Below are 56,380 nucleotides of genomic sequence, written 5' to 3' on the forward strand. Positions count from 1 at the left end.
GCGCGACACTGCGCACGGGCCGCCGTTGTCGTGGGCACTCAGGCGCCGATGCCGAGCTTTCCGGCGAGCCGGCCGAGGTAGGCGCGCACTTCGTCGGTGGTGCGATCGGGCATCCCGAAAACGGCCTCGGTGACGCCGGCCTCGGCCCACTGCGCCAACTGTTCCGGATTCGGTTTACCGGCGAGCACCACGACCTCGGGGAGACCTTCGCGGCCGTGTTCGCGCCAGACGCGGTGCAGCAGCGCGATCTTGTCGTCGACCCCGTCCTCGGTGGGGGTGGTGATCCAGCCGTCGGCGTTCTTGGCGAGCCAGGTGAACGACTTCTCCGTACCCGCCGCGCCGAGCAGCACCGGGATCCGCTTCTGGATCGGCTTCGGCCAGGACCAGCTCGCGCCGAAGTTCACGAATTCGCCGGCGAAGCTGGCCTCCTCGTCGGTCCAGAGGGCACGCATGGCGTCCAGGTGCTCCCGCAGGATGGTCCGGCGCTTGGCCGGGTCGACGCCGTGGTGGGCGAGTTCATCGGTGTTCCAGCCGAATCCGACGCCGAGACTGACCCGGCCGCCGGAGAGGTGGTCCAGCGAGGCGATGGTTTTCGCCAGGGTGATCGGGTGGTGCTCGGCCGGCAGCGCCACCGCCGTGGACAGGCCGATCCTGGTCGTGACGGCGGCGATGGTGGCCAGCGCCACCCAGGGATCGAGGGTGCGCAGATACCGGTCGTCCGGCAGGCTCGCATCGCCGGTGCGCGGATGCGCGGCCGCCCGGATCACCGGGATATGCGTGTGCTCCGGCACGTAGAACGTGTCGAAGCCGGCACCCTCCGCGGCCACCGCCGCGTCCGCGGGCGTGATGCCTCGATCGCTGGTGAACAACACAATCCCGTACCGCACCGTACGCGCTCCCATCCAGTAAACTAGAACAAGTTCTACCACCTTTCCCGGTCGGTACCAAGGGTTTGCCGGTCATCGATCCGGCGCGCTGAACTGTTCGGCCGCGGCATTCGTGTCATCACCGTGGGTTCGGCAGTGGCAGGAGAATGCGTGTGAACACCGAGATGGCCCGGTTCGATCCGCTGACCCGGGTGTTGCATTGGCTGATGGCGGTGCTGGTGGTCGCCGCGCTGATCGCGGGGGCGGGGATGGTGCGTTGGTGGGGCGAGAGCGCGGCCGTGCGCACGTGGCACATGACCATCGGCATCGGTGTGCTGGCGTTGGCGGTGGTGCGGGTGGTGAATCGGGTGCTGCGCCGCGGGCCGGGGGCGTTCGCACGGCTCGGACCGATCGAGCGGAGGGTCGCCGCCGGGTCCGAAATCCTCATGTACGCACTGCTTCTCGCGCAGCCGCTGATCGGCTGGGCGATGGTGTCCGCGGCGGAGGGAAGCGTGCGGTTAGCCGGTGGGGTCGAGCTACCCGCACCCGGGTGGGTGGACTGGAACCGGTACGAGCGGCTGCGGTCGCTGCATACCTACTTCGGCTACGCCCTGCTCCTGGTGTTCACCGCGCACATCTGCGCGATCGCGTTCCACGCGCTGGTCCTGCGGGATGGGCTACTGCGGCGCATGCTGTTCGGCGCGCCCCGGCCGGTCGAATAACGCTTGCGCCGCCCAGCAGAGCGCGAGTACCGTCGCGATGGCTATCGCGGCGCCCCCGACGATGTCGGTGGGCAGGTGGTAGTCGAGGCCGATCATGCCGACGGACGCCGCGAGCATCGCCACCAGGGCTACCGCGAACGTGATCAGGCGCGCGCGCACCGAATCGATCAGCACGATGAACGCCGTCGCGATCGCGACCAGATGCACCGTGTGCCCGCTGGGATAGGCGAGATAGTCGTGTAAGTGCCTGTCCCAGAGCGGCTTCCACAGCAACGCATTGAGGCCGAGGGCGAGTTCGGGGACCAGGACCATGATCGCGGCCCGCCGCCGGTGGCCGCGGTAGCCGAACCACGCACCCGCGAGCAGCAGCAGCGGCACCAGGATGTAGCCGTTGCTGGGCACCACCAGCGCCGAGTAGACACCGGGCCGCGCGTCGAATGCCGCGTGGATCGGCGCCGCGACCGCGCGGTCGAACGCGGTCGCGCCGCCGCCGGGCGGGAAGGTCAAGGGCACTAGACCCGCGACGGCGGCGCCCAGCGCGATGCCGGCCGGCCGGAGCGAGCCCCCGAGCCTGGTGTCTTGCGGTAGTCCGAACACCGGTTGACGATAACTACTGACAGGTTCTTGCTAACCGACCGCGGGGCGGCGGAGAAGTCAATGGTCATCCGACCGAAGCTGGTCGTTACCGCGTGACTGACGAAACCCTCGCAGCCCCAGGTCAACTCGGAGTATTGCTGAACGCCTCGCAGTGTCGCGAGGGCTTGGTATGGTCGTATTCGATCGGTGAACATCAAGGTTCGCCGATCGATCTCTCGGCTCGGTCGGCCTGGATGCAATGTGGCTCGGGCGTATTTCGTGCGGTCGTCTTAGCCGTGGCAGTGACTGAGAGGTACCCATGGTGGGCGATGACCTCCGGCCTACGCTGGCCGGAACATATCGGCTCCCGACGATTGTCGGGCGAGCGGCAGAGCTCGCGGAACTCGGTCGACTACTCCTCGATCGCCGGGTCAGGTTGCTCACCCTCACCGGGACCGCCGGGGTGGGCAAGTCCAGGCTAGCTCGAGAGGCATTGCCGGACAGCGGATTCCGGGCAGATCGGGACGCGATGGTGGATCTCGGCGAGTGCGTCGATCGAACCGGTGCGTGGAACGCGGTGCTGGAGAAGGCAAGTCATCGTTCACTCGCCGCCGCACCCCGATACTTCGACCCGGTCGAGGCCTTGGCGGCGCTGGCCGCGATGATCGGCGCCAGTCCGGTAATTCTGTTGCTGGACAACTGCGATCGAGTGGTCGAGCAGATCTCCACCGATGTGGCAAGGCTTTTGGACCACTGCCCGAACCTGACCCTGGTGGCGACCAGCCGGATCCCGTTCAACCTGTACCGCGAGTGTGTGCTGTGCGTGCGCCCGTTGAGCACCGGTTGCGACACCGGCGACTACTACCCGGGTTCCGCACCCGCCGCCCAGCTGTTGCTCGACAGCATCGACAGCCACTACCGGGGAACCGCCGCGGTGGCCGATCGGCTCGTGCTCGACGAGATCGTGCGCGAACTCGACGGCGTGCCGCTGGCCATCGAACTCGCGGCGGGTTCGATCGCCCGGATCGGCCCGGTGCGCACCCTGCACCGGATCGAGGCGGGCGCGGACCTGAAGTCCACGTCCTATGTCGACGTGCCCGCCCGGCATCGGACGCTGCACGGCGCGGTCGAATGGGGTCTGGACGACGTCGCGCCCGAGGTGCTCGAGCTGCTGCTGCGCCTGTCGATGTACGAGTCGGTGATCGACACCGACATGGCCTGCCTCGCGGCCGCGACCACCGACGAAGAGGCGACGACCGCGATGACCGAGCTGGTCAGGCGCAGCCTGCTCGATCACGTCTCCAGCGGGCCGCACGGCAACGGCTACCGGCTCTTCGCCACGGTGCACGCCTACTGCCGGCAGATACTGGCCGCCGACCCGGCGCGTGCCACCGCGATGCGCGACGACCACGTGGACCGGCTCTGCCGGCTCGCCGAGCAGATCGGCCCCCGGTTCGACACCCGCGAGCACCGCACGACCGCGCTCGACGCCGCGGGCAAGCGGATCGTGGACTTCATCGCGGCGGTGCACTATCTGATCGACAGCGGGCGGCCGGAACGCGCCGTTCGCCTGGCCGCCGACCTGGAATCGGCGTGGATCCAGTTCGGCTACCAATCCGAGGTGGAGTCGGTGCTGGCCAAAGCGCTGGAGATGAGCGATCGCAGCACGCTCTCGCCCGGGGTGACCGCGCCGCTGTGTCTCGAGGTGCTCGGCACCTGGGCAGGGCGCTCGGGGCGCTTGCGGCGAGCGGTCGACCTGCTGACCAATTCCATTGCCGCGTACCACCGTTTCGACCGCCAGGTGGACGCGGCCAGGGTCGCGGTGGTGCTGGGCCCGGTGCTGCTCGCGGTCGGCGACCGGGCGGGCGCCAAGGACCGGCTGAGCGTCGCGGCGCGCTACGCCGACGAGCTCACCGGGCCGTGGCCGGGCCGGTTGCAGGGCTCGCTGATGCTGCTGCGCATCCCGGACCCGCCCAACCGGGACACCGAGATCTGGGGCAGGATGCGCGACCGGGCCAGGTGCCTGGACAGCACGGCCCGGCTGATCGGACTGAATACGCTGGCGCGCACGCAGATCGGACCGCGGACCGCGGACCGGGCACAGATGCTCTACCGGGAGAACCTGGCCGAGGACGGCCTGGAAGAGCATGTGCTGCAAGCGATCGTCGCGCTGGAGGGCTGCGCGATGGCCTACGACGCGGCCGGGGTCGAGCATGCCGAGGCGACGATGACGCTGATGTACGCGGCCCGGCAGTTGCGCGCTACGCACGGCATCCCGCAGCTGGGCCCGGCCGATCCGGCGCCGCGTGCGGCCGAGCACCGGAATGCGCTCGGCGAGGCCAGGTTCCGGGAAATCATGCGGACGGCGGGGGAGATGTCGCTGGCCGAGGCGGTGGCCTACGCGTGTGCGAGCCCGACGCTGCCCGATCCGGACGACTCACCGCTGGCGGCGCTGACCAACCGGCAGCGCGAGATCGCCCGGCTGGTCGCCACCGGCATGACCAATCGAATGATCGCCACCCAGTTGGGGATCTCCGAGTGGACCGTGGTCAATCACGTGCGCCAGGTGATGCTCAAGCTCGGCTGTCCGTCCCGGCTGCACGTCGCGTTGCTGGTGGAGCGCGACTCGCAGCCGGTCGCCGACCCGGCCGCCGACGAGCCGACGGCCGAGCTGCCGCGAATCACGGTGGCGCGCAAGGCCTGAGCCGAATCAGGGCCCGTAGGTCAGGACCGCGCTGATGACGAACCACAGCACCCAGGCGAACGCGATCAGCATGCCGACCGCCAGGGTGATCCGCATGAAGGCGCGACCGAAGTCCATGTCCCTGGTCTCCCGCGGATACAGCTTCCACGGGCTGTACCACGGCGCCTCCACCGCGTAGACCGGCCGGTGCGCCTCGCGCTCGGCCTGCGCCAGCTCCTCGGCATACGCCTCGGCCTGGGCCTGGTTCGGCCCGCCGTGCCACAGCGTGATGTCGATCGGGCCGAGGAAGCCCTCGTTCAGCAGCTCCTGCGGCGCGGGCAGGTAGGGCAGGATGCCGAGGCCGCGGAAGGCGATGGCGACGTCGTTGGCCGTCCAGAGGTGCTTCTCCTCCTCGGCCAGCGCGTCGAAGTAGTGCCGCAACCGGCCCGGGTCGTCGCCGAGGATGACGTCGAAGCTGGGGTCGCTCCACGCCTGCTGGATCTTCAGCTCGGCCCCGCGCAGCGGGACGACCAGCGCGAGCCCGTGCACCGCGCGCTGGCCGAGGCCGCGGGCGGCCAGCCAGTTCTGCAACGCGAAGGTGTGCTCGCGGGACTTCTCCAGCGGCGTGCGCCGGTCCCGGCCCTCCATGGCGGCCGGGTCGCCGTTGATCGTCCACTGGCCGTTGAGCGGGATCTCCAGCACGCCGTCCTGGCGGGCCACCAGCGCCTCGGCCTCGATCACCACGCAGCTGGTCGGCGTCCACACCACCGCGTCGAACTGGTGCAGCCGATCCTTGTGGAACAGACTGCAGTTGATCGTGGCGACGCCCTTGGGGCTGTCCGCGTCCTTCCAGGTGCGTAGCCAATCGATCAGTGCCCGCTCGGCATTGGTGCCTGCGGCGTTCTGCACTCGCACGAGCATTAACGACCGCCCTTCACGTCGACACTCGACAGTGCACAGGATACGAGGTGCGCGGCCGAATTCGCCGCGCCGGTGGTAACAGTCGGCGTGTTGGTGTCGCGTTCACTCCGGCTCTTCGGCGGCGATCTTGCCCGCCGTTACCGCCTCGACCAGTGTGGCATGGTCGGCCTCGGTGCGGTCGGCATAGCGCACGGCGAAATCGGCGACCGCGTCGTCGAACCGCTCGTCCTCGCCGAGGTAGCCCGCGAGCAGGCGCGGATCGAGCGAGCGCGCGTGCGCTCTGGCCAGCAGCGCGCCGGCCAGCCTGCCGTAGTCGTCGAGGTCGGCGGCGGACAGGCCGGCCGGGTCGATGCTGCCCTTCAGATTGCGGAATTGCCGCACGATGAACGGCAATTCGACGCCGTCGCCGGTCGGGTCGACACTGGTCCAGCCGAGCAGGATGTCGCTCTCGGACTGAACCAGCCTGGCGCCCCGCACGATTCGCTTGCCCTCGTGCTTGGGCGGCGGCGCGGGCAGATACGGCGCGAGCGCGGACGGGTTGGCCTGCTTGATCTGCAGCACCAGATCCTCACCCTCGTTGCCGTGCAGCAGCGCGACGTAGGTGTGCAGGCCGACGCTGCCGGTGCCGACGATGCGGAAGGCGATGTCGGACACCGCGAATCGGGCCAGCAGGTGGCGCCGCGACCGGCGCAGCGTGTCGGCGTAGCGCTCCAGGCCGTCGGTGATCGCCGCGGCGACCCGGTCCTCGACCGGGGTGAGAATCGGTGGGTCGCTGATGAATCGGTGCTTCTTGATGCCGGTCTGGTGGTCCTCGAGGTGCTCGGTCCACTTGGCCACCACCTTCGCGCTGGTGTTCTTGCGCGCCTTCTTCGCGGCCTTCTTGAAGTCGTCGATGAGGTCGTGCGCCGCGGCGTCGTCGAGCACCGACTCGTCGGGCAGCGCGCTCCACGATGCCAGGAACGGCTGCTCGGCCAGCCGCGCGACGGCCAGGCGGTAGGCGCGGGCGGCGTCGTGCGCGGCGGCGCGGCAGTCGTCCTCGCCCGCACCGCTTTCCCGCCCCGCGAGCACCAGGCTGGCCGCGAGGCGGTCCAGATCCCACTCCCACGGCCCGGCGATGGTCTCGTCGAAATCGTTGATGTCCATGATGATTTCGCCGCGTGGCGTGCCGTACAGGCCGAAATTCGCGGCATGCGCGTCGCCGCAGAGCTGCGCGGTGAGCCCGGTGTCCGGTCCGCCGGCCAGATCGGCGGCCATCAGCCCCGCCGCGCCGCGGTAGAACGTGAACGGGGAGGCGATCATCCGGCCGATTCGCAGCGGCACCAGGTGCGCCAGCCTGCCCGCGTTGCTCGCCTCGATGAAGTCGAGCACCTCGGGCCGGTGCGCTCCCTCGGCCGCGCGATCGCGCATGGTGACCGGCACCCGGTCGCGCAGGGCGGCGCCGCGGGCGCGCACCTCGGCCGCGGGCAGGTAGGAACGTAGATCGATACCACTGTCTGACACGACGCCGACGCTAGCGGGTATCGGCCCCGCCGATGGTGTCGGTTTCGCCACGTTCGGGGCCGGTCGGGTATGCCGCCCGGTGGGCTCAGGTGGCGGGCACCGGGGGATCGACCGGGGTGATCGGCAGCCGCAACGCGCCCGGCGCGGCGGCGGGCACCGTCGGCCGGTTCGGCGCCACGGGCGCGATGCGCCGGTACGCGGTCCCGAGTTCGGGCCGCGGATCGGCCTCGTTCTTGTTGGGCCAGAACGCCATTGCCCGCTCCGCCTGCGCGGTGATGGTGAGCGACGGGTTGACGCCCAGGTTCGCGGTCACCGCCGAGCCGTCGGCCACATGCAGGCCGGGATGGCCGAACACCCGCTGATACGGGTCGACCACACCGGTCTCCGGGCTGTCCCCGATGACGCACCCGCCGATGTAGTGCGCGGTCGCCGGAATGTTGAACACGTCCATCACCAGCCCGTGCGTATCGCCCTGCACCTTCTCGCCGAAGCGGCGCCCGATGTCGTGCGCCATCGGGATCCAGGTCGGATTCGGTTCGCCGGTGCCCTGTTTCGTCTTGAGCAGCCCGCGCCGGCGGAACGAGGTCAGCGAGTTGTCCAGCGACTGCATGACCAGCAGGATCACCGACTTCTCCGACGCGTGCCTGGCATTGAGGCTGCGCAGGAAGACCAGCGGGTGCAGCACCATCGCCAGCAGGAAGCGCAGGAACCGGAACGCGCCGCCGTCCACGATCGGCACCGACATCGGGAACAGCGCGTTCTGCCCCTTGCCGTAGTGGCAGACCTCGATGTGGGTGTCCGCGGCCGGGTGGATCGAGGAGGTGATCGCGATGCCCTCGGCGAAATCGCGGCGGGAGCGGCTCACCACGTTCAGGATCGCCTCGGAGTTGCTGCGGGTCAGCTCGCCGAGCCGCGGCGACAGATTCGGCAGCACCGCGTCGTCGCGCATCTTGTGCAGCAGCTTCTGGGTGCCGAGCGCGGCGCCGGCGAACACCACCTGCTCGGCGGTGAAGGTCCGGCGCTGCTTGCGGATCCACCAGTCCGAGCGCTCGGTCTCGACGGCGTAGCCGCCGTCCGGCCGGGGCCGCACCGACGTGGCCGTGGTCAGTGGATGCACCTCGGCGCCGGCCTGTTCGGCCAGGTAGAGGTAGTTCGTGGTGGTCGTGTTCTTGGCATTGTTCGGGCAGCCGGTGAAACATTGCGCGCAGTGCACACATCCGCGTCTGCGCGGGCCGACGCCGCCGAAATAGGGGTCGTCGACCTCGGTGCCCGGATCGCTCTCGTTGAAGAACACCCCGACGTTGGTCGGGTGGAAGGTGTCGGCCACGCCGAGGTCGTCGGCGATCTCGCGGATCACCTCGTCGGCCGGGGTCATCCGCGGGTTCGGCGCCACGCCGAGCATCCGTTGCGCCTGGTCGTAATACGGCGCCAGCTCGGCCCGCCAGTCGGTGATGTGCGCCCACTGCCTATCGGTGTAGAAGTTCGGCAGGGGCTCGTAGAGAGTGTTGCCGTAGATGAGCGAGCCGCCGCCGACGCCCGCGCCGGAGAACACCGCGCACTTGCCGAGCACGCTGATCCGCTGCGGCCCGGTCAGCCCCAGTCGCGGCGCCCAGATCGACTTGCGCACATTCCAATTCGTGCGCGGGATGTCCTCGGCCTGCCAGCGCCTGCCCGCCTCGAGCACGCCGACCCGATACCCCTTCTCGGTCAACCGGAGGGCGCTCACGCTGCCCCCGAAGCCGGAACCGATCACCACCACGTCGTAGTCGAATGCGGGCATGACTTCCTCTCGCTCACCGGACGTTCACCGTACCGACAGATGAGATGATTTCATACTCATTCTGTCACCGCCGGTCTGTGGCGGAAACCATCCTTGCCCGCCGATATCGAGAAAACCGGCGTGCCCGGATGGCGTCGACCGGGGTCGATGCGGTAAGCACTGGGCGTGACAACCGAATCGGGCACCACGGAGCCGGAGGAGCGCGCCGGCGCCGGCGGCGTCTTCGACGACCGCATCCTCACCGTCCCGAATGTCCTGAGTGTCGTGCGCCTGCTGGGTGTTCCGGTGTTCCTCTGGCTGCTGCTGGTCGAGCACGCCGACGGCTGGGCGTTCGTGCTGGCCTTCGCCAGCGGCCTGACCGACTTCCTGGACGGCAAGCTGGCCCGCCTGCTCGATCAGTCCTCCCGCCTCGGCGCCCTGCTCGACCCGTTCGTGGACCGGTTGTACCTGGTGACGACGCTGGTGGCGTTCGTGATCCGCGGCCTCATCCCGTGGTGGGTCGCGGTGCTCCTCGTCGGCCGCGATCTGGTCCTCACCGGCACGCTCTCGGTCTACAAACGCCGCGACCTACCCCCGCCCGACGTCATCTATCTGGGCAAGGCGGCCACCTTCGCGTTGATGTCGGCGTTCGTCTGGCTGCTGGCCGGGGAGATGGATTGGGCGCTCGACGGTTTCGGGCGTGCCTTCGGCGGGGCATTACTGGTCTGGGGCACGGCGGTGTATGTATGGACCGGCTTGCTCTACACCGGTAAGGCGATCGCCGTCGCTCGCTCGATACCGGCTGTGGCACACCGGACGACCTGACCGAGACGTCGAGTCGAAGATCGGCTCGAGCCTCGCATAGAGTTGCGCCCACACGATCACAATGGAAAGGACGGACGGCCTGTGACCCAGACCCCCGAAGATCTGCGCTACACCGAGGAGCACGAGTGGGTGCAGCGGATCGGCCCGACCCGGGTTCGGGTGGGCATCACCGATTATGCCCAGTCCCAACTCGGTGACGTTGTGTTCGTGCAGCTGCCCGAAACGGATAAGGACGTCGCCGTGGGGGACAGCATCGCGGAGGTCGAGTCGACCAAGAGCGTGTCCGACATCTACGCGCCGATCGCAGCGAAAGTTGTTGCGGTGAACGAGGTTCTGGTGCAGGAGCCGGAGACGCTGAACACCGATCCGTACAGCGACGGATGGCTGTTCGAACTCGAGGTGGCGGACGCCGCCGGCCTCGACAAGACCCTTGATGAACTGTTGGATGCGGCAGGTTATCAAGGAGTTATCGGGGGCTGAATCAGCCTTCCCGGTTCTACCTGCACGGGCACGCCCTGGCAGGGTACGGTCAATGCCAACAGATGCGCCGACAGTCATTGTCGGGAATCTAGGGACTCGACGGCAGGTCGTGGTGCCACAGGTATCACCTGCTTGCATGGATAATCAGGTTCGAGGAGGAGAGAAACGGTGAGCGAGAACAAAGACCCGGGTTACGGGGAGACCGCGGCCGAGACGACGTCGGTCTTCCGCGCGGATTTCCTGAACGAGGTCGACGCGTCGCGCTCCGGAGAGCCGACCGGCGAACAGCCGGTCCAAGGGGTCGAGGGTCTGCCCGTTGGTGCGGCCCTCCTGGTCGTCAAGCGCGGTCCGAACGCGGGCTCGCGGTTCCTGCTGGATCAGCCGACAACGTCGGCGGGCCGCCACCCCGACAGTGACATCTTTCTCGACGACGTCACCGTCAGCCGTCGGCACGCCGAGTTCCGTCAGGACGACGATTCGTTCCAGGTTGTCGATGTCGGCAGCCTGAACGGCACCTATGTGAATCGGGAGCCGGTGGACTCCTCGGAACTCCAGAACGGCGACGAGGTGCAGATCGGCAAGTTCCGCCTGGTGTTCCTCACCGGACCGCGGGCGCAGAACGACTCGGCGGGTGCAGGGAGCCTATGAGCACGCGGCGCTGGGTTCTTTCACCTCATGAAGGGCTCGGGGTCATGAAGGACTCAACGCCGTGACAGGTGCGGCGCAGTGGGCGCGCGGAGGCATGTCGATCGGCTCCGTGCTCGACCTGCTGCGCCCGGACTTTCCGGACGTCACCATCTCGAAAATCCGCTTCCTGGAAGCGGAGGGCCTCATTCGGCCGGAGCGCACGCCCTCGGGTTACCGCAGATTCTCCGTCGCCGACTGTGAACGGCTCCGGTTCGTGCTGACCGCGCAACGCGATCAGTATCTGCCGTTGAAGGTGATCAAGGAACAACTCGAAGCGATCGACAGCGGTGCGGCGACGCTCGGTGTGCGGGAAGCCCGCGCCCGGGCGCATTCGGGCCATACGGGTGCGTCGGAGTCGGCGGCAACGACCGCCGGCTCCGAGCATCCGGTCGCGCCCGGCGGGAACAGAAACGGCGCCACGGCGCCGAGGAGGCTCGGCGTGGTGCCCAGCGAGATTTCCCCCGACGATCTGCGCTTCGATCACGAAATCCGGCTCACCCGCGCGGATCTGCTCGCCAAGGCCGACATCGACGAGACCTTTCTCAACGATCTGATCCGGGCCAACCTGATCACCCCCGGTGCCGCCGGATTCTTCGACGGCGACGCGGTGACGCTGGCCGAGACCGCCAAGGCGATGGCCGAATTCGGTTTGGAGGCACGGCATTTGCGCGCGTTCAAGCTGGCCGCCGATCGCGAGGCCGCACTGGTGGCGCAGATCGCCGCCCCGATCGCGAAGAGCCGCGACGCCGGTGCGCGGGCGCGCGCCGAGGAGACGGTGCGCGAACTCGCGGCGCTGTCGCTGACGTTGCACGCCTGTCTGGTGAAATCGTCGGTGCGGACGTCGCTGGGCGGCTGAGCATCCCGTTGGTGCGCTGACCCGGAATCCGTGTCATGTTTCGGTCATCCAACACGCCGATTTCGGCTTGCACACCGATCGCTGCACCCGCGTGGGTTCGCCTAGACTCGTTGGTACGGCGAGCTGGGCGGTGGTCGTGCCGGGCGGCCGGCGGATTATGGGAGGCAGTGCGGTGAGTGAGCGAAGCGAACGAATCATGTCACAGCGTGCATCGCGCATGCCGGAGCCGAGCGCTAGCGAGGTGGAGGCATGAGTGAAATGCGCGTGATCGGCATTCGTGTCGAGCAGCCACAGAATCAGCCCGTGCTGTTGCTCCGCGAGGTGTCGGGGGACCGGTATCTACCGATTTGGATCGGGCAGGCCGAGGCAACGGCGATCGTGCTGGAGCAGGAGGGGGTGACCCCGATCCGCCCGCTGACCCACGATCTGATCAAGATCCTGATCACCGAGCTCGGGCACACCCTCAAGGAGGTGCGCATCGTGGATCTCCAGGAGGGCACGTTCTACGCGGATCTGGTCTTCGAGAACGACCTGCACATCTCGGCGCGGCCGTCGGACTCGGTAGCGATCGCCTTGCGGGTGGGTTGCCCGATCTACGCCGAGGAGCCGGTGCTCGAGGAGGCCGGGCTGGTGATGCCGGACGAGCGCGAGGACGAGGTGGAGAAGTTCAAGGAGTTCCTCGAGTCGGTCTCGCCCGACGATTTCAAGGCCACGGATAGCTGAACAGGACCTTTCCGGCAATCCGGCGTTTTCGCGGGCTGACCGGGGGATCGTCCCTTAACCAGAGCTTGAGACTTTAACCGCGCGTCGCGTTTGGCCTGACGATGGTGCTCCCTGGACAATCAGGGGAGTAATCTCGATAGTTGGGCCACGTCCGTTTTGGCCAGGTCGTCAGTATGAGTAGTGGTCGAAGCGGAGCCGGGTCATCGATGAGGCCAGCGGTCGGCGGAGCAAGGGAGTGGTCAGTGGCAGAGGAATCGCAAAATGTGGTGCAGCCAGGCCTGTTCCCGGACGACTCGGTTCCCGACGATCTGGTCGGCTACCGGGTTCCCAGTGCATGCCAGGTAGCGGGGATCACCTACCGGCAGCTCGATTACTGGGCGCGGACCGGATTGGTCGTGCCCTCCATTCGCAGCGCCGCCGGCTCGGGCAGCCAGCGCCTGTACTCGTTCAAGGACATCCTGGTCCTGAAGATCGTGAAGCGGCTGCTCGACGCGGGCATCTCGCTACAGAACATCAGGATCGCGGTCGACCATCTACGCAGCAGGGGAGTGCAGGACCTCGCCGGGATCACCCTGTTCTCCGACGGCACGTCGGTGTACGAGTGCACCTCGGCCGAGGAGGTAGTCGATTTACTGCAGGGCGGGCAAGGCGTGTTCGGCATCGCGATCAGCGGTGCCATGCACGAGCTCACCGGCGCGATCGCCAACTTCCCGGCCGAACGCGCGTCCGCGGTGACCGAACGTCCGGAGGACGAGCTGTCCTACCGGCGTAAGGCCCGCATGAGCCGCAAGACCGGTTAAAGAATAGTCAGCTCACAACACCCCGCCTCCCCGGCGAAACCCAGGGTAGCGGGGTGTTGTGCTGTGTGGCATCTGGTTTTCGGCGGCATCGGCGCGATCGAGCTGAAACATGGTGTTAAGTAGATATGCGCATCTATCCATGTAATCGCCTGGAGGCCCGCGCACCGACGTGACCAGCGCGACACCCGCAGGGAAGGGACCAGTGACACGTTCTGGCGTGTCGTCGGCTTAAACTGGTGTCGCGCCAACGCCGTGCGGGAGAGTCCCGGGTTCGACAGAGTCCGGGCGCCGAAGGAGCAGCACCTCCCCGTCAATCTCTCAGGCATCAGGGACCGTGCGGGCTTGGGCGCCTCTGGAAAGCGGTGGCTTCGGGCCGCCCGCCCATGGGGAAAGGGGCTCGACCTTCATTGCGGTCGCGCGTCCGAATCTCTCAGGCAACACGACAGAGGGGGAGGGCTGGTAACCGTCGACAGGTGTCGACCCGCCCGAACCCTATGGGAGCTGCCGTGACTCGCTCATTCGCCGATCGCCACATCGGACCCGACCGGGGCGAAATCGCCCGGATCCTGGACGTCGTCGGCGTCGGCTCGCTCGACGAGCTGGCCACGAAGGCCTTGCCCGCCACCATCCTCGACGGGTCCGGCCTGGCCGGATTGCCGCCTGCCGCAACCGAACACGAGGTGCTGGCCGAACTCGCCGGGCTCGCCCACGCCAACACCGTGGCCACCTCGATGATCGGGCTCGGTTACTACGACACCCTGACCCCGCCGGTGCTGGTACGCAACCTGCTGGAGAACCCGGCCTGGTACACGGCGTACACGCCCTATCAGCCGGAGATCAGTCAGGGCCGGCTCGAGGCGCTGCTCAACTTCCAGACCATGGTGTCCGAACTGACCGGCATGGACGTGGCGAACGCGTCGATGCTGGACGAGGCCACCGCCGCCGCCGAGGCGATGACGCTGCTGCAGCGGGCGAGCCGGTCCAAGTCGGCGCGGCTGGTCATCGACACCGACCTGTTCCCGCAGACCAAGACCGTGCTGACCACCCGCGCGCGGCCGCTCGGCATCGAGCTGGTCCCGGCGGATCTGTGCGCCGGAGAACTGCCCGACGGTGAATTCTTCGGTGTGCTGGTGCAGGCGCCGGGCGCGTCCGGGCGGGTAGTGGACTGGACGTCGCTGATCGGCGCCGCGCACGAACGCGGCGCGCTGGTCGCGGTGGGCGCGGACCTGCTGGCCATGACGTTGATCGCGTCCCCCGGCGACCAGGGCGCGGATGTCTGCTTCGGCACCACCCAGCGGTTCGGTGTGCCGCTCGGCTTCGGCGGCCCGCACGCGGGTTATCTGGCCGTGCGCACCGCGTATGCCAGGCAGCTGCCGGGCCGGTTGGTCGGCGTGTCGGTGGACGCGGACGGCGACGTGGCCTACCGGCTGGCGTTGCAGACGCGCGAGCAGCACATCCGCCGGGAGAAGGCCACCTCCAACATCTGTACTGCGCAGGTGCTGCTGGCCATCGTCGCGGCCATGTACGCGAGCTATCACGGCGCCGACGGCCTGCGCGACATCGCGCGCCGGGTGCATCGGCACGCCGCCACCATCGCCGCGGGGCTGGACGGTGCGGTCGTGCACGACACGTTCTTCGACACCGTGCTGGCGCACGTGCCCGGCGGCGCGGAAGCCGTTGTGGCGAAGGCGAAGTCGCGCGGGATCAACCTGCGCCTGGTGGACGCCGATCACGTCGGCATCGCCTGCGACGAGGCCACCACCGAGGCGCACGTCGCGGCGGTGCTCGAATCCTTCGGCACCGCACTGTCGGCCGAGCGGCGCGACCCGGCGCCGGTCGTCGCGATCGAGAACCGGACCTCCGAGTTCCTCGACCACCCGGCATTCACCAAGTACCACACCGAAACCGCGATGCTGCGCTACCTGCGCTCGCTGTCCGACAAGGACATCGCGTTGGACCGCAGCATGATTCCGCTCGGCTCGTGCACCATGAAGCTGAACGCGACCGCCGAGATGGAGGCCATCACCTGGCCCGGCTTCGCCCGTGTGCACCCGTACGCGCCGGTCGAGGACGCGCCCGGGCTGTTGCAGGTGATCCACGACCTGGAGCAGTGGCTGTCCGACATCACCGGTTACGACTCGGTCAGCCTGCAGCCGAACGCGGGCAGCCAGGGCGAGTACGCCGGCCTGCTGGCGATCCGCCGCTACCACCTGGATCGTGGTGACACGCACCGGGATACCTGCCTGATCCCGTCCAGCGCGCACGGCACCAACGCGGCCTCGGCGGCGATGGCCGGGCTGCGCGTCGAGGTGGTCAAGTGCCGCGACAACGGCGACGTCGACCTGGACGACCTGCGAGCCAAGATCGCCGATCACGCCGACCGGCTGGCCTGCATCATGATCACCTACCCGTCCACGCACGGCGTGTACGAGCACGAGGTCGCCGAGCTGTGCGCGCTGGTGCACGACGCGGGCGGCCAGGTGTACGTCGACGGCGCGAACCTGAACGCGCTTGTCGGACTTGCCCGTCCGGGCCGGTTCGGCGGCGACGTCAGCCACCTGAACCTGCACAAGACGTTCTGCATCCCGCACGGCGGCGGCGGGCCCGGTGTCGGTCCGGTCGCGGTCCGGTCGCACCTCGCCCCTTACCTGCCCGGCGATCCGCTGGTGACCGACTCGCACGCGGTGTCGGCGGCCAACTACGGCTCGGCCTCGATCCTGCCGATCACCTGGGCCTACATCCGGATGATGGGCGCGGACGGCCTGCGCGACGCGACGCTGACGGCGATCGCCTCGGCGAACTACATCGCCCGCCGGCTCGACGAGTACTTCCCGGTGCTCTACACCGGCGAGCACGGGATGGTCGCGCACGAGTGCATCCTGGATCTGCGCGAGATCACCAAGCGAACCGGCGTCACGGTGGACGATGTGGCGAAGCGGCTGGCGGACTACGGATTCCACGCGCCGACGATGAGCTTCCCGGTCGCCGGCACGCTGATGGTCGAGCCGACCGAGAGCGAAAACCTGGACGAGCTGGACGATTTCATCGAGGCGATGATCGCCATCCGCAAGGAGATCGATCAGGTCGCGGCGGGCGTGTGGCCGGTGACCGACAACCCGCTGCGCGGCGCGCCGCACACCGCGGCCAGCCTGGTCGGCGAGTGGGAGCACCCGTACAGCCGCGAAACCGCCGTCTACCCGCGGGGTCTCAACCACCCGCGGCCCAAGGTGTGGCCGCCCGTCCGCCGCATCGACGGCGCCTACGGCGACCGCAACCTGGTCTGCTCCTGCCCCCCGATCGAGGCCTACGCCGACTGACCGTCGGCCCCGAGGGCGCCCTTCGCCGAGTCAGGCGGAGGGCGCCCGTGTCTTCGAGCCCGCCGCACCACTTCTGATTTCCCGCACCGAAAATCGCATGCGAATCTCGGTGCGGGAAATCAGACGTGGTGCGTCTTTACGGGGTGGTCAGCGACTGGACGACCGCGGAGCCGAAGCTGAGGTCGTCGGAGGTAGTGACCTTCGTGTAGGTGCCGCCGGACTGCTCGGCGATGCTCTTCAGCGTCTGTGTGCCCTGGCCGCCGATGACGATGATGTCCACCCGGACCGGGTGCGACTTGTCGATCGCGGCGGCCAGGTCGGCGGCGAGTTTCGCGCCGGTGACCGTCGAGTCGTCCTCCGGGCCGTCGGTGATGAGCAGCACGGAATTCGTTCGGCCGGGGGTGTATCCGTTGACCGCGCTCTTGTACGCGGCGATCAGCGTGGGGTATGCCTGGTCGGCGCGGACGTCGCCGGCCTTGATCGTGCCGAGTGCGTTGCTGATCTTGGTGCGTTGCTCGTCGGTGAGCGGGGCGGTGGCGGCCTGCACCTTGTAAGGCGTTGTGCCGTCCAGGTTCTTGCCGTAGGTCCAGAGGCCGAGGCCGAAGTCCGGCGGCATCACCGTCAGCGTGGAGCTCAGCGCGCCGATGACATTCGCTAGGCGGGTCATCGAACCGTCGGTGGTCGACATGGACGAGGAGACGTCGACCAGCACGGTGGATTGCACGCCGAGCACCGGATTGGCCAGGGTGGCACGGACTTTGTCGAGGGCGGCCCGCGGCGGTGCGGGGGCGGCGGCGGGTGCGGTGGTGAATCCTGCCGCGCTGAACGCCTGCGCCTGTTCCGGTGCGCGCAGGTAGTCCGCGAACAGCCCGCCGACGAGGTTCTGCGTCTTGTCGACCCACGGTCCGGACATCAGTGCCGCCGGGTGATCGGCGACCGGCGCGGCGCCGGACGGCCGGAAGACCGTAAGTCCCGCTTGGTTTTTCACCTGCTGCTCGGTGGCGGCCACCGCGTGCACGGTGGCCGTTTGCGGGGCGCCGGCGATGATGCCGAACGCCGCGGCGGTGTCGGCCGCCTCCGGCGCCTCGGCGGCGAGACCGGAGATCGCCGCGACGGCCTGGCCCGACTGTGCGGCCTGCTCGGTGAGCGGTTCCGCGCCGGACACCGCGGACCCCACCGCCGTGGCGGCGGCGAGCGAGGCGTCCCCGGGCGGCAGCGCCATGCGCAGACCGCCCCAGCCGGACAGCCCGACATCCTTGAGCGAACCTTGTTGCAGCCGTGGCAGATCCGCCCACGTGGTGTTGGCCTGTTCCAGCGCGCCGCGCAATTCGTCCGGCACCGCGAGCACGATCGGGCTCACCGCGATCGGCGCGGGCGTGCCCTCGATCATGCCCGGGACCCGCATGGACTCGATCGAACGGGTGGAATCGGGGATCCACAGCACCGGCTGCGGGCCGAGGTTCTGATCCCACGGCTTGCCGTCGGTGAACGCGGCGACGATCGCGGCGGACGGCTGCGCCGTCACGACCACCTGCGCGCAGTGATCGCGCACCTTCGGCTTGGTCGCGTTGTACCGGTCCGCGGCGGCTCTGACCGGCACGGCGATGTCCGGATCGGCGGTGACGTAGAGCGTCGACGCGCCGGAGACGCACGCCGCGGCCGCGGCGCTGTCCTCGTCGGCCGCCCGGTCCCGTAACTGGAACCAGCCGACGACCCCGGCGACGAGCAGCACGATGGCCACCACTGCGATAACCGGACCTTTGCTGACGCCCCGGGATCTGGTTCCGCTGCGATGAGTGCCCACGCTGCACAGTGTAGGTTCACCTGCGGTTTGCGGCCGCGTCGAGGTTGCCCTCACCGGCGTGCCGTAAGTCGTGTCCGTCGGCCGCCGTGTCCGGGGCGGACACGGCGGCGCGCGTCACGGGCGGATCAGCTGTCCGCGGTCGAACTCGTGACCGCCCCAGACGCCGGACTGGCCGGTGCGGGCGGCGAAGTCACCGCAGGCCGCGCGGATCGGGCAGCCCGCGCAGATGCCGCGCGCGTAGTCGAAGTCCTGCGACGGGTACGGGAACCACGCCTCGTGCTGCGGATCACCCCGGCAGGCGGCCCGATGCCACTCTCGGGAGTCCGAGAGCGGAAGCAGCTCGGCCAGGGTCAGTTCCACGACCGCGCTGGTCTCGGTGCGGATGGTCATCGCGATCCTCTCCTTTCTCGGATGGGTTCAGGTGGCGGCGAGCTGCTTCCAGATCCGCCGCTGTTGCCTGGCCTGGTGGTTGGGCGCCTTGGGTTGCCACAGCAGCCGCATGCCCGCCTCCTCGGGGGTGCGGTCGGCCTTGGTCGTATTGCACGGGCCGCAACAGGCGACGAGGTTGCTCCAGGTGTTCGGGCCGCCCCGGCTGCGCGGCCGGATGTGGTCGACGGTGCGGGCCCAGGCGGCGCAGTAGCCGCACCGGTGGCTGTCCCGGCGCAGCACGCCCGCCAGGGTGGCGCGGCTCTCGTCGTGCACCCTGGTGGCGTGCTCGAGGTAGACGTAGCGGAGCAGCCGGATGGTCTCCGGCAGCACCAGCTCGACGTGCTGGGACCGGATCAGGAAGTGCGGGGCCCGGTCGGCGATCGACTCCGCGGCGCCGGTCATCAGCAGCACGATGGCCCGGTCGGCGCTGATCTCGTCGAGCGCCTCGTAGGAGGCGTTCAGCACCAGCACTCCGGCGTGTATCCAGTTGTCGGCGGTCAGTGTCGCCGGGTTGGCGGCATAGCGGAATGTCATGGGAATCACCATGTTTCGAGAGAGGTCGAGCGGGGCGAAGGGGCGGTCAGTTACCGGCCGGGAGGCGGCCGTCGTCGTTTGCGCTGCGCAGCTGTCGGTCGAATGCTGGTTTCCTGGTCGACAATCGCTGTGCCGCTTCGGCGTTCGCCCGAATCGGGTCGTACTCGTGCATGGCCACCTCCTCCTTCCGCGTGCTCGTGGATCACCGCTACCTGGTGATCATCATCGAATTCCATGGTGACACAGCGGGCCTACCGCTGTCGGGTCATTTATTTCCGGGCGCGGATCAGGCGTTGTGCAGCTGGGCGGCGCCGAAGGAGACATGGAACCGCTGGCACCAGATGGTGACGCTGGTGAACGCGGTCAGATCGATGTCGGCGGGGAGCACGTAGTTCTGGCTGCCCTTGTTGCCCTTGAGACTGCCGAGGTCGGTGTGCCGGCCGTCGTCGAACACGAACCAGCCGGCCTTGCCCTCGACCACCTCGGCGTCGGTGAGCCACACGTGCAGGTCGGGGCCGTCCGAGGTGTCGAGGTCCTCGAGCCGCAGGACCCGGGTGCCGTCGGGCAGTTGGAGGATCCGCACGGTGCCGGAGGTATCGTGCTCGTGTGCGATGAGGGTGCCGCCGGCCAGGGTGCGTGGCTGCGCGGGCGCGCCCGGCGCGGCGGGTGCGGTGGCCGAGGGTGCGGCCTCGTTGACGGTGGTATTGGTGAACAGGCGCCACGGCTGGGCCAACACCATGCCGACGCCGAGCCCGACGATCAGCAGGACGGCCAGGGTCCACGTGATGGGGGATCGGGCGATCTTGCGTGCGGAAACCATGGTTGTCCTCCGGATGACGCGACAGACGTTGTCTCTCATTGAACACGGGCGAGCGGCGATTTCCAGGTGCTCAGTTGTGACCAATTGCTGACGTCAACCGGGTCGTCGGCGTGCGGTCGCGTGCGATTCGGCAGGGCGACAGCTGAATTCGGCCGTATCGATCCGGCGATGCCGGTCGCCGGTGCGACGACTCCGGGCCTCGACGGCATACCGTCGAGGCCCGGTTTTCCGGCGCTTACAGGTTGCCGACGATGTGTTCGAGGCGCTCCGCCACCAGCTCCCGCGCCTTCTCGCGCAGGGCAGGGCGGTAGCCGCTCGGGTACACCGGATCGCCGGGCGCGTAGTCCTTCAGGACCTCCTTGGCCAGGGTGATCTTGTGCACCTCGGTGGGGCCGTCGGCGATCGCCATCACCTCGGCGTAGTTCATCATGTCGACGAACGGGAGGTCGGTGCTCACGCCGATGGCGCCGTGCAGGTGCAGCGCGCGCTGGGCGATGTCGTGCATGACCTTGGGCATGGCGACCTTGATCGCGGCAATGTCCTTGCGCACCTTCAGGTAATTCTGTTCCTTGTCGATGCGCCACGCGGTGCGCAGGACGAGCAGGCGGAACTGCTCCATCTCGATCCAGCTGTCCGCGATGCGTTCCTGCGTCATCTGCAGGCCGGCGAGCGGGCCCTTGCGCATCGGGCGGGAGACGACCCGTTCGGCCATCATGTCGAAGGCCTTGCGCACCAGCGCGACGGTGCGCATCGCATGGTGCACGCGGCCGCCGCCGAGGCGGGTCTGCGCCACGATGAAGCCCTGGCCCTCGGCGCCGAGCAGGTGGTCGGCGGGCACGCGGACGTCGGTGAAGCGCAGGTGTCCCTCGTGCTCGCTGAACCCGTGCACGTGGAAGTTCTTGACGATCTCCAGGCCGGGGGTGTCGGCGGGCACGATGAACATCGACATGCCTTGGTACGCACTGACTTCGGTGTTGGTCACCACCATGACGATGTGGAAGCTGGCGAACTGCGCGTTGGAGTTGAACCACTTCTCGCCGTTGATCACCCAGTGGTCGCCGTCGCGCACCGCGGTGGTCTTGAACGTGGTCGGGTCCGAGCCGCCGGTGGGTTCGGTCATCACGTAACAGGAGCCGATCTCACCGGCCAGCAGCGGCTCCAGGTACTTGGCCTTCTGCTCCGGGGTGCCGTAGTGCGCGAGGATCTCGGCGTTGCCGGAATCCGGTGCCTGGCAACCGAATACCGACGGCGCCCAGAACGACGTGCCGAGCACCTCGTTGAGCAGGGCCAGCTTCATCTGCCCGTAGCCCTGGCCGCCGAGCTCCGGACCGAGGTGGCACGCCCACAGCCCCTGCGCCTTGACCTGCTCCTTGAGCGGGCGCATGAGCGCCATCGCTTCCTTGTCGGTGCGGTCGTACGGGTTCGGGTAGAGCAGATCGAGCGGTTCCACCTCGGTGCGGACGAATTCCGCCGCCCAGTCCAGCTTCTGCTGGAAGTCCGGGTCGGTCTCGAAATCCCAAGCCATGGTCAGCCTTTCGTGTGGTTGTCGGTCGTGGTCACCACGCCGTCGAGGAACGTGGTCGCGAGAATGTCGGCGATCTCGGCGGGGGTGTGCCCGCCGTGTGGTCGATACCAGAAGGTCACCATGTTCAGCATGCCGAGCACGCTGTTGGTCACCACGTGGTCGTCGGTGCGCAGCAGTCCGGCGGCGTGGCCGGCGTCGATCGTCCGCTGCCAGCAGTGTTGCACGCGGTCGCGCAGCGCTTGTAGCTGTGCGCCGCGTTCGCCGCTGAGCGCGGTGACGTCGCGGAGCTGGATCGCGACCTCGCGGCGGTGATCGATGATCAGGCCGACGTGGCTGTGGATCAGCTTGCGCAGCTTGGTGACCGGGTCGTCGGCGGCGGAGGTGATGCGTTCGGCGTCGACCAGCATCAGCTGGATGTAGTCGTGCAGGATCTGCCAGAGCAGTTCCTCTTTGGAGCCGATGTGGTAGTACAGCGCGCCGCGCTGCACGTCGGCGCGGTCGCCGATCTCCGCGACGCCGGTGCCGTGGAATCCCTTCTCCGCGAACAGCTCCACCGCGGCGCGCACGATGCGTTCGCGGGTGTCGCCCGCCGACGATTCGGCCGCGGGCGGGCGGCCGCGCCTGCGGGTGGGGGCGATGTCGGAACCGCTCGTCATGGGCCGGAGCCGCTCTCGCGGTGCGCCGCGGTGCTCATCGCGCCGGGTCCAGGACTACTTTGCTCACGCCGTCGGCGCGTTCGGCGAACAGCTGGTAGGCGTCCGCGCCCTCGGACATCGGCAGCGGATGGGTGACAACGACTTCCGGGCGCAATCGGCCCGCGGCGGTCAGCTTCAGCAGGGTCGGCAGCTCGTACTGGATCGAGCACAGCCCGATGTGGAATTCGAGCTCCTTGACCTGGGCCAGCGGCATGTGGAACGGATAGGCGCGGTTCTGGTTGACGCCGATGACGCTCACCCGCCCGCGGTGCCCGACCGCGCTGATCGCCAGCTTGATGGTGGCATCGGCGCCGACCGCCTCGATCGCGACATCCGCGCCGCCGCCGAGCATTTCGCGGATGGCGAGCTTCGGGTCGTCCGCCTCGACCGGTTCGGCGCCGAGTTCGGCGGCCTGCTTGCGGCGTTCGGCGATCAGGTCGACGCCGAGCACGCGCGCCGCGCCCATCGCGAACGCCGACTGGATCGCCATCAGCCCGACCGGTCCGAGCCCGATCACCACCACGGTGTCGCCGGGCGCGATGCGGGCGCGGCGGGCGCCGTACCAGGCGGTCGGCGCGTTGTCGGTGAGCACGACCGCGGCCGCGTCGCTGACGCCCTCGGGCAGCCGCACCAGGTTTCCCTCGGCGTGCGGGACCGCCAGCAACTGCGCCTGGCCGCCGGGCAGCGCCCCGCCGAGCCCGTAGCAGGCGTCGATCGCCAGGGGAGTGCGCTCGCAGGCCGCGACGATGCCGACCCGGCACTTCGCGCATCGGCTGCACCCGGCCGACGCGGACACCAGCACCCGGTCGCCGATCGACAGGCCGCGCACCTCGGGGCCGAGTTCGACGATCTCGCCGACCGCCTCGTGCCCGACGCTGTAGCCGACCTTGTCGGTGAACCCGTGGCCGCCGTAGATGTGCAGATCGCTGCCGCAGATGCCGCTCGCGGTGACCCGGATGATCGCGCTGTCCGGCGCGGTGAGGATCGGGTCGGGCACGTCGGTGTACGAGATCTGCCGGGGGCCTTGATAAGTCAGTGCCTTCATCGCCAGCCACCGTCCAGCGCCAGGGTGGCGCCCGTGCAGAAGGATGAGGCGTCGGTGGCGAAGAACAGTGCGGCGCCGACGATCTCGCCGGGTTCGCCGACCCGGTGCTGCGCGTTGAGCGAGGTGATCCGGGTGCGGACCTCGTCCGGCCAGGCCTTGGCGATGTCGGTGGCGAAGGCGCCGCACTGAATCGTGTTGACCCGCACCGTCGGTCCGAAACTCTGCGCGAGACCCGCGGTGAGCGTGTTCAATCCGGCCTTGGCCGCGGCGTAGGGCAGCGCGAACGGCGCGGGCCGGGCCGCCTCGATCGAGGAGATGTTGATGATCGAACCGCCGCCCGCGGCCGCCATCCGGGTGCCGATCAGCGACGAAAGCCGGAACGGGCCTTTGAGATTCACGCCGATCACCTTGTCGAACAGGGCCTCCGAGACCTGATCCAGGCTCGGGTAGAGCGGGGAGAGGCCCGCGTTGTTGACCAGCACGTCGACCCGGCCGAATTCGGCGTACACGGTCTCGACCAGCGCGTCGCACTGCGCCCAGTCGCTCACATTGCAGGCCACCGGCAGCGCGCGGCGGCCGTGGGTGTTCTGCACCTCGTCGGCCAGCGCCACGCAATCGTCGAGCTTGCGGCTGGCGATCACCACCTCCGCGCCCGCCGCGGCGAACGCGAGCACCATCTCCTTGCCGAGACCGCGGCTACCCCCGGTGACCACGACGACCTTGTCCGTGAGCGACACGCACACTCCTGCCGATCAGAAAATGTTCCGATCAGTACATTAAATCCCCGCGCGGATAGAATCAAGGAGTTGTCCGGCCGACCGCCGACAAGGCACGACGCGCCGACTGATCGATCCCCTCACGATCGGCGCGCCGGAACATATCGGCGAGACGCCGCGTTCGACCCGCTACAGGGTGGTATCACTACCCACGGGTAACATGTATGCGTCTTTCCCACCCGGCTTTCTCAGAAGTGAGGCAGTAGATGACAGAGCGGATTCAGGTCGGCGGGCTTCAGGTGGCCAGCGTTCTCCACGAGTTCATCGAGAACGAGGCGCTCCCCGGAACCGGCGTAGATTCCGCCGCGTTCTGGGCCGGAGCCGAGCAGGTCATCAACGATCTCGCGCCGCGCAACCGCGCGTTGCTCGCCGAGCGCGACGAGATCCAGGGCAAGGTCGACGCGTGGCACGCCGAACATCCCGGCGCCAACTACGACAAGGCCGCCTACAAGAACTTCCTCGGCGAAATCGGCTACCTCGGTCCGGAACCCGCCGATTTCCAGATCACCACCCAGAACGTGGACACCGAGATCGCCACCACCGCGGGCCCGCAGCTGGTGGTGCCGGTGATGAACGCGCGCTTCGCGATCAACGCCGCCAACGCGCGCTGGGGTTCGCTCTACGACGCGCTGTACGGCACCGATGCCATCTCCGAGGCGAACGGCGCGGAAAAGGGCAAGAGCTACAACAAGGTTCGCGGCGACAAGGTCATCGAGTGGGCGCGCAACTTCCTCGACGACGCCGCGACGCTGATCACCGGCTCGCACATCGGCTCGACCTCGTACAAGATCGTCGACGGTGAGCTCGAGGTCGGCCTGGAGGACGGCACCGAGATCGGCCTGGCCGATCCGTCGCAGCTCGTCGGCTACCTCGGCGATCCGGAATCGCCGACCTCGGTGCTGCTGAAGCACAACGGGCTGCACATCGAGATCCAGATCGACCCGGAATCGCCGGTCGGCAGCACCGACACCGCGGGGGTCAAGGACCTGGTGCTGGAGTCCGCGGTCACCACGATCATGGACTTCGAGGACTCGGTCGCCGCAGTGGACGCCGAGGACAAGGTCCTCTGCTACCACAACTGGCTCGGCCTGATGAAGGGCGATCTCACCGAGAAGGTGAGCAAGGGCGACAAGACCTTCACCCGCACCATGAACCCGGACCGGGTCTACACCGCGCTCGACGGCGGTGAGCTCGTGCTGCACGGTCGTTCGCTGCTGTTCGTGCGCAACGTCGGTCACCTCATGACCAGCGACGCGATCCTCGACAAGGACGGCAACGAGGTCCCGGAGGGCATCCTCGACGGCCTGGTCACCTCGCTCATCGCCACGCACTCGCTGCGCGGCGACACCGAACTCAAGAACAGCCGCACCGGCTCGGTCTACATCGTGAAGCCGAAGATGCACGGCCCGGACGAGGTCGCGTTCACCAGCGAGCTGTTCGGCCGGATCGAGGACGTGCTCGGCGTGCCGCGCAACACCCTCAAGGTCGGCATTATGGACGAGGAGCGCCGCACCACGGTCAACCTCAAGGCCTGCATCCAGGCCGCCGCCGAACGCGTGGTGTTCATCAACACCGGCTTCCTCGACCGCACGGGCGACGAGATCCACACCTCCATGGAGGCCGGGCCGATGGTCCGCAAGGCCGACATGAAGACCCAGCAGTGGATCAAGTCCTACGAGGACTGGAACGTCGACACCGGCCTGGCCGCCGGGCTGCCCGGCAAGGCGCAGATCGGCAAGGGCATGTGGGCCATGCCGGACCTGATGGCCGACATGCTGGTGCAGAAGATCGGGCACCCGAAGGCAGGCGCGAACACCGCGTGGGTGCCCTCGCCGACCGCAGCCACCCTGCACGCGACGCACTACCACCAGGTCAACGTGCTGGAGCGGCAGCAGGAGATCCTCAAGGGCGGCCGGCGCGCCACCGTCGATCAGATCCTGGAGATTCCCCTCGCCGCGGCCCCGAACTGGACCGCCGAGGAGAAGCAGCAGGAGCTCGACAACAGCGCGCAGTCGATCCTCGGCTACGTGGTGCGCTGGATCGACCAGGGCGTCGGCTGCTCCAAGGTGCCCGACATCGAGGACGTCGCGCTCATGGAAGACCGTGCGACCCTGCGTATTTCGAGTCAGCTCGTGGCCAACTGGCTGCGCCACGGCATCGTCTCCGAGGCCGAGGTGGTGGCCAGCCTGGAGCGGATGGCCCCGGTCGTGGACCGGCAGAACGCGGGTGACCCGAACTACCGCCCGCTGGCCCCCGACTTCGCCGGCAGCATCGCCTTCCAGGCGGCCAAGGAGCTGATCCTGGAGGGCACCAAGCAGCCGAACGGTTACACCGAGCCGATCCTGCACCGGCGTCGGCGGGAAGCCAAGGCGGCCTGCAAGTAGCACCGTCGAATCCCTGAAAAGTAGCGCCTAGCAACTCTTTTCAGCTCGAGGCCCCGCACCGGAGTACCCCGGTGCGGGGCCTTTTCGATTATCGGCTCCGGGATCATTCGGGGTGGTCGGCGTGAAATCGCAGCCCACCGAGCCCCTGGGCACAGGGACCCTATGCTTCACCTGCTCGGGGGAGCGCTGTGTTTGGGGACAATCCCATGACCCTCGATCGAGTTGTAGTCGGGTGCCAACCCGGGTGCGGCCGATTGCCAGCACACAGCCGAGATCGCTATCGCAGCGGCTCGGGGCTCAGTTCGGTTGTGGGACAAGTTTTCTATGCGGCCCCGCGGTGGGTCAGTCGGCGCGTGGCTGGTCGACCTGGGGGAGTGGGCGGCGGCAGATCTTGTGGGCCTCTTCGGCGGAGAGGCCGAACATGCGCAGCAGGTCTTCGGCCACTTGGTCGGCGGCCTCGGCGTCGTCGCGTTCGGGGTGATCGTGGAGTAGTCGTCCGAGGCACAGGGCCGCGCCGGCCACGATGGTCATCGACAGTTCTGGGTCATGGATGGTGAAGCGCCCGGCCGCGGCCGCGGCCTCGATGTCGCGGCGTGCGCGGGGTGCGAGTCCGCGGTCCGAGTTCGCCAGGTGCAGGCCGTCGTTCAGCAGGACCTTGCTGAGGGTGGGATGCCTGCGGTGCAGGCGGCCGGTGAGCCGGAAGCTCTGCGCGAAGACCTGAGCGGGGTCCTCGATGTCTTCGCACAGCAGGTCGAGCAAGGCGCCGTGCCGGTCGAGCGCTTCCTCGACGGCGGCCTGGAACAGTTCCTCGCGGCTCTGGAAGTGGTTGTAGAACGAGCCCATTCCGACGTCGGCGGCCTGGGTGATCTCGAGGATCGGCACGTTGATCTTGCCCTCGGCCAGCAGTGATTGCGCCGCGCCGACCAGCGCGGCGCGCGTGCGGGCCTTGCGGCGTTCCAGGCGATTGGGTCCTGACCCGTTGCTCGCGGTCATCGATGCACCTCCTGCTGTCGAGACTGACCATCGTAGCCGTTCGAGTCAATATTGACGGAATCGTCAGATAGTCCTTGACTGACTCCCTGCTCGTAAGTGACGATATCGTCAGTACTTGGAAGGGAGTGGTCGATGAGCGGCCATCACGACGTACACAGCGGTCTGCACAGCGAACATGGAGCCCGCGTGGGGGAGCATCCGGGCCGGGTGCGCAATCCCGTAATCAAGGTGCTGGACCTGGCGTGGCTGGAGTTCGAGAAACCCGACTTGGACCGCGCGGAGACCTTCGCCCACGCCTTCGGCTTCACAACGGCACTGCGCACGCCTGACGAGTTGCAACTGCGCGGGACCGATCCGGGCGCGCCCTGCGTGCTCATCCGGCGTGGCGGCCGCTCGCGCTTCGTCGGTCCGGCCTTTCGTGCCGCCGATTCCGCCGATCTACTGCGCCTGGCCGACGCGGCCGGTGCGCGAGCCATGCCGTTGCCGGAGTCGCTCGGCGGCCTGACCGTCGACCTGGTGGATCCGAGTCGTCTGCGGGTGCGAGTGGTCGCCGAGACCCACGATCTGGAGGCTTTGCCGACGCAGCAGCCTCATATCTTCAACTTCGGGCACGAGGTGGCCCGGGTGAATACCACGCAGCGACCGCTACGCGCACCGGCACGCGTGCGCCGGCTCGGGCACGTAGTGATCCAGTCGACGCGATACCGCGAAACCCTCGACTGGTATCTGCGGAATCTCGGCCTGATCGTCAGCGACTTCCTCTATTACCCGGGTCAGCGGGAGCGTGGTCCGGTCATGAGTTTCGTTCGGTGCGACCGGGGTTCGGTGCCGGCCGACCACCACACGCTCGCGCTGACGCTCGGGCCGTCGAACCGGTACGTGCACTCGGCCTATCAGGTCACCGACCTGGACGCGCTCGCCGCGGGTGGTGAATATCTGCGCGAGCAGGGTTATCGCCGATCGTGGGGGATAGGCCGGCACATCCAGGGCAGCCAGATCTTCGACTACTGGCGCGATCCCGACGGGTTCATGGTCGAACACTTCAGCGACGGCGACATGTTCGATTGCACCCTCGAGCCGGGCTGGGCCCCGATGAGCGCCTCCGGTCTGGCGCAGTGGGGTCCGCCCGTGACCAAGGACTTCCTCGGCATCGAGCCCGGCGCCGAATCGCTGCGCGAGTTGCGCTCGATCCTCGGCGCGCTGCGCGAGGACAACGAATTCGATATCCGCCGCCTGCGCGGCCTGATGAAAGTGGCCAATTCATGAGCACATCCATCCTTCGCACCGCCGACGCCTGGTGGGTGCTGACCCCCGCCGGTGCCGCCCGCATCGATACCACCGCGACCACCACGCGGGAACTGCTCGCCCACCGTGCGGCGATCGCCGCGGCCGCGTCCGGCACGGAGACCGTTGCGGTGGAGAGCCTTTCGCTGATCTCACCGGTGACCGCGCCGTGCCGGATGGTGGCGCAGATGACGAATTTCGCCTCGCACGTGCGGGATTCGGGGATGGATCCGAAGACGGTTCCGCTCACGTTCTTCCGCAAGACGTCCGGATCGATCAGCGGACCCCACGACGACGTCATCCGGCCCGCGCATGTGCGGCTGCTCGACTACGAAGTGGAGATCGGCCTCGTGTTCGGCCGCGACATGCCGGTCGGTTCCGACGTCTCGACCGAGAACCTCGCGGACTACGTCGCCGGACTGGTGGTCACCAACGACATCTCAGCGCGGGACGTGCAGCTGCCGAAAACCCAGTTCTACGAGTCCAAGTCGTATCCGACCTTCACCCCCGTCGGCCCGGCGCTGGTGCTGCTCGACGCCGATGAGCTGAAGCGGTTCGGGGACCTGCGGCTGCGGCTGTGGGTCAATGGTCAACTGCGGCAGGACATGACGGTCGCGGACATGATCTACCGGCCGGTCGAGACGCTGCGCGCGCTGACCCGTTTCCAACGCATGGACGCCGGGGATCTGCTGCTCACCGGCACCCCGATCGGCACCGCACTCAGCGCCCCGCCCAAGCCGGTGGAGATCATCGGCTCGCTGCTGCCGCCGAAGGTCAAGTGGAAGATGTTCTTCCAGGGGCAGGCGAAGAATCCGAAGTATCTGCACGAGGGGGACGTGGTCGAGGCCGCGATCGGCACCGACGACGGCGCCCTGGACCTGGGCCGGCAGCGGACGGTAGTGAGGTATGCCCGATGACCGTCCACTCGACAGTCGAGGCCTCGGCCGCGGACTTGCTCTGGCCCCGGTACACCGCTCCGGAGGACCTGGCCGCTATCGAAGCGGTGCCGCTCGCGGCGCGCGGCCTGCCCGAATCGACCTATGCCCTGCTGGTTCGCGCGGCGACCCGGTGGCCGGAACGCACCGCGATCACCGTACTGCCGGATGCGGCGCGGTGGCGAGAACCAGTGCGGCGCAGCTACTCCGACCTGCTCGCCGACGTGCACAAGTACGCGAACCTGCTGCACGAGTTGGGTGTGCGCCGCACCGATGCGGTCGCGCTGATCGCACCCAACTGCGCCGAGCTGATCCCGGCCGCCCTTGCCGCACAGCTGGCGGGCATCGCGGCGCCGATCAATGGCGGCCTATCGCACGAGCACCTCGCCGACCTGCTGCGCCGCTCGGGCGCTCGGGTCCTGATCGCCGCCGGTCCGGAACTCGCACCCGAGACCTGGACCGCGGCAGTCGAACTCGCGGCGCGCGGCCTCGTGGATGCGCTGCTGGTGTTGCGTCCGACGGCCGCTGTGTCGCCCGCGGTTACGCCGAACGTGACGTCGGGCTCGGCCCCCAACGCCCCGGAGCTACCTGGCATCGTGATCGGTTACCTCGATACCCTTGCGGCCGAAACGGATTCGAGCCATTTCCACGGAGAGCCGCCGACGGCATCGGATCTGGCGGCGCTGTTCCATACCGGCGGTACCACCGGGGTGCCGAAGCTGGCGGCGCACCGTCATTCCGGCGAGGTGTCCAATGCGTGGATGATCGCCGCCAACTCGCTACTCGATGAGGGATCGGTGGTCTTCGCCGCGCTGCCGCTGTTCCACGTCAACGCGCTGGTCGTCACGCTGCTCGCGCCGCTGTTCCGCGGTCAGCCGGTGGTGTGGGCTGGTCCGCTGGGATACCGGGACCTCACGCTCTATGCAGAGTTCTGGAATATCGTGGCGCACTACCGAATTGCCACGATGAGCGCGGTGCCGACGGTGTACGCGGTACTGGCCCGATGCCCGATCGACGCCGACATCACCAGCCTGCGCTACGCGATGGTCGGCGCGTCCCCGCTGCCGCTCGCGGTCCGCGAGAGCTTCCAGCTGCACACCGGGGTCACGCTGGTGGAGGGATACGGCCTCACCGAGGCGACGTGCGCGTCCGCGCGCAGCTTCCCGGATGTTCCGCGGCCCGGCGCGGTGGGGCAGCGCATGCCCTATCAGCAGGTCGCGGTCGTCCGCACAGCCGAAGACGGCGTGTGGGAGACGTTGCCCGCCGGGGAGACCGGTGTCCTGGTCATCAGCGGCCCCACGGTCTTCGCCGGATACGTGACCGGCCACGACGAACACGGTCACCGCCTCGATGGCCTGGGCACGGTGGTCGACGGCCGGCTGAGCACCGGCGACCTGGCCCACATCGACGACGAGGGATTCATCCATCTGCACGGTCGCGCAAAGGATCTCATCATTCGCGGCGGCCACAATATCGATCCCGCGAGCATCGAGGACGCCCTGCTGAGCCACCCGCAGGTGAGCGCGGCCGGCGCGGTCGGGCGACCGGATGCGCACGCCGGCGAGGTCCCGGTCGCCTACGTCGCGCACATCGCGGGCGCCGAGGTCACCGAGGACGAACTGGTGGCGTGGGCCGCCGAGCGGGTACCCGAGCGCGCCGCCGCCCCCAAAACGGTCACCATTCTCGACGCGCTGCCCGTGACCGAGGTCGGAAAACCGTACAAGCTGGGTCTGCGCGCCGATGCCACCCGCCGCGAACTGGTCGATGCGCTGGCCGAGACCGCCGGTGTGGCCGGTATCGCCGCCGCGGTCGAGGACGGCGCGATCGTCGCCACCGTCACGCTGGACCCCGATGCAGACTCGGCCGCGGTCGAGGCCATCCTGGGCCGCTATGCGCTCGACGCGAGAATCGAGGTGCGGCAATGAAAACCGTGCGGACGGTGCTCGGTGGCGTGCCGGCGGCCGAATTCCTGTCCCTCGGGACGGGCGCGGTCCCGCCCACGCACGAGCGTGCGGCGCATCTCGGATACCCCACCGCCGGTTATCGCGGCATCGGCGCAGTCGGGCTCGTCGCGGCAGGTGGGGTGCTGAGGGGACCGGTCCGCCCCGCGATCGGCCGGAGCGGGATGGTGCGGTTGATGATCGGTGCGGTGGCCGGCCCTCGCCGAAACGGCGGCGGCACAACTGAAATCGCGCCCGCGGCCGGCACGACTCTGGATGTCGCGGCCACGGTGACCGGTGGGTCCCGATGACTTCGCCGGCAGTTCCGGTGGTGATCGTCGGCGCGGGCCCCGCCGGGCTCACCGCGGCCACACTGCTGGCCCAGTACGGCATCGAATCGCTGGTCCTCGAGCGGTGGGAGGGCGTCTACCCGCAGCCGCGCGCGGTCCATCTCGACGGTGAGATCCGGCGGATCGTGGAACGTCTCGGCATCGGCGCGGGATTCGACGCGATCGCCCGGCCCGCCCTGGGGTTGCGCCTAGTGGATCCGCGGCATCGCGTGCTTGCGCAATTCGATCGCGATCCGGACGGGGGCCGCAACGGATTCCCCGAAGCGAATCTGTTCGACCAGCCGGAGCTGGAGGCGCTGTTGCGGGCGAATCTGGCGCTGTATCCGGCTGTCTCGCTGCGCGGCGGTGTGGAAGTCACCGGGCTGATGGCTGAGAACGACTGTGTCCGAGTGGATTTCGGAGATCGCGAGACAGGACGGACCGAGTCGGTGCGCGCCCGCTACGTGCTGGGTTGTGACGGCGCGAACAGCCTGGTGCGCACCGCGATCGGCGCACGCATGCGGGACTTGCGATTCGAGCAGCGCTGGCTGGTCGTCGACCTCGTATCCCCGATCGACCCGGGGCATTGGGGCGGCGTGCACCAGGTGTGCGACCCGCGTCGGGCAGCGACCTATATGCGCATCGGAGCGACCCGTCACCGGTGGGAATTCCGTTTGCGGCCAGGCGAATCCGCCGATGTCTACCGTGATCTCGACCGCCTGTGGCCGCTACTGACCCCCTGGCTTTCCGACGCTGAACGCGGGGGCTTGGAACTGGTCAGGGTGGCGGATTACACCTTCCGCGCGCAACTGGCCGATCGGTGGCGGGCCGGGCGGGTGTTCCTGCTCGGGGACGCCGCTCATCTCACCCCGCCGTTCATCGGGCAGGGCATGGGCGCGGGTGTGCGCGATGCCGCCAACCTCACCTGGAAGCTGGCCGGGGTACTGCGCGGTGAGCTGCCGGAATCGGTGCTCGGCAGCTACGAAACAGAGCGGAAACCACACGCGCACATGATGATCCGTCTGGCCAAGCTAACCGGCTCGACGATGGCCGAGGGCGGCGAACTGGGCAATCGACTGCGCGGCCTGCTCGCCCCGCGACTGCACCGGCTGCCCGGGCTGACCCGGACGATCAGCAGCGGCGAATCACCGCCGCTGCACCGCTCCGCGCTGGTCGCCGCACCGCCGCTGCGGCGAGGCCTGGCCGGACGGCTGGTGCCGAACGAACGGATGGCCGACGGCCGCCGGGTCGACGACCTCATCGCCGGGCGCTACGCCGTCATCACGACATCCGCCCCGTCACCCGCCGAGGCGGCGACCGCCGAACAGTGCGGCGGTGTGATACTGCGTGCCGTGCCGGGCACCGCGCTGCACCGCTGGCTCCGTGGCGGGCGCGCCGACGCCGTGCTCGTGCGCCCCGACGGCACCGTGCAGACGTGCGGGAGAACACTGTCGGATCTGTACTCGGCACTGCCGAGTTTCACGCCGAGCACACGCCCGGCGCAGACCGGCTCACCCACCCCGAAAGCCGCCGATCGATCCGAATGACGCGCGGTGTCCCACAGGCGGGAAGGTGCATGATATTGTTCACCGCCCGTTCGGCATCTCGGCGACCTCGATGCGCGCGACGCTGTCGATCAGGGCGCGGTGTGGTCGGGGCTTCCACACGAGCCATTCGGGGTGGTTGTCGGCCTTCTCAGTCATTCCTCACGTTTAGTTGCGCCTCAGCAAGCGCCTGAAGTTCGGCATGTGGGAAGGGCTTGCACCACTTCTTCAAGTAGCCGTTATCGCCGTGTTGCTGTGCCACCACCTCGAACGCCCCGACCACAGTGCGCGCGAGGTGGTTCAGGGTCTGGGTGGTGGACCACAACTCTGTTCCAGCGTCGTCCGGCTCATCGCTGTTAGCTAGTTTCACCAATTGGATGTCCACATTGGCGCCCGTGCGGTCGAACAGCCAGACGTAAGTAGTAGGTTCGGCCTCGAAATACGTTCTGGCAGTAGAACTTCCGCTGAAGAGGCTGAGTACGGCGTTGAGCAGGTCTTCCGGTGCGTTTGTGAGGTAGGAGGCGAGAACTTTGGCCTCGTTGCCGTCGTCGGAAACGTGGACATGAACCCACCCTGTCGCCCCGAGCTCCCAGGTCATGGTCATGTCCGCCATCTGCACTCCTTCGAAGCCATCAGCCGTCCCGGCTATCGCCGGTCGGGAGGGGGATGATTCTTCCGCAAATGCGCTTACGACCGCTGGCAGTACGCGCTCACGCCGATGTGCGGACACCAGCGGTGCCGGTGATGCGGCGCACTCACTGCTATCCGCCGCGTAGTCCCCATTCGCCGAGACCGCCGTTATAGTCGGCGGACGAAACCACCGTCATAGACGCGGGCGACCCGCAGCCTGGGTTTGTCGAAGCCTACGGCCTCCCCGGTATGGATGGCGATCAGCGAATCCGGGCCTCGCCACCACGTATCGGCGAGGCCGCGAACCTCGGGCACGGGTTCGAAGGCGCGGGGCGGTAGGTCATCGATCGCGTGACCGCGAATTGTGGTGATCTTTTGCGCCGAGGTGGATGCGTGGTGAGCCAGCGCGACCGATTCGATCCAGCCTTCGATGCTCGCGTGCAAGGGCACCCACGGGCCTTCGTCGATGGCGAATTCCCCGGCGGGACCGATCATGAACGAATAGGCCATCGACACGCGATGCAGACCCGCGTAGAACCATCCGGCGCGCTCGGGCTGCTCGGCAGGCATCTCGCACCACAGCATTTTCGGTCCGCCTTCGTACTCCGCATACGGTGGCAGGACCAATCCACCCCAACGCCGTTGAAAATCCAGCATGCGATCGACATGCGCTGCGGGAATGCCGAACTCGAGCCACTGGTCTCCCAGCTTCTCGAAACCGGGCGATTCGACGCGAACACACTGCGACGAAATGAACCACTCGGCCCGATGTGTCAGTTGCTCAGCCGAATCGATGGAGGGCTGCATATCCACGCGGCCGACAGTAGCCGACTCCCGCGAACGCGCGGACCTGGAGCGTATCGAGCGCTGCATCGCAGCCGAGATCGACTGCGGCGCAACGGCGCCGATGAGGAGGGCGAGTTCGGCTTCGGCCGCGATCGTCAACGACGTCTTCGGCGGCGATCTGATGGTCGGTGAGGTGTGGCTCGATACCGAGCAGCACGGACTTCACTGGTGGAATCGCTTGCCCAGTGGTGTCGAACTCGATCTGACCCGTGAGCAGTTCCGTCTTGGCCAAGTCATCACTGCTGCTCGCGTTGTCGAACGTCCGCCTGGTCGATCGCCGTGGCGGTGCGATGAGTATCTTCTTTTGCGCCAGCGCCTCATCGACCATCTCGGCCACCTGCCCGAACCCTCCCGGGCCGTAATTACGCATGGCGCCAGCGGAATCGGTGGACAGGGAAGCTGAGCTCGCTCGTGCTAGCGCCCTTCTCGGCAGCCAAGACGGCATCTGGGAGATCGGCCAGGGCAGAAGTAGCTGGCGATTGAGAAGGTGCGCGGGCGATCGCCGAACGCACGGATGAAATGGTGGCGGGTTTCGCCGCACAGATTCCGATGCTGCGTATCGGGACCCCGGAGGAGGTCGCGCGGGCCGCCATTTCCTCGCCTTCGGCGCGATCTACACCACCGGCGCCGAACTCGCGGTGGACGGCGGCGGCACCCAGTTGTGACACTGCCACGCGAACACTGTCACCCATGCGAAGTCACGCTTACCTTGCGCCAATACGGCCCAGCCTCCGGCGCCGGCTGCGAGTTTGACGTGTCCGTGCAGGTCACGCGGCGTGATTGGCTTGAATCGCTACACCGAACCGATGCTGCACCGGCGTCGGCGGGAGGCCGAGACGGCTTGCAGATAACCTTGGAGTGCCTGAAAAGTAGCGCCTAGCAACTCTTTTCGGCTGAGGCCCCGCACCGGCGACCCCGGTGGGGGGCCTTTTCGGTTAGGCGACTGGAAGGTGCGCGGGCAGTCGAAGGCGCGCCCTCGATCCGGGTTTGCCAGGGGCCGACATGTCCCGCGTTATTCGACTATGGGGCGGGGAGTGGTTCCCGCCTGCGAAATCCATGCCGGCGATGTTTTCGGGCGCGCGTCGACCGCCGCCGCCGGGAGGGTTCGTGCAGCTGACTCTGCCGTAGCTGTAAGGATGCCTGAACGGCCGACATTGCTCGGGGAAGCGCGAATATCGGCTGGCCTGCTAGCGACTACTTCTCTGCGTGACTTGCTGGAGTAAGTGAAAACTGCCTGATAGAAACGCTGGCGTGGTGCGGTCTGATTTGAGTTTCACGTTCATTAACATGCGACTGCCAGCTGAGGTGGGCGGCTGGATCGGGGTAGCCATTGGGATGCTGACGCTGAAATGAGGAGGCCGCTGTGCAGAAGGACCTTGATCTACGGGTAGCGATTGTCGGTGCTGGGTTCGGCGGCCTCGGTATGGGCGCCGCGCTGCGGAAAGCGGGGATCGAGGACTTCGTGATCTTCGAGAAGGGCAGCGACGTCGGCGGGGTATGGCGGGACAACATCTACCCGGGCTGCAACTGTGACGTCCCATCGCATTTATATTCGTTCTCTTTCGCGCCCTATCGCGATCGGCGGACGCGCTACCCGGGGCAGGAGCAGATCTTGGCCTACTTGCGTGATGTCGCCGGTGAGCAGGGGCTGGTGCCACATCTACGGTTGGGAACCGCCATTACCCACGCCACCTACCTCGACGATCTCGGCAGGTGGGAACTGCTGACCGAGGCTCGGGAGCGGGTGTTGGCCGATGTGGTCGTCTTCGCGGTGGGTCAACTGCATCGCCCTGATCTTCCGGTCATCCCTGGACAGGAGGCGTTCGAGGGGGCCGCCTTCCACTCGGCGCAATGGAACGACGACCTACAGATGAGTGGGCGCGATGTCGCCGTGATCGGCACCGGGTCCAGCGCCGCACAGATGCTGCCACAGATCGCCTCGGTCGCGCAGAGCGTGGCTGTGTACCAACGGACCCCGCACTGGGTATTGCCGAAACCTGGCGCCGATTTCGGTGTCGTCTCGCGTTGGGCGTTGCGAATACCGGGAGGGCATCGACTCTATCGGCAGGCTCTGCACTACGGCGCCGACTTCGTGCTCGCGCCGATCATGCGCCGTGGGTGGTCTGCGCCACTCGCCGAGTGGGCGGCGCGGCGGTATCTGCGTAATCAGGTCGCAGATCCCACGCTGCGCGCGGCACTCACCCCGAACTACCCGATAGGCGGCAAGCGGATCATCTTCGACAGCCACTATTTCCCGGCGCTGAACCGGGACAATGTCGAACTGGTCAGCAGTCCCATCGCCCGGATCACCCCGGATGGGATCGAGACGAGCGACGGTGCTCACCGCCGCGCCGACATTGTCGTATACGCCACGGGCTTTCGCGCGCCGGAATTCCTGGTGCCGGTGACGGTGCGTGGTCGAGGCGGCGTGCTGCTGCACGAGCAGTGGTCCGCCGGCGCCGAGGCGTTCATGGGTGTGGCGGTGTCCGGCTACCCCAACGCGTTCCTCATCGCGGGACCCAACTCGTTCAACCCGGCGGGCAGCAACCCGACCATGAAAGAACATCAGATCGCCTACATCCTCGCGTGTTTACGCTGGCGTGCGGAAATCGGCGCCGCCGCAATCGAACTCGATGCCGATGCGATGCGCGATCACCGGCTGTGGATGCGCCGGGAGTTGGCGAAAACAGTGTGGCCGACCGCGGTGCGGAGTTGGTACAAACACCCCAGCGGGCGGGTCACCAATCCGTGGCCCTCCTCCGCGCGAGCGTTCGCACGGATGCTGCGCCGCCATCCCGCCCACGACTTCACGGTGGTCGCCGTGCCGAACGTCGGCCTGCCTTCGCCCGGTGCGGCCGCTCGGTCCGTGGCGGAGCCGCTCTGACGACGTTGACACCGCGCTGATCGCCTCGGCCGAAGTGCGGTGCCGTCGATTCCGAGCCGGCACCGCAACGGGTGCTCGATCGAGGTCGCGGAATGCCCGAATGCTGGTGCCCGAGTTATCGATTCAGCGGTGCGCGGGGCGCGAATCTTGTACTCTCTTGGCACAGATCGGCATACCAGCTATTTGCGACCGCCGCAGCGTCTAGTCGGTTGTGGGCCGCGCGACGCTTGCGAGGAGCAAACCCTATGGTCGAGGACAACGCCCCACTGCTCCGGACCGACATCCCCCATTCGGCGCGTATCTGGAACTACTGGATGGGCGGCAAGGATTACTACGAGATCGATGAAATCGCCGGTGATGCCGGTATCGAGATCGACCCGGACATCACCGCCATGGCGATTCAGTCACGGCAGTTCTTGATCCGTGCGGTCACCTACTTGGCCGCTGAAGTCGGCATCCGGCAGTTCCTCGACATCGGGACCGGGTTGCCCACCATGGAGAACACCCACGAGGTCGCCCAGGGGGTGGCGCCGGAGTCGAAGGTTGTCTACGTCGACAACGATCCGCTGGTACTCACCCATGCCAGAGTCCTGCTCACCAGCACCACTCCCGCGGGCGTCACCGCCTATATCGATTCCGATTTCCATTCTCCGGAAAAGATCATCGCCGACGCGAGGAACGTCCTCGACTTCGACCAGCCCATCGCCGTCATGTTCATGGGCGTGCTGGGCCACGCGAAATCATACGAGGAACTCTTGCGCGTCGTACGCACCGTGATGGGCGCGGTACCGTCGGACAGTTACCTGGTCATGTGGGACGGCACCGACGACAGCCAGGCCTATGTCACGCTGTGTGAGAACTACGCTACTTCCGGCGGGGTGCCTTACACCCCGCGCCCCGCGGCCCAGATCCGGGCCGTGTTCGACGGTATGGAACTCGTCGATCCCGGCTTCGTCGAAATCACCCGGTGGCGCCCGCCGTTCAACCAGATACGCCGAGTCCGGCCCCTCGCCGCCTACGGTGCGGTGGCGCGGAAAGTTTAGGTCGGCCGGAAGCGGCGCCGGAGACGAGCTGCCGGAGCGGGCCGCAGCCCGACCGCGGACAAACCCGCGATCGGGGTGACCAGTCTGTGAACCGAAAGACGGCAGCTCGGCACCCGCGCGGTTACCTCGCCGACCGCCTGACCGGCGCTGAAGTTGCTCACCGGAGTCGGTTCTCGGCCAAAGGTTTGAACAGGTCGGTGAGAACGTCTTCATCATCGTGCAGGCCGATAATGACCTTCGTCATGAAACCGACACCCGGCTCACGGACGACGAAGCCATCTGGACACCAGAAGTAGGCGCCACCCCCATGCTCGCCGGTCTGTTCCCATTGCGCCATGCGACGCTTCACCACGTCGACAGTGAAGATCGTTGCACCCCAACGCGACCTCGTGGCCGCCGCGGACCGAGATCGCCAGCCCGCTCGCGCGCCTTCTGGCAGTTCACGACGCACTTGTATTCAGCCGCGACGTCATATGGCGAGCTGCTGGTGGCCGGAGTGTGCGTCGCGTGCGTCCAGTAGAAATTCGGCCAGTGACATGGCGTCGGCGGAGCCCGGGGCGGCCGTGAACACCACCGCGGTCAGGTCGCCGTCGGGAATGTGGATGGTGTCGCAGTCCAGTGCGATCTGTCTCAGATCCGCGTGCTGGAGCAGCATCCGGCTGTCGTGTTGTGCGGGGGTGGGCGTGCTCGCCCAGAGTTCGGCGAACGTGGGGCTGGCGCGTTGGAGGTCGGCGATCAACGACGCCAGGTCTTCGTCCGCGGGGTAGCGGGTCGAGGCCGCTTGCAGTTCGGCTACCAGCAGGCGCTGGAAGCGGGCTTGTTCCTCGGGCGACCGCGTCACCTGGTGACCCTGGCCGACGAACACCCGCCAGGGGATGTTGCCCTCGCGTCGGTCGAGCGAGGGCACCCCGCAGGCCAGCGTTTCCCACGCCCGGTTCCAGCCGACGACCGTCCATGAGGCGTCGAGCACGCACACCGGCGTGCTCTCTATCCGGTCCACGAGCCGGCGCGCACCGGCACTGAGCTGCCGTGGCACCCGCCCGTCCGCCGGCGCGTAACCGGCCAGCGTGCAGAGGTGCTCGTACTCGGCCCTGCTCATCCGGAGTGCGCGGGCCAAGGCGTTCAACACAGCGGGGGAGGGATGCCGACGACCCTGCTCCATGCGTTTCAGGTGGTCTGTCGACAGGCCGGCCAATTCGGCGAGCTCCTCCCGGCGCAGCCCGCCGGTGCGCCTGCGGCCGTGCGAGACCACACCCACTTGCTCCGGTCGGGTGCGTTCACGTCGCTCCCGCAACACCGCGCCCAACCTGCGCACGTCCGACATGACCGAAGAATATCAACGGCATTCGGCAGTGGGGGACATCCTGGCCCCTGCTAAGGCGGCCGGAGTCCGGAAGAGTGACCGCAGGGGGCGGAGATCGTGGACGCGAAGCTGTGTGGACACGCACTCCCGCCCCGATGGTCTACCGATCATGTTCTCGCTGAAGGGATTTCATGACTGATGTCAATTACCTCGCCGACCGGGTCGCGGTCACCGAGACCGTGGCCCGGTTCGCTTGGTCACAGGATCTCGAGGACTGGGAGGGTCTGCGGGCGATCCTGGCCGATACCGTCACGCTGGACGTCTCCGAGCACCTGGGCGCGCCGCCGCAAGAATTGAGTGCCGATGATTTCGTGGTCGCCAGCCGGGCGGTGCGGGAAGGGTTCCACAGTACGCACCATTCGACCTCCAACGTCATCGTCGAGATCGAGGGTGACCACGCCAACTATCGCAGTTTCGTGGTGGCCTATCACCACGTTCCCGCCGAAGCAGTCGACTGGCTCGTCATGCGCGGTTTCTGGCACGTCGACCTGCGGCGGGTCGATAAGGAATGGCGGTTGAGGCGCATTCGTGTCGTGCGAAAAGCCCCGTTCGCGGGCAATTCCGAGCTCTACGCGATCGCCGCGGGGGCCACAGACAAGGCTGGCGTGAAATGAGTGCATCGACCGACGAAGTGCGGGTCGTTCCTTTTCGAATGGCCGCGGCGATGTCCGATCGTGACGTCGAAAAGCTGGTGCTCAATTACATCGACGACTTCGAGTGCGTGGTGCCGGTCCACCCCGAGCGCTCCTTCCGCGGTGTCGACCGGGTTCGCGCGAACTACACCATCATCTTCGCCCGGTATTCGAACGGCTTGGACGCCAAGGTCATCGACTCCGTGGTGGACGGTGACCGGGTGTGGACGGAGTGGGAGATGATCGGCACGCGGGCCGACGGGGTGGTCGAGACCATCCGCGGCACAGTGATCATCCGGGTCGAAGACGGCCGCGCCGCAGCGGTCCGCTTCTACCTCGACCCGATCGATACCCCGGATGCTTCGGCGCCGCCGAACATCCTCGACTGAATCCGGCTCGGTCGATTACGCCGCAGGCGGGCGCACCTCGACCGTGCGCCTGCCCGCGCGGGCCTTCCCAGGAGTAGATTTTCATGCAGCTCACCGTCCTCGCCGCGTCCGGCCCGACCGGACTCGCCCTCACCCGGCAGGCACTCGAACGCGGCCACATCGTCAGGGCCATTGCCCGCGATCCGGACCGGATCACCGTTCCGGACGCCCCGGGGCTGACCAAGATCGTCGCGGACGTGTTCCACACCGACCAGATCGCCGCGGCGCTCGAAGGCAGTGAAGTGGTGCTGTCCGGACTGGGCGTGCCGAAAGGGACGAAGCCGGGCGTGCTGACCGCGGGTGCCCGGTCGGCGGTGGCGTCGGACGCCCGCGTCATCTGGCTGGGCGCTTACGGCACCGGCCCCTCGGCCGCGGTGGCAAGCGCGCTCAACCGGCTGATCCTCAACGGACTCGGGGCGGAGATCGCCGACAAGATCGAGTCGGACGCCGTGGTCACCGCGGCGGGCGGAACGGTTTTCCACGCCGGCCCCCTGTCGAACAAACCGATCAGCCCGGACCGCCGCACCGTCGGGCTCGATGCCTCCCCCAAGAGCATCTTCCGCATCATGGTGAGCCGGGACACCGTGGCTGCCGCGATGCTCGACGAAGCGGAGCACCCGCGGTTCCCCGGCCGGATCGCCGTGCCGCTCACCCGCTGACCGGGCGTTGCCCAGTCATCTGCCCGGTGGACCTTCTGCAGATCCTTATCGAGAGTGCGAGTCAAGTGCACGTCGTCCACATCCCGCGAGAAGCCGCGTGATCCGGGCATTGAGGTGGCAGTGCGCGTCGGCCGGGTGGGTGCGATGACGCGGTGGCAGATCAGCGGGATCTGGTGATTCTCGAGATGTTTGAGACAACGGGTGTGCGGATGGCGGAATTATCGATGCTCGTGCGTGGCGGCGACCATGCTTCGTTGCGGAAGAACTGTTCGGCTGTGGCGTCGAGGGGGTGGAACAGCTCGACGCGCATTTCGTCCAGGGCGATGTCGGACGCGAGGTCGAAGCGGGTGGTCAGTTGGATCGTGTGAATTGTGGTGCCGCCCAAACGGAATGCGGGACACGGGAGCGGATGATGGGCGCCGGTGTGCTCGGGGAGGGGGAGGTCGGCGACGGCCGGGGCGGTGCGGTCCAGGAGGGCGCGCAGGCGGGAATCGAGCGGAGCGCGGTCGAGTTGGGCGCGCAGGCGGCTCAGGAGCGCGCAGGCGATCTCGGGCCAATTCACGATCAGATCGCGGGCTGCGCGATCGACGACGAGACGCTCGATCAGGTTGTCGCCGAGCAGGTTCGGGCCCAGTAGGCGCTCGCACGCGCGATTGGCGGCGACGATTTCGGAATGCGGATCGAGCACCAGCGCCGGGAATGGCTCGTGGGTACTCAGTAGCCGCTCGACGGCGGCGGTGAAGGCCGCCAGATGCGGCGGATCGATCGGCGCGGCGGCCTGGACGGGGGCGAGGCCGGCGCCGCGCAGCAGATGATTGTGCTCGCGCGGCGGAATGCCGAGCACCTCGGCCAGGTGCAGCACCGTGGCTCGGCTCGGTCGCGAACGCCCGGTCTCCAGAAACGAGATATGGCGCGGTGTGGAGCCGGCGCGGCTGGCCAGCTCCAACTGGCTGAGCTTGCGCACCAGTCGCCACTGCCGCAGACGGGCCCCGAACGGGCTGGCCGAGACGGAGGTCATGCCTGCCAGTCTGTCGAATCTCGTGGCCGGCCACCACTCCCGGAAAGGGAATCGTCTCGATGCCGCGGCGCGACCATGCTCGAGCTATGACGACAACGCAGCCGGAGGCGCGGAAATCGCGCACTCCGCAACATATCTCGGGACTCAACCACGTCAACCTGTACACCCGCGATCTCGAACGGTTCATCGAATTCTACTGCGGGATATTGGGATTCGAGGTGGTGGTCGCGCTGCGCGACGACTTCATCGACGGCTCCGACATCCTGGCCCCGGACGGTCGTGTCGCGGCCAGGGCGGGGCAGATGACCAGGCCGCGGCATTACGTACTGCGGGTCGCGGATCGCAGTTACCTGGCCGTTTTCGACCAGGGCCCGGACTTCGACGGCCCCGGCGGCGGGTTCCATCATCTGGCCTTCGCGGTTCCCGACGAGCAGGCGCTGGCCGCGGCGGGCGACCTGCTGCGCGCACACGGTGTGGCGGTGAGCGCCGCCGTCGATTACGGGCCGTATCACTCGCTCTATTTCCTCGATCCGGACGGGCGCAATCTCGAACTCTGCGTACAGCTTCGAGATCTCGGGCTGCCCGAGGACCGCACCGATCCGGATCCGCTACCGCGGGTGTGGCGGCCGAGCTAGCTCGGCTCTACGGCAATTCCACACGGCGCGGTGAGCCGGTGACGGCGGGAGTAGACATTCGGTAATGGCGTCAATATCGGGTTTGGCGGTTTGCTGAATATATGCTGTTTTATCTCGACATTCGCTCTGATGCCGAGAATTTAGCGCGTGTGCGGTGAAAGCTCGATTGCTACGTCAGTGCCTCGAGTGCGGATGTGTCCGGTCGGAGGAAGTCCGAGCGCTGCGCCCTTGGCGAAGGTCGGCAGATCCCAACAATGGAGGTCGAGATGTTCGGTATGGCGCAGCGACGCGTCCGCGGGTTCGGCGTTATCGCGGTCGCCGTCCTGGTGACGTTGGCCGGGCCGGCGATTGTTTCCTCGAGTACGGCGGGCGCGGCGCCGCCACTTCCGCAAGTGGATGAGTTCTATCAGCCGCCAGCCGGTTTCGAGGCCGCGGCCCCCGGCGCTATTCTGCGTTCCCGGCCGATCGAGTTGGTGGCACCGTTCCCGGCGCAAGCCTGGCAATTGCTCTACCGCACGACCGACGTGTTCGAGCAGCCGGATGTCACCGTCACCACGGTGTTCCTGCCGCACAATGTCCGGCCGGATCGTCCGTTGGTGTCGCTGCAGATGTTCGAGGACGCCTCCGGCCCGCAATGCGTCCCGTCCTACGGACTGCAGGCCGGTGCCCAGTCCTCGCTGGAGACCACCGGGCAGCTCAAGGATCTGCAAACCATGCTGCAGAACGGCTGGGTGGTGTCGGTGCCCGATTTCGGCGGGCGCTCCGGCCATTTCCCGGTCGCCCAGGAGCCCGGTTTCATGGCGCTGGACGGCATTCGCGCGGCGACGCGATTCGCTCCGCTCGGTCTCGGCGCGGAGAATCGCGTCGGCCTGTACGGGTATTCGGGTGGCGGATTCGCGACGGGGTGGACGGTTGAGCTGCAACCCAGTTACGCCCCGGAACTCAACCTCACCGGCGCCGCGTACGGCGGGCCCGGAGCCGATATCAATGCGGCGTTGTTCACCACGAACGGCGGGCCCTTCTCCGCCATTGTCGGTAGTGGCCTGTCGTCCTACTACGCCACCTATCCCGAGGTGAAAGCGTCGATGCTGCCGCACCTGACCGCCGAGGGGGCGGCGGTGATGGATCAGATCCAGACCCAATGCCTGTCGACCACCCTGGCCCAGCAGTTCTTCGGCGACTGGAAGCGGTACTTCGACATCCCGCTGGATCAGGTCCTGGCATTGCCGCCGCTGGCCGAGGTGATCAACAAGGCGCGATTGGGTACCCGCGCGCCGTCCGCGCCGCTGTATGTCTTCCAAGCCGTGCAGGACGAGGTGATTCCGGTGGGCTCGACGGACCGGATGGTCGAAGAGCTGTGTGCTCGCGGGGCTCGGGTCACCTATATCCGTGAGGAAATGGCCGAGCACATGAGCACGATTTTCTCGGCTTCCCCGGGCGCGTTCTCCTGGCTGGGGGAACGCGTCAACTCCGACGCTCCGGTGCCGGCGGGATGCAGTACCACCACCGTGCAGTCCCAATTCCTGACCCCGAAGTAGACGACGGGACAGTGCGCCGGGCCCCACTGATGCGGTCCGGCGCACTGTCAGCACACAGGCGGAACAGCCGTCGTCCGGCGACGGTTCGAATAGGTGGGCCGTCGAGCTCGTCGAGCGGCGGTCAATCGTCGTCGTTGCCCGAGGGATTGCCGGTGGACAACGACGTATCTCCCGATTTGCCGCCTCGCCTGCGGAACACCAGCACTGCCGCGACCAACACCGCGATACCGAGGATTACGAGTAACTCCATACGAGTGGCCTACCCGTATCCCGATGGTCGAACCCGAAGTCAGCAACACACTCGCTAAGCCGATCGAAGGTGGCGCGCTGCCGGGATTGAATCGCGAGACCGCGGGTATGCGGCCCCGTGGGGGAAGGGAGAACGGGTTCATGGACAAGAATGCGCGCCGGGCCGGTAGTGCGGCCAAGACCATGCCTTCCGAGGTGCGAGGCAAGCTGACCGTCTTCGACAGGTTCGCCACCGGCGCCGCTGAATTAACCGCCAAGGCAGGGTTTTTCGTCTTCTGTGTGCTGCTCGTGGTGCTGTGGGCGCCGACGTTCCTGCTCTTGCCGAGCATCGACACCTGGCAACTGGTGATCAACACCGCGACAACCATCATCACTTTCCTGCTCGTCGCCCTGCTGCAGAACACCCAGTCCCGCTCCGACGAGGCCGTGCAGCAAAAACTCAACGCCATCGCCGATGCGCTGTCCGACTTCATGGGCGAGTTGAGTGCCGAGCATCCCGAACTGGAACGGCACCGCAAGGAATTGGCCGACGCCGTCGGTCTGGAGGAGCGCGAGTCGGCATGAACCCGCGGTGATTCAATCCGGCGGTGCTGACGGGTCCTCGGCGGTTCCGCGGTCGGCCGCGTCGGGCGGTTGCGGTGCCGCACCGGTACCCGCGAGATCAGGCGCGGCGCCGTGCTCGGGCGCACCCGGGTCGGTCCCGGAATCGGCGTTTTCGATCGCTGCGCTCAGTTCCTCGCGCAGGCGATCGGCAGTGGCCTCGTCGCCCGCGTCGGCGGCAGTGGTGATGTCTTGGCGCAGTCCAGCAGGCACTACCCGCCACACTCGGCAGTAATCGCGTACGGCTCCATTCCGGCCAGGCTGAATCCACGATCGGCGGGCTGCGGGAGAACCGGCTAGTGGGGCATGCTCATCGAGTGCCAGCGCTGGGTGGCGTGGTCGTAGGTGATGTGGCCGTTGGCGGCGAAGGTGTCCAGCCAGCCGCGCATCGGCCAGTGGCCCCAGCGGCGGTGGAAAATGGTTGCGTTGGTGAGGATGTCGTCGAGGTGTTCGATCGGCGGGTCGGAGACGGGGTGGTATTGGTGGTAGGCGTCGGCGCCGCCGGTCCAGCGTAGCCGCGCGCCGATGGCGGCGGCCTTGTAGGCGAAGTCGGTGTCTTCGCCGCCGTAGCCGTGATAGCGGGTGCAGAAGCCGCCGATGCGGCGCCAGGTGTCGGCGGTGAGGGCGAACGAGAGCGACCAGAAGAGGTCGAAATCGGTGCTGTCGGAATGGGTCTGGCCGGGTGGGTCCGGCCGGGCCGGATGCGGTGCGCGGTGCCGGCGCAGACCGGGGAGGTCGTATCCGGCCGGTGGGGCGGGCGGGAGGTAGGTGACCGGTCCGCACAGCAGCAGGGGTTCGGTGGTGGCGGCGGCCCGGTAGCGGGCGATCATCCACGGGTCGGGAACGCAGTCCACGTCGAGGAACACCAGGAGTTCGGCACCGCGCGCGATCGCGGCCCTGGCACCGAGATTGCGAGCGTGGGCCAGCGGTAGCCGGGGCGTCGGCGCGTCGATCCACACCGTGTGTGCACGGTGTCGCCGCGCGAGGTCGACGACCTCCCGGTCGCCCATGGCGACGACGATGTGCTCGTCCGGTGCCGTCGTGCTCCGGGCCAGTCCGCGTATCTGGTTGCGCAAGTGCGTGATTCGGTGCGCGGCCAGGGTGATGACGGCGGTTCTCACGCGGCGGACGTGCGCGTCCGGCCGGCGGGGGAGACCGCCCGGGCGACTCGATCGATGACGGCCGCGGCCCGGCCCGCGGCCCCGTGGGTCCGCCACTGCCGCCATCGGCTGGTGTCCAGGCGCAGCGCGGCGTCGATCAGCCCTGGCCATTCGTGCAGGCCGGGCCACTCGTCGACGGCGAGCGCGAGGCCCGTGTCGGCGAGCGCGCTCGCGGTGGCACGCTGCTCGCCGAACGGACGCTGCGCCGGGATGAACACGGCGGGCTTACCCGCGGCGGCGATATCGGCGACGGCTCCCTGCCCCGCGTGGGCCACCACCACGTCCGCACTGCTCAGCAGCGGCCACAGATCATCGGTCCAATCGCCCAAACCGGCTGTGCGCCAGTGATACTGCGGATGTCTGTCCGCGCATTCGCGAATGGTCTCCGCGGTGAATCCGCTCCCGCCCGCGCCGGCGAGGACCAGGACGGCCGGCCGGACCGCGGCATCGCGGGGCGCGATCGGCGGATGGGCCGCGAATCGGCTGACGCCGCCGATGTAGTGCGTCTTGTCCGCGTACGGGTGCAGCCAGGTCGGGTCGTACACCGCTCGAGGCCAGGCGGCGATCAGCGCGTCGGCGATGTCGTGCACCAGGTTGTGCGGGGCGTCGGTGCGAGTGCCCGGCAGGACCATGGTGACCACGGGCACGCCGTGCAACCTGGCCAGCAGCGCGACCTCGACGGACACGTCCACCACGAGGGCGCGGGGCCGTTCGGCGGCGATCCATTCCGAGATGGCCGCCATCCGATCCCGCAGTCCCGCATCGGCTTTGGGGACCCAGTGCAGGCGCTCCGCCGCGGTGGGATCCACCACCTCGGCCGCGGCATCGTCCGCGGGCAGTGCGACAGTTCGCGCGAAGACCGGGTCGTCGACCGGGAGGGAGGTGAGAACGGTGACCGGCGAAGCGATTTCGGCGCAGATGGTGCGGGCGCGCACGAGGTGACCGGCGCCATGATGATGGATGTAGTAGCCGATCATGCTGCCCCCTTACGGGTTTCGCCATATCGCGGCGTGGCGATGAGCTGCTGGTAGTGCCGGAGATAGGCGTCGACCATCGCGGTGATGCCGCACGAGGCCACGGCGCGCTCGCGGGCGTCGGCGCGCGAGAGTGTCGCGGCCTCCGCCGCGGCCGCGGCCATGGCGTCGACGTCGCCGGGCGTGACGAGCCTGCCGCAGGCCGGATCCATGATCTCCGGAATGCCGCCGCGTTCGAACGCGACCACCGGGGTGCCGCAGGCCAGCGCCTCCGCGACGACCAGGCCGTACGGCTCGTCCCACAGCGGGGTGACCAGCGCGGCCGCACACGACCCGACCAGGTCGGCGAGCGCCGCCTGATCGAGGTGGCCGTGATAGCGCGTGTTGTCGTCGAGGTCGGGCTCGATGACGTCCCGGAAGTAGCCGGCATCGCTGATCGGGCCCGCCAGATGCAGCCGCCGCTCGGCGCGGCGCGCGGCGGCCACCGCGACGTGCGCGCCCTTCTCCGGGGTCAGGCGCCCGAACCAGACCAGGTCGGTGCCGCCGGCGCCGCTCGGCCAGGCCCGCAGGTCGATCCCGTTGGGCACGACGCCGACGGGACGCACGACATGCCGCCACGCGTGCGCGGTGTGCCTGCTGACGGCGACGAACGCCGAACCGAGTCCTTTGCTCACGTCCAGGGCCGATTCCAGCCACGGCGTCGGCGGCGTGTGCAAGGTGGTCAGCATCGGGACGCCCACCGCGGGGGCCATGGCGACGGGGAGATAGTGCAGGCTGTGATTGTGGATGACGTCGAACGTCCCCGGTCCGATCGCGCTGAGGTCGGTCATCACCGTCAGATAGGCATGGTGGTCGGCGAGGAACTGTCGCGGCTGCATCGACGAGTCGGCGGCGGCCGCGGCGCTCGGGCTGAAGGCCCGCACCCGCAACGCCGACTGCGCCGCCTGCGCATCGCTGCCGTCGGCGGCGAACAGGGTCACCCGGTGACCACGCGACTGCAGGGCGCGGGCCAGGTGCCACACGTGCGCTTCGAGCCCGCCGGCGAAGGGTTGCCTGATCGGATGCCGGTTCGAGGCGAGCAGGGCGATGGACAACCCGCTGCGCGCGTTCATCCGGCGAGCGCCCTGTCATAGATGGCGCGGTGCGCGGCCGCCAACTCGATGCGCTCGACCCGGCGCGCGGACCACTGCGCGCGCTCGGCGCCGCCCTCGTACACGGAGCGGACCGCGCGTTCCAGCGAGCCGGGGTCGAACCGCGTCTCATCGAGAACGTAAGTCGCACAAGGTCGTTGCTCGGCGTAGCAGCCGCAGCTCGGCGCCACGACCGCGGTGCCGAGGTCGTAGCAGGCTTCCAGCCAGCCCGAATGGGTGCCGAAGCGGTACGGCAGCACGGACGCGGACAGCGACGAAAGATACTGCCACAGTTGGTCATCGGTGAAGTACTCATGGACCCGCACCTCGACTCCGGGACGGCGGCCGAAGTCGACCAGCGCCGCCGCGGCCGCCGGGGCATACCAGTGGTTGTCCGGGTCGAAGAGTTCGTCGTGCAGGTCGATGCGCAGCACCGCGCCCGGCAGGTCGCCGATGACGTCGGCGAGGACGTCCAGGATCGGCAGCGGATCCATGTTGGGGCGCAGGCTTTTCGCGTGCACGCCGAGCACGAACGGCTGGGCCGGGCGGGGCAGATCGATGAGCTCGCGCTGCACGACGTGCGGATGGCTCAGCACGTGCGGTCTTCGATTCCATAGTCGGTCGATCTGCGCCGCCGCGGTGGGGGTGAGCGTGATGATCTCGTCGGCGGCCGGAATGAGGACGTCCAGTTGCGCCCGGTGCCCGCGGGGATCGGGCTGGTGCGGATTGCGCAGATCGTGGGCGGTGTAGACCAGCGGCTTGCCGTGCGCGCGTAGTTCGCCGACGATGTCGGCGAGCGTCTCGGTCTCGACCGAGTCGAAGCCGAAGTGCACGTGGAACACGTCGAAGCTGCGATGGTTGCGGCGAATCCACTGCGGGTCGAGCATGACCGGGGGCCACCAGCCGCCCGGCACCGTACGCCCGTCGGCCGGGCGTGGATCGGGCAGCCGCACCACGCCGTCGCCCCCGTCGACGGCCGAGAGATGCCGCACGTAGACGTGCGAGGCGGGCACCGACGCGACCCGCACGGGGGTGGCGTGCGTTCGCGCATCGGCGGCCCGGTGCGCGCCGGTGTCGACAGCGTGGCGAACACGCCGCTCACCTTCGGAGATCTGCATGGCCGGCACCCTTTCCCAAACGATCGTGTGGCTGAGTCGTTGCCGATCTACCCTGCGTTGTCTGACGCAAACCGGGCGGGTGGGTTCTTCGCCGCGATGTGGTGGCGGCTTCTGGGCGCGAGATGGCCAGGCCGGCAGATGATTTCGGCGGCCCCGTGGATCGGTCCGCGGATCGTCGGCCACATCGCGCCCGCACGCGGTCGCGGGCGGCCGGCAGCGGGCGCGTGGCCCGCGGAAAGCGGATAGCCGCCGCGACAAGAACCAAACCTGGCGGCCTGTTCCGAACCGTTCACCAGTCGACCGGAGCCGGGCAGGCGGCGTTGCGGTCCGGCTCAGCTGTCGAACTGGCGCGGCGCGGCCGGTGTCTCGGGTGGATGCAGCGCGCCGGATTTCGCCGGGTCCGTGGGGTGGGTGTCCTGTGCGGCGACGATGGCTTGGGCCTGCTCGGCAGGGGTGACGCCGTGTGCGCAGGCGAGCTGCGCCAGCCGGGTGCGGGCGTCGTCGACGTCGAGACCGAAGACCTGGGCCAGGATGCCGATCGCGAGGGCGGTCACGGTGGTGCCGTGCAGCACGGCCCGCACCGTTTCGATGGTGCTGGCGCGGCGGCCGTCGACCCGCCCGAGGGAGAGCGCGATCGCGGTGATATCGGCCAGCATTTGACCGAATTCGTTGGGCCGCAGGGACCCCCACGGCTCTTCGGTGTGCACGATCAGTGACCCGAGCGGCGTGGCGAGCGCGGTGACCGGGTAGGCGCGCACCGCCCGCATGCCCGCCGCGATCGCGTGTTCGCGGTAGCTGGGCCAGCTCGTGTCGTTCTGCGCGTCCAGGTCGGCGATCATGGTCACCGCGCCGTCGCGGGCACTGGTGTAGCCGGGTCCGATCGAGTGCAGCTGCGGGTCCGCCGAGTGTCCGTCGGGGAGCGCCTCGGCGACGATGTACGGACGCTCCTCGCCCTCGGGGTTGCGTCGGTCGAGCAGTACCAGCACCGCCGAGTAGGCGTCGAAGCAGTCGCGGGCGTGTTCGGCGATCGTGTGCAGCACGGTCGGCACGTCGAAATCGGTGGTCAGTGTCGCGGTCAGCTGCGCGACCGCGAGTCGCGTTTGCGCGGTGTCCATCACTGCTCGCCTTCGGTTAGGTCACGTTGGTCGCGCAAGGACAGGCTGCCCGCGGCGATATCGGCCGCCACCGCCGTGATCGAGCGCCCCTGGGCGTAACTGTAGGCGCGTAAACGGTCCAGCCCCTCGGCCGTGGTCACGCCCAATTGCACCGACACCATGCCTGCGGCGAGGTAGACCTCCGTCCGGGAGAATTCGACGCTGTCCGCCGGATGTTCCCCGGCGGCACTGAGTTCGATGGCCTGGTCCACGCTGCCCGCATCCCGCACGCGCACAGCCCAATTCGCCGACAGGGTGCCGCCGACGGCGTCGGCGCAGGCCGCGGCGAACCGGCGCGCGTGCCGGTCCAGCTCACCGGCCGAGCCGCGGTAGAGCTCGAGCACCCCGATCGGCGACTTCCGGCCGAACACCGGGAAGGCGAACGCGGCCCGCACGCCGAGGGCTAGCGCGTCCGAGGTGAACACGGGCCACCGGCGGCTCGCGCGCTCGTCGGCCAGATCCGGCCACAGTTCGGCCTCGGCGCGCCGGTAGGCGTCCAGGCACGGCCCCTCGCCGATGACGAATTGCAGCTCGTCGATCTGCTGTGCGGTGGGGTCCGTGGCGTAGACGAGTTCTCTGGCCTGCGACCCGGCGCTGAGCACCGCGACCGCCGCCCCGCCCGCGCCGGTGAGGCGCACCGCGGCCGCGCAGAGGGTATCGATACCGGTGAACAAGGAGCCACTGTCGGTGTCGCGCCGAGCCGAGCCGCCGACTATCGGATGCTCTCCTTCGGTGCGCCGCCCGGGATCGTCTCCGGACACGCTGGACTCCTGTCTGTTGATAGCAACCCTAATCCAGAACGGCTCGGCGGCTCGATACCCGGGGCGGTGTCGTGCCGTGCGTCGGTTCCGCGCGCCGAGATCGTTGACCTGCGCACCGGGCGCCGCAGGTGCACCGTGGAGGTCACCACGGTCGGATGCCCGCGCTTCCCTGGTCGAAACGGCGGTGGTCCCCGGGTAGGGAGATCAGGAGGCGGCGCGGCGGCGCCTGCGGTGGCTGGTATCGCAGAGCGGGTAGATTTTCGAGCGCTTGCACAGGCACAGCGCCACCTGGAACCGGTCGCAGTCGATCGTGGCGCCGTCGGCGGTGACGATTTCCACCGGGCCCTCCACCAGCGCGGGACCGTCGGCGGTGAAAGTTATTCTCCGCCGGTCATTTTCGGGTCTTGTCGGCACGGATCACCACCAATTCCTCGTACTGCTGTCCCGGGGTGATCAACTCCTCGGCGATCAGGTGCGGGATGCCCCGGCGCATCACCGGACCGAAGGGGATCGTCGCCCGCGCCACGACCGCGGCCTTCAACCCGCCGTCCCGCAGGTGGGTGATGGTGCGGTCCGGGTCGGCGACCGCGGAATGCACGATCAACGCCGTGCCGTGCGGGTTCAGCAGGGCGGGCGTGCGCGCGCAGAGGCGGTCGAGAAAGGACCGGCCGTCGGTTCCGGCATGCCACGCCCGGCTACGGCCGCGCACCGGCTGTCCGTGCCGGTGCGGCACGTACGGGGGATTGGCCAGCAGGATGTCGAATCGCCGGCCGCGAAGCGCGGTCTCGAAATCGCCGCGCAACACTTCGACGTCGATGCCGCGCAGCCGGCAATTGGCCCAGGCCGAGATGCCCGCCGCGCGGGAGATGTCGACCGCGGTGACCGAGGCCGCGCCCGCGAGCCCGGCGTGTACCGCCAGCGCGCCGGTGCCGCAGCACACGTCGACCACGTCGCCACCGGGCGGAAGCGCGGCCTCGGCCAGGGCGGCGGCCAGCAACCAGGTGTCCGTCTGCGGGCGGTAGACGCCCGGGGTACGTAGCAACATCACCGAAAGGCAATGCCCGGCAGCGACGGACCTAATCACGATCAACGGCGAGTAGCGGCTCGCGCAACGAGGTGCGGTCCGCACGCCAGCTACCGAGCACGTGGTCGCCGAACCGGTCCTCCAGGAGATCGGTGACCTGGATACCGAAGACGACGGACGCGCACAGCTCCGGTTCGCGCGCGAGCAGGTCGGTGATCACCTCGCGCAGCACCTGCTCGTGCACCGCGTCGGCTTCGACGTGCTCGTGATAGAACAGCGCACAGGCCGGGTCGAATTCGTCCCAGCGCCCCAGTGCCTGCGCCATCCGCAGGGCGCCGGGTGGCGAGGTGATCTCGACGGCGGCGAAGTGCCCGACCAGCGCGCCGCGCCAGGCCCGGTGCAGGCCGAACAGCGACATCATGTCGACCAGCGCGAGCATCGGCGCCGGCACGCGATCGAGGTAGCGCAGATAGCCGGGGTCGAGCCCGGCGCCGGCCAGGAGGTCGGCGTAGAGCTGAGCGTGGACGCGTTCGCCGCGGCCGCCGCCGAACTCGTCGAATTCCACCGCGACCAGCGACGCCTTGGCCTGCCCGCGCAGGCGCGGGATGGCCCAGGCGTAGGGGTCGGCTTCCTTGTGGTGATAGACGGAGCGGTGCACGAAATACTCGCGCAGTTGCCACGGCAGGCCCTCGTCGCGCAGGAACGCGCTGACGCCGGTCTCCTCGGCGGGGGTCAGCAGCAGACGCTCGAGTTCGGCGTCGAGATCGGCGCCGCCGGGGACATCGTCGTGCAATGCCCGCAGGTACCGCTGCTCCATCGCCGAGCGCAAGGTGAGCAGGCCGGGGTCCCATTCCCAGCCGGTGTCCACCGATCCGTAACCGTGGTAGTGCAGCTCGTAGCAGGTGTGCAGGGCGAGCTGGAAGTCCTCGCCGTAGGGATCGAGCTCGGGCAGCCGCGGGACGGAACTGCCCGGCGAGCGGGACAGCACATCGTTCACGGCCGCGGACAGCTCGCCACGCGGGGCGGGCAGAACGCCGACCTCGGCGACGGAAGAGGTAGTCATGAGGTCGGCGTACCCAAGATCGGCGGCTCGACGCGGATCAGGCGAGTTCGGCGGCCCTGGCCCAGACCCGATGCTCGGGCAGCGCGGCCGCGAGCAGGTCGAAGGCCGCGCCGATGCCGTCCGCGGCGTCGACCCCGGCCGAGCTGTCGGCGATCCCGGCGGCGTGCACGGCCGGCTGCCCGTCGGGGGTGAACGCGATGCCCTTGAGGTGCCGATGCGCCTCCTGTATCAGCACGGTGAGCCGCGGGTCGGGCGCGGTGGCGGCGATCAGCAGCGCGTCGAACTCGATCGACCGCGCGGTGGCCAGGGTCCGCGACACCGTCACCTGCTGTGCGCCGCTGCCGAGTTCACCGCCGTGGGCCGCGATGACCAGCGGCGTCATCGACTGCTCGGCGATGGTGCGCACGGTGGCGGCCAGCGCGGCGAGATCGGACTTCTCGTCGGCGAAGATGCCGATGATCCGCCCGTCGCTCGGCCAGCTGCCGCCGAGCTGCGACAACGCGGGGGAGGGGGTGACCTCGACGGTCTTGGTTCCCTTGCCGCGCAAGGCGATTCCCAGACGCCCAGCGACGGTCTGAGCGAGCTGCTCGTCGATCTCCCGCAGCACCGTCACGGCGCGTTCCTTGATCGCCTTCTCGTAGCATTTGCCCAGCTCGAAGCTGTAGGCGTCGGCCACGTGGGCCTGCTCGATCTCGGTGAGGCTGGCGTAGAACAGGCGGGCGCTGCTGAAGTGGTCGTCGAAGGTCGCCGGCGCCTCCCTGACCTTCGCCCCGGCCACCTGCTCGGGGAATTCGATCAGAGTCGTGTCCGCGCCCGCGATGAAGGGGCACCCACCGTCCAGGCTGTTCGGCCGATACGGCGCCACCCCGGAATGCACTGCGGTCTGGTGCATTCCGTCGCGCAGCAGGTCGTTCACCTCGGCCTGCGGCCGGTTGATCGGGAGCTGCGCGAAATTGGGCCCGCCGAGCCGGGAGATCTGCGTGTCGAGGTAGGAGAACAAGCGGCCCTGCAACAGCGGGTCATCGGTGACGTCGATGCCGCGCACCAGGTGGCCCGGATGGAAGGCGACCTGCTCGGTCTGGTCGAAATAGTTCACCGGGTTCCGGTTGAGCGTCATCGTGCCGATCACCTGGACCGGCGCCAGTTCCTCCGGCACGAGCTTGGTCGGGTCGAGCAGATCGATCCCCTCGAACATCTGGTCCTCGGTGTCGGGGAAGACCTGCACACCCAGATCCCACTGCGGGAACGCGCCCGCTTCGATGGCGTCGGCCAGGTCCCTGCGGTGCATGTCCGGATCGACGCCGGCCGCGATCTGCGCCTCCTCCCACAGCAACGAGTGCACGCCCAGCTTCGGCTTCCAGTGAAACTTCACCAGGACGGTCTTCCCGCGCGCGTCGACGAGCCGGAAGGTATGGACGCCGAAGCCTTCCATCATTCGATAGGAGCGCGGGATCCCCCGGTCGGACATGTTCCAGAGCGTGTGCGCGGTGGCCTCGGTGTGCAGCGACACGAAATCCCAGAAGGTGTCGTGCGCGCTTTGCGCCTGCGGGATCTCCCGGTCCGGATGGGGCTTCGCGGCGTGGATGATGTCCGGGAACTTGATCCCGTCCTGGATGAAGAACACCGGAATGTTGTTGCCGACCAGGTCCCAGACGCCCTGGTCGGTATAGAACTTCGTGGCGAAGCCGCGGGTGTCCCGGACCGTGTCGGCCGAGCCGC

Annotated in this window: 55 protein-coding genes and 1 riboswitch (1 of these 56 cut by a window edge); of the genes, 23 read left to right on the forward strand and 32 right to left on the reverse strand. The window is 68.2% G+C overall.

What is annotated here, in order from left to right:
• Positions 1–38: 38 nt before the first annotated feature.
• Complete coding sequence (locus tag ACFQ9K_RS42585; protein ID WP_378723370.1) at positions 39–887, reverse strand: LLM class F420-dependent oxidoreductase; 849 nt, start codon at positions 885–887, stop codon at positions 39–41.
• 152 nt (positions 888–1,039) lie between these two features.
• Between ACFQ9K_RS42585 and ACFQ9K_RS42590 the strand changes: the two genes are divergently transcribed.
• Positions 1,040–1,588, forward strand: coding sequence for a cytochrome b (locus tag ACFQ9K_RS42590; RefSeq protein ID WP_378723359.1), 549 nt, complete (start codon positions 1,040–1,042; stop codon positions 1,586–1,588).
• Here the strand turns inward: ACFQ9K_RS42590 and ACFQ9K_RS42595 are convergent.
• Positions 1,544–2,185 (reverse strand): phosphatase PAP2 family protein, encoded by a 642-nt coding sequence (locus tag ACFQ9K_RS42595; protein WP_378723360.1) that lies wholly within the window; start codon positions 2,183–2,185, stop codon positions 1,544–1,546. The genes ACFQ9K_RS42590 and ACFQ9K_RS42595 overlap by 45 nt on opposite strands.
• A gap of 301 nt (positions 2,186–2,486) precedes the next feature.
• Between ACFQ9K_RS42595 and ACFQ9K_RS42600 the strand changes: the two genes are divergently transcribed.
• The gene (locus ACFQ9K_RS42600) at positions 2,487–4,868 is read left to right on the forward strand and encodes an ATP-binding protein (RefSeq protein ID WP_378984456.1); all 2,382 of its coding nucleotides are present in this window, start codon (positions 2,487–2,489) and stop codon (positions 4,866–4,868) included.
• Between the two features lie 6 nt (positions 4,869–4,874).
• Here ACFQ9K_RS42600 and ACFQ9K_RS42605 read toward each other — a convergent pair whose 3' ends face one another.
• From ACFQ9K_RS42605 to ACFQ9K_RS42615, 3 genes are all read right to left on the reverse strand, one after another.
• Positions 4,875–5,756: a nuclease-related domain-containing protein gene (locus ACFQ9K_RS42605; protein WP_378723363.1), complete on the reverse strand. Its 882-nt coding sequence runs from the start codon at positions 5,754–5,756 to the stop codon at positions 4,875–4,877.
• 114 nt (positions 5,757–5,870) lie between these two features.
• Positions 5,871–7,268 (reverse strand): DUF2252 domain-containing protein, encoded by a 1,398-nt coding sequence (locus tag ACFQ9K_RS42610; RefSeq protein ID WP_378723364.1) that lies wholly within the window; start codon positions 7,266–7,268, stop codon positions 5,871–5,873.
• A gap of 85 nt (positions 7,269–7,353) precedes the next feature.
• On the reverse strand, positions 7,354–9,048 hold the full coding sequence (locus tag ACFQ9K_RS42615; protein ID WP_378723365.1) for a GMC oxidoreductase: 1,695 nt from the start codon (positions 9,046–9,048) through the stop codon (positions 7,354–7,356).
• A 165-nt stretch (positions 9,049–9,213) separates the two neighbouring features.
• Here ACFQ9K_RS42615 and ACFQ9K_RS42620 point away from each other — a divergent pair, with 165 nt between their 5' ends.
• The 7 genes from ACFQ9K_RS42620 to gcvP all read left to right on the forward strand — a co-directional run bounded on the left by ACFQ9K_RS42620 (position 9,214) and on the right by gcvP (position 16,715).
• Positions 9,214–9,852 carry a CDP-alcohol phosphatidyltransferase family protein gene (locus ACFQ9K_RS42620; protein WP_378723366.1) on the forward strand — a complete coding sequence of 213 codons (639 nt, stop codon included), beginning with the start codon at positions 9,214–9,216 and terminating at the stop codon, positions 9,850–9,852.
• An 81-nt stretch (positions 9,853–9,933) separates the two neighbouring features.
• Positions 9,934–10,332, forward strand: coding sequence for a glycine cleavage system protein GcvH (gene gcvH / locus ACFQ9K_RS42625; protein ID WP_364738409.1), 399 nt, complete (start codon positions 9,934–9,936; stop codon positions 10,330–10,332).
• A gap of 168 nt (positions 10,333–10,500) precedes the next feature.
• Positions 10,501–10,980 (forward strand): glycogen accumulation regulator GarA, encoded by a 480-nt coding sequence (gene garA, locus ACFQ9K_RS42630; protein WP_150401796.1) that lies wholly within the window; start codon positions 10,501–10,503, stop codon positions 10,978–10,980.
• 94 nt (positions 10,981–11,074) lie between these two features.
• Complete coding sequence (locus ACFQ9K_RS42635) at positions 11,075–11,875, forward strand: MerR family transcriptional regulator (RefSeq protein WP_378723371.1); 801 nt, start codon at positions 11,075–11,077, stop codon at positions 11,873–11,875.
• A gap of 249 nt (positions 11,876–12,124) precedes the next feature.
• The gene (locus ACFQ9K_RS42640) at positions 12,125–12,598 is read left to right on the forward strand and encodes a bifunctional nuclease family protein (RefSeq protein ID WP_069160942.1); all 474 of its coding nucleotides are present in this window, start codon (positions 12,125–12,127) and stop codon (positions 12,596–12,598) included.
• Between the two features lie 206 nt (positions 12,599–12,804).
• Positions 12,805–13,398: a MerR family transcriptional regulator gene (locus ACFQ9K_RS42645; RefSeq protein ID WP_378723367.1), complete on the forward strand. Its 594-nt coding sequence runs from the start codon at positions 12,805–12,807 to the stop codon at positions 13,396–13,398.
• 245 nt (positions 13,399–13,643) lie between these two features.
• Positions 13,644–13,743: riboswitch (glycine riboswitch) on the forward strand.
• A gap of 149 nt (positions 13,744–13,892) precedes the next feature.
• A complete protein-coding gene (gene gcvP, locus ACFQ9K_RS42650) occupies positions 13,893–16,715 on the forward strand; it encodes an aminomethyl-transferring glycine dehydrogenase (protein WP_378723368.1) in 2,823 nt (940 codons plus the stop codon).
• Between the two features lie 136 nt (positions 16,716–16,851).
• Here the strand turns inward: gcvP and ACFQ9K_RS42655 are convergent, their stop codons facing one another.
• The 8 genes from ACFQ9K_RS42655 to ACFQ9K_RS42690 all read right to left on the reverse strand — a co-directional run bounded on the left by ACFQ9K_RS42655 (position 16,852) and on the right by ACFQ9K_RS42690 (position 24,304).
• Positions 16,852–18,519: a VWA domain-containing protein gene (locus tag ACFQ9K_RS42655; RefSeq protein WP_378723369.1), complete on the reverse strand. Its 1,668-nt coding sequence runs from the start codon at positions 18,517–18,519 to the stop codon at positions 16,852–16,854.
• A gap of 114 nt (positions 18,520–18,633) precedes the next feature.
• Complete coding sequence (locus tag ACFQ9K_RS42660; protein ID WP_378727215.1) at positions 18,634–18,909, reverse strand: WhiB family transcriptional regulator; 276 nt, start codon at positions 18,907–18,909, stop codon at positions 18,634–18,636.
• Positions 18,910–18,936: 27 nt separating this feature from the next.
• Complete coding sequence (locus ACFQ9K_RS42665; RefSeq protein ID WP_378727213.1) at positions 18,937–19,482, reverse strand: HNH endonuclease; 546 nt, start codon at positions 19,480–19,482, stop codon at positions 18,937–18,939.
• Between the two features lie 286 nt (positions 19,483–19,768).
• Positions 19,769–20,302, reverse strand: coding sequence for a DM13 domain-containing protein (locus tag ACFQ9K_RS42670; RefSeq protein ID WP_378727211.1), 534 nt, complete (start codon positions 20,300–20,302; stop codon positions 19,769–19,771).
• 235 nt (positions 20,303–20,537) lie between these two features.
• Positions 20,538–21,827, reverse strand: a complete 1,290-nt coding sequence (locus ACFQ9K_RS42675) for an acyl-CoA dehydrogenase family protein (RefSeq protein ID WP_378984459.1) — start codon at positions 21,825–21,827, stop codon at positions 20,538–20,540.
• A gap of 2 nt (positions 21,828–21,829) precedes the next feature.
• Positions 21,830–22,483 (reverse strand): TetR/AcrR family transcriptional regulator, encoded by a 654-nt coding sequence (locus tag ACFQ9K_RS42680; RefSeq protein ID WP_378726616.1) that lies wholly within the window; start codon positions 22,481–22,483, stop codon positions 21,830–21,832.
• Between the two features lie 34 nt (positions 22,484–22,517).
• Entirely contained in the window at positions 22,518–23,567 is a 1,050-nt protein-coding gene (locus ACFQ9K_RS42685) for a zinc-binding dehydrogenase (protein ID WP_378726618.1), read from the reverse strand.
• Positions 23,564–24,304: an SDR family NAD(P)-dependent oxidoreductase gene (locus ACFQ9K_RS42690; RefSeq protein WP_378726620.1), complete on the reverse strand. Its 741-nt coding sequence runs from the start codon at positions 24,302–24,304 to the stop codon at positions 23,564–23,566. Before ACFQ9K_RS42690 ends, ACFQ9K_RS42685 begins: the two co-directional genes overlap by 4 nt.
• 245 nt (positions 24,305–24,549) lie before the next feature.
• On the opposite strand from ACFQ9K_RS42690, the gene ACFQ9K_RS42695 reads away from it, so the two are divergent.
• Positions 24,550–26,727 (forward strand): malate synthase G, encoded by a 2,178-nt coding sequence (locus ACFQ9K_RS42695; protein WP_378726621.1) that lies wholly within the window; start codon positions 24,550–24,552, stop codon positions 26,725–26,727.
• 342 nt (positions 26,728–27,069) lie between these two features.
• On the opposite strand, the gene ACFQ9K_RS42700 is transcribed toward ACFQ9K_RS42695, so the two are convergent.
• Entirely contained in the window at positions 27,070–27,720 is a 651-nt protein-coding gene (locus ACFQ9K_RS42700; RefSeq protein WP_378726829.1) for a TetR/AcrR family transcriptional regulator, read from the reverse strand.
• 132 nt (positions 27,721–27,852) lie between these two features.
• Here ACFQ9K_RS42700 and ACFQ9K_RS42705 point away from each other — a divergent pair, with 132 nt between their 5' ends.
• Genes ACFQ9K_RS42705 through ACFQ9K_RS42725 form a run of 5 tightly spaced genes read left to right on the forward strand, consistent with a single transcriptional unit; the run spans position 27,853 to position 33,755 of the window.
• Entirely contained in the window at positions 27,853–28,986 is a 1,134-nt protein-coding gene (locus ACFQ9K_RS42705; RefSeq protein ID WP_378726827.1) for a VOC family protein, read from the forward strand.
• Positions 28,983–29,921 (forward strand): fumarylacetoacetate hydrolase family protein, encoded by a 939-nt coding sequence (locus ACFQ9K_RS42710; RefSeq protein ID WP_378726825.1) that lies wholly within the window; start codon positions 28,983–28,985, stop codon positions 29,919–29,921. Before ACFQ9K_RS42705 ends, ACFQ9K_RS42710 begins: the two co-directional genes overlap by 4 nt.
• On the forward strand, positions 29,918–31,864 hold the full coding sequence (locus ACFQ9K_RS42715) for an acyl-CoA synthetase (RefSeq protein WP_378984464.1): 1,947 nt from the start codon (positions 29,918–29,920) through the stop codon (positions 31,862–31,864). Before ACFQ9K_RS42710 ends, ACFQ9K_RS42715 begins: the two co-directional genes overlap by 4 nt.
• The gene (locus ACFQ9K_RS42720; RefSeq protein WP_378721297.1) at positions 31,861–32,190 is read left to right on the forward strand and encodes an invasion protein; all 330 of its coding nucleotides are present in this window, start codon (positions 31,861–31,863) and stop codon (positions 32,188–32,190) included. Before ACFQ9K_RS42715 ends, ACFQ9K_RS42720 begins: the two co-directional genes overlap by 4 nt.
• Entirely contained in the window at positions 32,187–33,755 is a 1,569-nt protein-coding gene (locus ACFQ9K_RS42725) for a bifunctional 3-(3-hydroxy-phenyl)propionate/3-hydroxycinnamic acid hydroxylase (RefSeq protein WP_378721298.1), read from the forward strand. Before ACFQ9K_RS42720 ends, ACFQ9K_RS42725 begins: the two co-directional genes overlap by 4 nt.
• Before the next feature lie 148 nt (positions 33,756–33,903).
• Here ACFQ9K_RS42725 and ACFQ9K_RS42730 read toward each other — a convergent pair whose 3' ends face one another.
• The 3 genes from ACFQ9K_RS42730 to ACFQ9K_RS42740 all read right to left on the reverse strand — a co-directional run bounded on the left by ACFQ9K_RS42730 (position 33,904) and on the right by ACFQ9K_RS42740 (position 35,565).
• Positions 33,904–34,365 (reverse strand): hypothetical protein, encoded by a 462-nt coding sequence (locus ACFQ9K_RS42730; RefSeq protein ID WP_378721299.1) that lies wholly within the window; start codon positions 34,363–34,365, stop codon positions 33,904–33,906.
• A 185-nt stretch (positions 34,366–34,550) separates the two neighbouring features.
• Positions 34,551–35,195: a hypothetical protein gene (locus ACFQ9K_RS42735; RefSeq protein WP_378721300.1), complete on the reverse strand. Its 645-nt coding sequence runs from the start codon at positions 35,193–35,195 to the stop codon at positions 34,551–34,553.
• Positions 35,164–35,565, reverse strand: coding sequence for a hypothetical protein (locus tag ACFQ9K_RS42740; protein ID WP_378721301.1), 402 nt, complete (start codon positions 35,563–35,565; stop codon positions 35,164–35,166). The genes ACFQ9K_RS42735 and ACFQ9K_RS42740 overlap by 32 nt, the downstream gene beginning before the upstream one ends.
• Positions 35,566–36,591: 1,026 nt before the next feature.
• Here ACFQ9K_RS42740 and ACFQ9K_RS42745 point away from each other — a divergent pair.
• Together ACFQ9K_RS42745 and ACFQ9K_RS42750 are read left to right on the forward strand one after the other, a co-directional pair.
• On the forward strand, positions 36,592–38,112 hold the full coding sequence (locus ACFQ9K_RS42745) for a flavin-containing monooxygenase (RefSeq protein WP_378721302.1): 1,521 nt from the start codon (positions 36,592–36,594) through the stop codon (positions 38,110–38,112).
• Between the two features lie 245 nt (positions 38,113–38,357).
• Complete coding sequence (locus ACFQ9K_RS42750; protein ID WP_378721303.1) at positions 38,358–39,155, forward strand: SAM-dependent methyltransferase; 798 nt, start codon at positions 38,358–38,360, stop codon at positions 39,153–39,155.
• 157 nt (positions 39,156–39,312) lie between these two features.
• On the opposite strand, the gene ACFQ9K_RS42755 is transcribed toward ACFQ9K_RS42750, so the two are convergent.
• Both ACFQ9K_RS42755 and ACFQ9K_RS42760 read right to left on the reverse strand, forming a co-directional pair.
• Complete coding sequence (locus ACFQ9K_RS42755; protein ID WP_378721304.1) at positions 39,313–39,507, reverse strand: hypothetical protein; 195 nt, start codon at positions 39,505–39,507, stop codon at positions 39,313–39,315.
• Between the two features lie 117 nt (positions 39,508–39,624).
• Positions 39,625–40,479, reverse strand: a complete 855-nt coding sequence (locus ACFQ9K_RS42760) for a helix-turn-helix domain-containing protein (protein ID WP_378721305.1) — start codon at positions 40,477–40,479, stop codon at positions 39,625–39,627.
• A gap of 170 nt (positions 40,480–40,649) precedes the next feature.
• Here ACFQ9K_RS42760 and ACFQ9K_RS42765 point away from each other — a divergent pair, with 170 nt between their 5' ends.
• From ACFQ9K_RS42765 to ACFQ9K_RS42775, 3 genes are all read left to right on the forward strand, one after another.
• Positions 40,650–41,132 (forward strand): nuclear transport factor 2 family protein, encoded by a 483-nt coding sequence (locus tag ACFQ9K_RS42765; protein ID WP_378721306.1) that lies wholly within the window; start codon positions 40,650–40,652, stop codon positions 41,130–41,132.
• Positions 41,129–41,539, forward strand: a complete 411-nt coding sequence (locus ACFQ9K_RS42770; protein ID WP_378721307.1) for a nuclear transport factor 2 family protein — start codon at positions 41,129–41,131, stop codon at positions 41,537–41,539. Before ACFQ9K_RS42765 ends, ACFQ9K_RS42770 begins: the two co-directional genes overlap by 4 nt.
• 83 nt (positions 41,540–41,622) lie before the next feature.
• A complete protein-coding gene (locus ACFQ9K_RS42775) occupies positions 41,623–42,237 on the forward strand; it encodes an NAD(P)-dependent oxidoreductase (RefSeq protein WP_378721308.1) in 615 nt (204 codons plus the stop codon).
• Positions 42,238–42,397: 160 nt separating this feature from the next.
• Here ACFQ9K_RS42775 and ACFQ9K_RS42780 read toward each other — a convergent pair whose 3' ends face one another.
• Positions 42,398–43,255 (reverse strand): helix-turn-helix domain-containing protein, encoded by an 858-nt coding sequence (locus ACFQ9K_RS42780; RefSeq protein WP_378721309.1) that lies wholly within the window; start codon positions 43,253–43,255, stop codon positions 42,398–42,400.
• 86 nt (positions 43,256–43,341) lie between these two features.
• Here ACFQ9K_RS42780 and ACFQ9K_RS42785 point away from each other — a divergent pair, with 86 nt between their 5' ends.
• Together ACFQ9K_RS42785 and ACFQ9K_RS42790 are read left to right on the forward strand one after the other, a co-directional pair.
• Positions 43,342–43,890: a VOC family protein gene (locus tag ACFQ9K_RS42785; protein ID WP_378721310.1), complete on the forward strand. Its 549-nt coding sequence runs from the start codon at positions 43,342–43,344 to the stop codon at positions 43,888–43,890.
• Between the two features lie 275 nt (positions 43,891–44,165).
• Entirely contained in the window at positions 44,166–45,428 is a 1,263-nt protein-coding gene (locus ACFQ9K_RS42790; protein WP_378984467.1) for a lipase family protein, read from the forward strand.
• A 121-nt stretch (positions 45,429–45,549) separates the two neighbouring features.
• Here the strand turns inward: ACFQ9K_RS42790 and ACFQ9K_RS42795 are convergent, their stop codons facing one another.
• A complete protein-coding gene (locus tag ACFQ9K_RS42795; RefSeq protein ID WP_378721313.1) occupies positions 45,550–45,678 on the reverse strand; it encodes a hypothetical protein in 129 nt (42 codons plus the stop codon).
• Between the two features lie 182 nt (positions 45,679–45,860).
• On the opposite strand from ACFQ9K_RS42795, the gene ACFQ9K_RS42800 reads away from it, so the two are divergent.
• Positions 45,861–46,241 carry a low affinity iron permease family protein gene (locus ACFQ9K_RS42800; protein WP_378721333.1) on the forward strand — a complete coding sequence of 127 codons (381 nt, stop codon included), beginning with the start codon at positions 45,861–45,863 and terminating at the stop codon, positions 46,239–46,241.
• A 12-nt stretch (positions 46,242–46,253) separates the two neighbouring features.
• Here the strand turns inward: ACFQ9K_RS42800 and ACFQ9K_RS42805 are convergent, their stop codons facing one another.
• The 11 genes from ACFQ9K_RS42805 to ACFQ9K_RS42855 all read right to left on the reverse strand — a co-directional run.
• Positions 46,254–46,490: a hypothetical protein gene (locus ACFQ9K_RS42805; protein ID WP_378721314.1), complete on the reverse strand. Its 237-nt coding sequence runs from the start codon at positions 46,488–46,490 to the stop codon at positions 46,254–46,256.
• Between the two features lie 83 nt (positions 46,491–46,573).
• Complete coding sequence (locus tag ACFQ9K_RS42810) at positions 46,574–47,398, reverse strand: glycosyltransferase family 2 protein (RefSeq protein WP_378721315.1); 825 nt, start codon at positions 47,396–47,398, stop codon at positions 46,574–46,576.
• Entirely contained in the window at positions 47,395–48,414 is a 1,020-nt protein-coding gene (locus tag ACFQ9K_RS42815) for a glycosyltransferase (RefSeq protein WP_378721316.1), read from the reverse strand. Before ACFQ9K_RS42815 ends, ACFQ9K_RS42810 begins: the two co-directional genes overlap by 4 nt.
• Complete coding sequence (locus ACFQ9K_RS42820; RefSeq protein WP_378721317.1) at positions 48,411–49,523, reverse strand: glycosyltransferase; 1,113 nt, start codon at positions 49,521–49,523, stop codon at positions 48,411–48,413. Before ACFQ9K_RS42820 ends, ACFQ9K_RS42815 begins: the two co-directional genes overlap by 4 nt.
• Positions 49,520–50,659 (reverse strand): glycosyltransferase family 1 protein, encoded by a 1,140-nt coding sequence (locus ACFQ9K_RS42825; RefSeq protein ID WP_378721318.1) that lies wholly within the window; start codon positions 50,657–50,659, stop codon positions 49,520–49,522. The genes ACFQ9K_RS42820 and ACFQ9K_RS42825 overlap by 4 nt, the downstream gene beginning before the upstream one ends.
• Positions 50,660–50,991: 332 nt before the next feature.
• Positions 50,992–51,774, reverse strand: coding sequence for a GAF and ANTAR domain-containing protein (locus ACFQ9K_RS42830; RefSeq protein ID WP_378721319.1), 783 nt, complete (start codon positions 51,772–51,774; stop codon positions 50,992–50,994).
• A complete protein-coding gene (locus ACFQ9K_RS42835; protein ID WP_378721320.1) occupies positions 51,774–52,574 on the reverse strand; it encodes a GAF and ANTAR domain-containing protein in 801 nt (266 codons plus the stop codon). The genes ACFQ9K_RS42830 and ACFQ9K_RS42835 overlap by 1 nt, the downstream gene beginning before the upstream one ends.
• A 204-nt stretch (positions 52,575–52,778) precedes the next feature.
• Positions 52,779–52,955 carry a CDGSH iron-sulfur domain-containing protein gene (locus ACFQ9K_RS42840; RefSeq protein ID WP_378721334.1) on the reverse strand — a complete coding sequence of 59 codons (177 nt, stop codon included), beginning with the start codon at positions 52,953–52,955 and terminating at the stop codon, positions 52,779–52,781.
• Positions 52,956–52,965: 10 nt separating this feature from the next.
• Positions 52,966–53,619 (reverse strand): HemK2/MTQ2 family protein methyltransferase, encoded by a 654-nt coding sequence (locus tag ACFQ9K_RS42845; RefSeq protein ID WP_378721321.1) that lies wholly within the window; start codon positions 53,617–53,619, stop codon positions 52,966–52,968.
• Between the two features lie 31 nt (positions 53,620–53,650).
• A complete protein-coding gene (locus tag ACFQ9K_RS42850; protein ID WP_378721323.1) occupies positions 53,651–54,661 on the reverse strand; it encodes an iron-containing redox enzyme family protein in 1,011 nt (336 codons plus the stop codon).
• Positions 54,662–54,698: 37 nt separating this feature from the next.
• A protein-coding gene (locus ACFQ9K_RS42855; RefSeq protein ID WP_378721324.1) for a catalase crosses the window boundary here: on the reverse strand, positions 54,699–56,380 show its 3' portion. It continues 490 nt past the right edge of the window; only the last 1,682 of its 2,172 coding nucleotides appear in the window; its start codon lies off the right edge, out of view; its stop codon occupies positions 54,699–54,701.

The sequence above is a fragment of the Nocardia sp. NPDC056564 genome (assembly GCF_042793755.1).
In the GTDB taxonomy this organism is placed as follows: domain Bacteria; phylum Actinomycetota; class Actinomycetes; order Mycobacteriales; family Mycobacteriaceae; genus Nocardia.

Coding starts and splice junctions, on each gene's coding strand:
- ACFQ9K_RS42615 (WP_378723365.1), bottom strand. CDS start 9,048: ATGCCCGCATTCGACTACGACGTGGTGGTGATCGGTTCCGGCTTCGGG.
- ACFQ9K_RS42635 (WP_378723371.1), top strand. CDS start 11,075: ATGTCGATCGGCTCCGTGCTCGACCTGCTGCGCCCGGACTTTCCGGAC.
- ACFQ9K_RS42640 (WP_069160942.1), top strand. CDS start 12,125: ATGAGTGAAATGCGCGTGATCGGCATTCGTGTCGAGCAGCCACAGAAT.
- ACFQ9K_RS42645 (WP_378723367.1), top strand. CDS start 12,805: ATGAGGCCAGCGGTCGGCGGAGCAAGGGAGTGGTCAGTGGCAGAGGAA.
- gcvP (WP_378723368.1), top strand. CDS start 13,893: ATGGGAGCTGCCGTGACTCGCTCATTCGCCGATCGCCACATCGGACCC.
- ACFQ9K_RS42660 (WP_378727215.1), bottom strand. CDS start 18,909: ATGACCATCCGCACCGAGACCAGCGCGGTCGTGGAACTGACCCTGGCC.
- ACFQ9K_RS42665 (WP_378727213.1), bottom strand. CDS start 19,482: ATGACATTCCGCTATGCCGCCAACCCGGCGACACTGACCGCCGACAAC.
- ACFQ9K_RS42670 (WP_378727211.1), bottom strand. CDS start 20,302: ATGGTTTCCGCACGCAAGATCGCCCGATCCCCCATCACGTGGACCCTG.
- ACFQ9K_RS42675 (WP_378984459.1), bottom strand. CDS start 21,827: ATGGCTTGGGATTTCGAGACCGACCCGGACTTCCAGCAGAAGCTGGAC.
- ACFQ9K_RS42680 (WP_378726616.1), bottom strand. CDS start 22,483: ATGACGAGCGGTTCCGACATCGCCCCCACCCGCAGGCGCGGCCGCCCG.
- ACFQ9K_RS42685 (WP_378726618.1), bottom strand. CDS start 23,567: ATGAAGGCACTGACTTATCAAGGCCCCCGGCAGATCTCGTACACCGAC.
- ACFQ9K_RS42695 (WP_378726621.1), top strand. CDS start 24,550: ATGACAGAGCGGATTCAGGTCGGCGGGCTTCAGGTGGCCAGCGTTCTC.
- ACFQ9K_RS42700 (WP_378726829.1), bottom strand. CDS start 27,720: ATGACCGCGAGCAACGGGTCAGGACCCAATCGCCTGGAACGCCGCAAG.
- ACFQ9K_RS42705 (WP_378726827.1), top strand. CDS start 27,853: ATGAGCGGCCATCACGACGTACACAGCGGTCTGCACAGCGAACATGGA.
- ACFQ9K_RS42710 (WP_378726825.1), top strand. CDS start 28,983: ATGAGCACATCCATCCTTCGCACCGCCGACGCCTGGTGGGTGCTGACC.
- ACFQ9K_RS42715 (WP_378984464.1), top strand. CDS start 29,918: ATGACCGTCCACTCGACAGTCGAGGCCTCGGCCGCGGACTTGCTCTGG.
- ACFQ9K_RS42720 (WP_378721297.1), top strand. CDS start 31,861: ATGAAAACCGTGCGGACGGTGCTCGGTGGCGTGCCGGCGGCCGAATTC.
- ACFQ9K_RS42725 (WP_378721298.1), top strand. CDS start 32,187: ATGACTTCGCCGGCAGTTCCGGTGGTGATCGTCGGCGCGGGCCCCGCC.
- ACFQ9K_RS42730 (WP_378721299.1), bottom strand. CDS start 34,365: ATGGCGGACATGACCATGACCTGGGAGCTCGGGGCGACAGGGTGGGTT.
- ACFQ9K_RS42750 (WP_378721303.1), top strand. CDS start 38,358: ATGGTCGAGGACAACGCCCCACTGCTCCGGACCGACATCCCCCATTCG.
- ACFQ9K_RS42760 (WP_378721305.1), bottom strand. CDS start 40,479: ATGTCGGACGTGCGCAGGTTGGGCGCGGTGTTGCGGGAGCGACGTGAA.
- ACFQ9K_RS42765 (WP_378721306.1), top strand. CDS start 40,650: ATGACTGATGTCAATTACCTCGCCGACCGGGTCGCGGTCACCGAGACC.
- ACFQ9K_RS42770 (WP_378721307.1), top strand. CDS start 41,129: ATGAGTGCATCGACCGACGAAGTGCGGGTCGTTCCTTTTCGAATGGCC.
- ACFQ9K_RS42775 (WP_378721308.1), top strand. CDS start 41,623: ATGCAGCTCACCGTCCTCGCCGCGTCCGGCCCGACCGGACTCGCCCTC.
- ACFQ9K_RS42780 (WP_378721309.1), bottom strand. CDS start 43,255: ATGACCTCCGTCTCGGCCAGCCCGTTCGGGGCCCGTCTGCGGCAGTGG.
- ACFQ9K_RS42785 (WP_378721310.1), top strand. CDS start 43,342: ATGACGACAACGCAGCCGGAGGCGCGGAAATCGCGCACTCCGCAACAT.
- ACFQ9K_RS42790 (WP_378984467.1), top strand. CDS start 44,166: ATGGCGCAGCGACGCGTCCGCGGGTTCGGCGTTATCGCGGTCGCCGTC.
- ACFQ9K_RS42795 (WP_378721313.1), bottom strand. CDS start 45,678: ATGGAGTTACTCGTAATCCTCGGTATCGCGGTGTTGGTCGCGGCAGTG.
- ACFQ9K_RS42800 (WP_378721333.1), top strand. CDS start 45,861: ATGCCTTCCGAGGTGCGAGGCAAGCTGACCGTCTTCGACAGGTTCGCC.
- ACFQ9K_RS42815 (WP_378721316.1), bottom strand. CDS start 48,414: ATGATCGGCTACTACATCCATCATCATGGCGCCGGTCACCTCGTGCGC.
- ACFQ9K_RS42820 (WP_378721317.1), bottom strand. CDS start 49,523: ATGAACGCGCGCAGCGGGTTGTCCATCGCCCTGCTCGCCTCGAACCGG.
- ACFQ9K_RS42825 (WP_378721318.1), bottom strand. CDS start 50,659: ATGCAGATCTCCGAAGGTGAGCGGCGTGTTCGCCACGCTGTCGACACC.
- ACFQ9K_RS42830 (WP_378721319.1), bottom strand. CDS start 51,774: ATGGACACCGCGCAAACGCGACTCGCGGTCGCGCAGCTGACCGCGACA.
- ACFQ9K_RS42845 (WP_378721321.1), bottom strand. CDS start 53,619: ATGTTGCTACGTACCCCGGGCGTCTACCGCCCGCAGACGGACACCTGG.
- ACFQ9K_RS42850 (WP_378721323.1), bottom strand. CDS start 54,661: ATGACTACCTCTTCCGTCGCCGAGGTCGGCGTTCTGCCCGCCCCGCGT.